Source organism: Streptomyces sp. NPDC088116 (assembly GCF_044741745.1).
Lineage (GTDB): Bacteria > Actinomycetota > Actinomycetes > Streptomycetales > Streptomycetaceae > Streptomyces.
This window is the reverse complement of record NZ_JBIUTF010000013.1, coordinates 1-52,472: the sequence shown is the minus strand read 5'-3', so window position 1 is coordinate 52,472 and position 52,472 is coordinate 1. Positions and strand designations below refer to the sequence as shown.

72 protein-coding genes are annotated in these 52,472 nt (G+C 69.4%); 24 read left to right on the top strand and 48 right to left on the bottom strand.

Features of this window, described 5'->3' with window-relative positions:
- Nucleotides 1-18: 18 nt before the first annotated feature.
- The 3 genes from ACIOJD_RS33965 to ACIOJD_RS33955 form a co-directional block, all read right to left on the bottom strand.
- On the bottom strand, nt 19-990 hold the full coding sequence (locus tag ACIOJD_RS33965) for a hypothetical protein (protein WP_401920338.1): 972 nt from the start codon (nt 988-990) through the stop codon (nt 19-21).
- A 126-nt stretch (nt 991-1,116) separates the two neighbouring features.
- Nucleotides 1,117-1,794: a hypothetical protein gene (locus ACIOJD_RS33960; RefSeq protein WP_401920336.1), complete on the bottom strand. Its 678-nt coding sequence runs from the start codon at nt 1,792-1,794 to the stop codon at nt 1,117-1,119.
- 79 nt (nt 1,795-1,873) lie between these two features.
- Complete coding sequence (locus ACIOJD_RS33955; protein WP_401920333.1) at nt 1,874-2,140, bottom strand: hypothetical protein; 267 nt, start codon at nt 2,138-2,140, stop codon at nt 1,874-1,876.
- 279 nt (nt 2,141-2,419) lie between these two features.
- Between ACIOJD_RS33955 and ACIOJD_RS33950 the strand changes: the two genes are divergently transcribed.
- Together ACIOJD_RS33950 and ACIOJD_RS33945 are read left to right on the top strand one after the other, a co-directional pair.
- Entirely contained in the window at nt 2,420-3,061 is a 642-nt protein-coding gene (locus ACIOJD_RS33950; protein WP_401920330.1) for a plasmid partition protein, read from the top strand.
- 146 nt (nt 3,062-3,207) lie between these two features.
- Nucleotides 3,208-4,035, top strand: a complete 828-nt coding sequence (locus ACIOJD_RS33945) for a hypothetical protein (RefSeq protein WP_401920327.1) — start codon at nt 3,208-3,210, stop codon at nt 4,033-4,035.
- Nucleotides 4,036-4,509: 474 nt separating this feature from the next.
- Here ACIOJD_RS33945 and ACIOJD_RS33940 read toward each other — a convergent pair whose 3' ends face one another.
- On the bottom strand, nt 4,510-4,647 hold the full coding sequence (locus tag ACIOJD_RS33940; RefSeq protein WP_401920325.1) for a hypothetical protein: 138 nt from the start codon (nt 4,645-4,647) through the stop codon (nt 4,510-4,512).
- A 310-nt stretch (nt 4,648-4,957) separates the two neighbouring features.
- Here ACIOJD_RS33940 and ACIOJD_RS33935 point away from each other — a divergent pair, with 310 nt between their 5' ends.
- Nucleotides 4,958-5,476: a hypothetical protein gene (locus ACIOJD_RS33935; protein WP_401920322.1), complete on the top strand. Its 519-nt coding sequence runs from the start codon at nt 4,958-4,960 to the stop codon at nt 5,474-5,476.
- 78 nt (nt 5,477-5,554) lie between these two features.
- Here ACIOJD_RS33935 and ACIOJD_RS33930 read toward each other — a convergent pair whose 3' ends face one another.
- The 16 genes from ACIOJD_RS33930 to ACIOJD_RS33855 all read right to left on the bottom strand — a co-directional run bounded on the left by ACIOJD_RS33930 (nt 5,555) and on the right by ACIOJD_RS33855 (nt 15,388).
- Entirely contained in the window at nt 5,555-6,469 is a 915-nt protein-coding gene (locus tag ACIOJD_RS33930) for a hypothetical protein (RefSeq protein WP_401920320.1), read from the bottom strand.
- A 65-nt stretch (nt 6,470-6,534) separates the two neighbouring features.
- On the bottom strand, nt 6,535-7,107 hold the full coding sequence (locus ACIOJD_RS33925; RefSeq protein ID WP_401920318.1) for a hypothetical protein: 573 nt from the start codon (nt 7,105-7,107) through the stop codon (nt 6,535-6,537).
- 62 nt (nt 7,108-7,169) lie between these two features.
- Complete coding sequence (locus tag ACIOJD_RS33920; RefSeq protein WP_401920315.1) at nt 7,170-7,415, bottom strand: hypothetical protein; 246 nt, start codon at nt 7,413-7,415, stop codon at nt 7,170-7,172.
- Nucleotides 7,416-7,653: 238 nt separating this feature from the next.
- Nucleotides 7,654-8,145, bottom strand: a complete 492-nt coding sequence (locus ACIOJD_RS33915; protein WP_401920312.1) for a hypothetical protein — start codon at nt 8,143-8,145, stop codon at nt 7,654-7,656.
- Between the two features lie 3 nt (nt 8,146-8,148).
- Complete coding sequence (locus tag ACIOJD_RS33910; RefSeq protein WP_401920309.1) at nt 8,149-9,081, bottom strand: histone-like nucleoid-structuring protein Lsr2; 933 nt, start codon at nt 9,079-9,081, stop codon at nt 8,149-8,151.
- A complete protein-coding gene (locus ACIOJD_RS33905; RefSeq protein WP_401920307.1) occupies nt 9,078-9,755 on the bottom strand; it encodes a GGDEF domain-containing protein in 678 nt (225 codons plus the stop codon). Before ACIOJD_RS33905 ends, ACIOJD_RS33910 begins: the two co-directional genes overlap by 4 nt.
- Before the next feature lie 131 nt (nt 9,756-9,886).
- A complete protein-coding gene (locus tag ACIOJD_RS33900; RefSeq protein WP_401920304.1) occupies nt 9,887-10,570 on the bottom strand; it encodes a hypothetical protein in 684 nt (227 codons plus the stop codon).
- A 37-nt stretch (nt 10,571-10,607) separates the two neighbouring features.
- Nucleotides 10,608-11,108, bottom strand: coding sequence for an AAA family ATPase (locus tag ACIOJD_RS33895; RefSeq protein ID WP_401920302.1), 501 nt, complete (start codon nt 11,106-11,108; stop codon nt 10,608-10,610).
- Nucleotides 11,105-11,386 carry a hypothetical protein gene (locus ACIOJD_RS33890; protein ID WP_401920300.1) on the bottom strand — a complete coding sequence of 94 codons (282 nt, stop codon included), beginning with the start codon at nt 11,384-11,386 and terminating at the stop codon, nt 11,105-11,107. The genes ACIOJD_RS33895 and ACIOJD_RS33890 overlap by 4 nt, the downstream gene beginning before the upstream one ends.
- A gap of 118 nt (nt 11,387-11,504) precedes the next feature.
- On the bottom strand, nt 11,505-12,356 hold the full coding sequence (locus ACIOJD_RS33885; RefSeq protein ID WP_401920298.1) for a DUF4097 family beta strand repeat-containing protein: 852 nt from the start codon (nt 12,354-12,356) through the stop codon (nt 11,505-11,507).
- Nucleotides 12,357-12,874: 518 nt separating this feature from the next.
- On the bottom strand, nt 12,875-13,381 hold the full coding sequence (locus ACIOJD_RS33880) for a hypothetical protein (RefSeq protein WP_401920296.1): 507 nt from the start codon (nt 13,379-13,381) through the stop codon (nt 12,875-12,877).
- A 118-nt stretch (nt 13,382-13,499) separates the two neighbouring features.
- Nucleotides 13,500-13,964 (bottom strand): RRQRL motif-containing zinc-binding protein, encoded by a 465-nt coding sequence (locus tag ACIOJD_RS33875; protein ID WP_401920294.1) that lies wholly within the window; start codon nt 13,962-13,964, stop codon nt 13,500-13,502.
- 228 nt (nt 13,965-14,192) lie between these two features.
- Entirely contained in the window at nt 14,193-14,396 is a 204-nt protein-coding gene (locus ACIOJD_RS33870; RefSeq protein ID WP_401920292.1) for a hypothetical protein, read from the bottom strand.
- Nucleotides 14,369-14,599, bottom strand: coding sequence for a hypothetical protein (locus tag ACIOJD_RS33865; protein WP_401920290.1), 231 nt, complete (start codon nt 14,597-14,599; stop codon nt 14,369-14,371). Before ACIOJD_RS33865 ends, ACIOJD_RS33870 begins: the two co-directional genes overlap by 28 nt.
- Nucleotides 14,600-14,648: 49 nt before the next feature.
- On the bottom strand, nt 14,649-14,834 hold the full coding sequence (locus ACIOJD_RS33860) for a hypothetical protein (RefSeq protein WP_401920288.1): 186 nt from the start codon (nt 14,832-14,834) through the stop codon (nt 14,649-14,651).
- Nucleotides 14,835-14,896: 62 nt separating this feature from the next.
- Nucleotides 14,897-15,388: a hypothetical protein gene (locus ACIOJD_RS33855; RefSeq protein ID WP_401920285.1), complete on the bottom strand. Its 492-nt coding sequence runs from the start codon at nt 15,386-15,388 to the stop codon at nt 14,897-14,899.
- A 221-nt stretch (nt 15,389-15,609) separates the two neighbouring features.
- Between ACIOJD_RS33855 and ACIOJD_RS33850 the strand changes: the two genes are divergently transcribed.
- Nucleotides 15,610-15,771, top strand: coding sequence for a hypothetical protein (locus tag ACIOJD_RS33850; RefSeq protein ID WP_179858475.1), 162 nt, complete (start codon nt 15,610-15,612; stop codon nt 15,769-15,771).
- On the opposite strand, the gene ACIOJD_RS33845 is transcribed toward ACIOJD_RS33850, so the two are convergent.
- The 17 genes from ACIOJD_RS33845 to ACIOJD_RS33765 form a co-directional block, all read right to left on the bottom strand.
- A complete protein-coding gene (locus ACIOJD_RS33845) occupies nt 15,772-15,900 on the bottom strand; it encodes a hypothetical protein (RefSeq protein WP_401920283.1) in 129 nt (42 codons plus the stop codon).
- A gap of 79 nt (nt 15,901-15,979) precedes the next feature.
- A complete protein-coding gene (locus ACIOJD_RS33840; RefSeq protein ID WP_401920280.1) occupies nt 15,980-18,091 on the bottom strand; it encodes a chromosome segregation protein ParM in 2,112 nt (703 codons plus the stop codon).
- An 83-nt stretch (nt 18,092-18,174) separates the two neighbouring features.
- Complete coding sequence (locus ACIOJD_RS33835) at nt 18,175-18,591, bottom strand: conjugal transfer protein TraB (RefSeq protein WP_401920278.1); 417 nt, start codon at nt 18,589-18,591, stop codon at nt 18,175-18,177.
- Between the two features lie 17 nt (nt 18,592-18,608).
- Nucleotides 18,609-20,447, bottom strand: coding sequence for an ATP/GTP-binding protein (locus tag ACIOJD_RS33830; protein ID WP_401920276.1), 1,839 nt, complete (start codon nt 20,445-20,447; stop codon nt 18,609-18,611).
- Nucleotides 20,448-21,028: 581 nt separating this feature from the next.
- Complete coding sequence (locus tag ACIOJD_RS33825) at nt 21,029-21,265, bottom strand: hypothetical protein (protein WP_401920274.1); 237 nt, start codon at nt 21,263-21,265, stop codon at nt 21,029-21,031.
- Complete coding sequence (locus ACIOJD_RS33820) at nt 21,262-21,756, bottom strand: hypothetical protein (protein ID WP_401920272.1); 495 nt, start codon at nt 21,754-21,756, stop codon at nt 21,262-21,264. The genes ACIOJD_RS33825 and ACIOJD_RS33820 overlap by 4 nt, the downstream gene beginning before the upstream one ends.
- Before the next feature lie 161 nt (nt 21,757-21,917).
- Entirely contained in the window at nt 21,918-24,575 is a 2,658-nt protein-coding gene (locus tag ACIOJD_RS33815; RefSeq protein ID WP_401920270.1) for a hypothetical protein, read from the bottom strand.
- A 152-nt stretch (nt 24,576-24,727) separates the two neighbouring features.
- On the bottom strand, nt 24,728-25,315 hold the full coding sequence (locus ACIOJD_RS33810; RefSeq protein WP_401920269.1) for a hypothetical protein: 588 nt from the start codon (nt 25,313-25,315) through the stop codon (nt 24,728-24,730).
- Between the two features lie 100 nt (nt 25,316-25,415).
- Complete coding sequence (locus ACIOJD_RS33805; RefSeq protein WP_401920363.1) at nt 25,416-25,610, bottom strand: DUF5999 family protein; 195 nt, start codon at nt 25,608-25,610, stop codon at nt 25,416-25,418.
- Nucleotides 25,611-25,818: 208 nt separating this feature from the next.
- A complete protein-coding gene (locus ACIOJD_RS33800) occupies nt 25,819-26,001 on the bottom strand; it encodes a hypothetical protein (protein ID WP_401920267.1) in 183 nt (60 codons plus the stop codon).
- The gene (locus ACIOJD_RS33795; RefSeq protein ID WP_401920265.1) at nt 25,994-26,458 is read right to left on the bottom strand and encodes a hypothetical protein; all 465 of its coding nucleotides are present in this window, start codon (nt 26,456-26,458) and stop codon (nt 25,994-25,996) included. Before ACIOJD_RS33795 ends, ACIOJD_RS33800 begins: the two co-directional genes overlap by 8 nt.
- Nucleotides 26,459-26,586: 128 nt before the next feature.
- Complete coding sequence (locus ACIOJD_RS33790; protein ID WP_401920263.1) at nt 26,587-26,733, bottom strand: hypothetical protein; 147 nt, start codon at nt 26,731-26,733, stop codon at nt 26,587-26,589.
- A gap of 280 nt (nt 26,734-27,013) precedes the next feature.
- Nucleotides 27,014-27,472, bottom strand: coding sequence for a hypothetical protein (locus ACIOJD_RS33785; protein WP_401920261.1), 459 nt, complete (start codon nt 27,470-27,472; stop codon nt 27,014-27,016).
- Nucleotides 27,473-27,623: 151 nt separating this feature from the next.
- Nucleotides 27,624-28,016, bottom strand: coding sequence for a hypothetical protein (locus ACIOJD_RS33780; protein WP_401920259.1), 393 nt, complete (start codon nt 28,014-28,016; stop codon nt 27,624-27,626).
- Between the two features lie 131 nt (nt 28,017-28,147).
- Nucleotides 28,148-28,297 carry a hypothetical protein gene (locus ACIOJD_RS33775; RefSeq protein WP_401920257.1) on the bottom strand — a complete coding sequence of 50 codons (150 nt, stop codon included), beginning with the start codon at nt 28,295-28,297 and terminating at the stop codon, nt 28,148-28,150.
- Nucleotides 28,298-28,357: 60 nt separating this feature from the next.
- Nucleotides 28,358-29,041: a hypothetical protein gene (locus ACIOJD_RS33770; protein WP_401920255.1), complete on the bottom strand. Its 684-nt coding sequence runs from the start codon at nt 29,039-29,041 to the stop codon at nt 28,358-28,360.
- Nucleotides 29,042-29,503: 462 nt separating this feature from the next.
- Complete coding sequence (locus tag ACIOJD_RS33765; protein WP_401920252.1) at nt 29,504-29,869, bottom strand: hypothetical protein; 366 nt, start codon at nt 29,867-29,869, stop codon at nt 29,504-29,506.
- Nucleotides 29,870-30,121: 252 nt separating this feature from the next.
- Here ACIOJD_RS33765 and ACIOJD_RS33760 point away from each other — a divergent pair, with 252 nt between their 5' ends.
- The 3 genes from ACIOJD_RS33760 (at nt 30,122) to ACIOJD_RS33750 (ending at nt 32,650) form a co-directional block, all read left to right on the top strand.
- Entirely contained in the window at nt 30,122-30,874 is a 753-nt protein-coding gene (locus tag ACIOJD_RS33760; protein WP_401920250.1) for a GntR family transcriptional regulator, read from the top strand.
- Between the two features lie 181 nt (nt 30,875-31,055).
- Nucleotides 31,056-32,093, top strand: a complete 1,038-nt coding sequence (locus ACIOJD_RS33755; protein WP_401920247.1) for an AAA family ATPase — start codon at nt 31,056-31,058, stop codon at nt 32,091-32,093.
- Complete coding sequence (locus ACIOJD_RS33750; protein WP_401920245.1) at nt 32,090-32,650, top strand: guanylate kinase; 561 nt, start codon at nt 32,090-32,092, stop codon at nt 32,648-32,650. Before ACIOJD_RS33755 ends, ACIOJD_RS33750 begins: the two co-directional genes overlap by 4 nt.
- A 7-nt stretch (nt 32,651-32,657) precedes the next feature.
- On the opposite strand, the gene ACIOJD_RS33745 is transcribed toward ACIOJD_RS33750, so the two are convergent.
- Both ACIOJD_RS33745 and ACIOJD_RS33740 read right to left on the bottom strand, forming a co-directional pair.
- Nucleotides 32,658-33,497 (bottom strand): DUF1932 domain-containing protein, encoded by an 840-nt coding sequence (locus tag ACIOJD_RS33745; protein ID WP_401920243.1) that lies wholly within the window; start codon nt 33,495-33,497, stop codon nt 32,658-32,660.
- Between the two features lie 4 nt (nt 33,498-33,501).
- On the bottom strand, nt 33,502-34,152 hold the full coding sequence (locus ACIOJD_RS33740) for an HAD family hydrolase (protein ID WP_401920241.1): 651 nt from the start codon (nt 34,150-34,152) through the stop codon (nt 33,502-33,504).
- Between the two features lie 99 nt (nt 34,153-34,251).
- Between ACIOJD_RS33740 and ACIOJD_RS33735 the strand changes: the two genes are divergently transcribed.
- Nucleotides 34,252-34,572, top strand: a complete 321-nt coding sequence (locus tag ACIOJD_RS33735; RefSeq protein ID WP_401920238.1) for a helix-turn-helix transcriptional regulator — start codon at nt 34,252-34,254, stop codon at nt 34,570-34,572.
- A 1,158-nt stretch (nt 34,573-35,730) separates the two neighbouring features.
- Here ACIOJD_RS33735 and ACIOJD_RS33730 read toward each other — a convergent pair.
- Nucleotides 35,731-36,150, bottom strand: coding sequence for a hypothetical protein (locus tag ACIOJD_RS33730; protein WP_401920236.1), 420 nt, complete (start codon nt 36,148-36,150; stop codon nt 35,731-35,733).
- A 194-nt stretch (nt 36,151-36,344) separates the two neighbouring features.
- On the opposite strand from ACIOJD_RS33730, the gene ACIOJD_RS33725 reads away from it, so the two are divergent.
- The 4 genes from ACIOJD_RS33725 (at nt 36,345) to ACIOJD_RS33710 (ending at nt 40,595) form a co-directional block, all read left to right on the top strand.
- Nucleotides 36,345-37,829, top strand: a complete 1,485-nt coding sequence (locus ACIOJD_RS33725) for a winged helix-turn-helix domain-containing protein (protein WP_401920234.1) — start codon at nt 36,345-36,347, stop codon at nt 37,827-37,829.
- A 17-nt stretch (nt 37,830-37,846) separates the two neighbouring features.
- Nucleotides 37,847-38,644 carry a DciA family protein gene (locus ACIOJD_RS33720; RefSeq protein WP_401920232.1) on the top strand — a complete coding sequence of 266 codons (798 nt, stop codon included), beginning with the start codon at nt 37,847-37,849 and terminating at the stop codon, nt 38,642-38,644.
- A 368-nt stretch (nt 38,645-39,012) separates the two neighbouring features.
- On the top strand, nt 39,013-39,912 hold the full coding sequence (locus ACIOJD_RS33715; RefSeq protein ID WP_401920230.1) for a LysR family transcriptional regulator: 900 nt from the start codon (nt 39,013-39,015) through the stop codon (nt 39,910-39,912).
- On the top strand, nt 39,909-40,595 hold the full coding sequence (locus ACIOJD_RS33710; RefSeq protein WP_401920227.1) for a M15 family metallopeptidase: 687 nt from the start codon (nt 39,909-39,911) through the stop codon (nt 40,593-40,595). The genes ACIOJD_RS33715 and ACIOJD_RS33710 overlap by 4 nt, the downstream gene beginning before the upstream one ends.
- A gap of 294 nt (nt 40,596-40,889) precedes the next feature.
- Here the strand turns inward: ACIOJD_RS33710 and ACIOJD_RS33705 are convergent, their stop codons facing one another.
- Nucleotides 40,890-41,264 (bottom strand): fic family toxin-antitoxin system, toxin component, encoded by a 375-nt coding sequence (locus tag ACIOJD_RS33705; protein ID WP_401920225.1) that lies wholly within the window; start codon nt 41,262-41,264, stop codon nt 40,890-40,892.
- Complete coding sequence (locus tag ACIOJD_RS33700; protein WP_401920222.1) at nt 41,264-41,500, bottom strand: hypothetical protein; 237 nt, start codon at nt 41,498-41,500, stop codon at nt 41,264-41,266. The genes ACIOJD_RS33705 and ACIOJD_RS33700 overlap by 1 nt, the downstream gene beginning before the upstream one ends.
- Before the next feature lie 558 nt (nt 41,501-42,058).
- Here ACIOJD_RS33700 and ACIOJD_RS33695 point away from each other — a divergent pair.
- From ACIOJD_RS33695 to ACIOJD_RS33685, 3 genes are all read left to right on the top strand, one after another.
- The gene (locus tag ACIOJD_RS33695; protein WP_401920220.1) at nt 42,059-42,367 is read left to right on the top strand and encodes a hypothetical protein; all 309 of its coding nucleotides are present in this window, start codon (nt 42,059-42,061) and stop codon (nt 42,365-42,367) included.
- The gene (locus tag ACIOJD_RS33690) at nt 42,364-42,612 is read left to right on the top strand and encodes a type II toxin-antitoxin system RelE/ParE family toxin (RefSeq protein ID WP_401920217.1); all 249 of its coding nucleotides are present in this window, start codon (nt 42,364-42,366) and stop codon (nt 42,610-42,612) included. The genes ACIOJD_RS33695 and ACIOJD_RS33690 overlap by 4 nt, the downstream gene beginning before the upstream one ends.
- 448 nt (nt 42,613-43,060) lie before the next feature.
- Nucleotides 43,061-43,378, top strand: a complete 318-nt coding sequence (locus tag ACIOJD_RS33685; RefSeq protein ID WP_401920214.1) for a hypothetical protein — start codon at nt 43,061-43,063, stop codon at nt 43,376-43,378.
- Between the two features lie 203 nt (nt 43,379-43,581).
- Here ACIOJD_RS33685 and ACIOJD_RS33680 read toward each other — a convergent pair whose 3' ends face one another.
- A complete protein-coding gene (locus ACIOJD_RS33680; protein ID WP_401920212.1) occupies nt 43,582-44,073 on the bottom strand; it encodes a hypothetical protein in 492 nt (163 codons plus the stop codon).
- A 73-nt stretch (nt 44,074-44,146) separates the two neighbouring features.
- On the opposite strand from ACIOJD_RS33680, the gene ACIOJD_RS33675 reads away from it, so the two are divergent.
- The 5 genes from ACIOJD_RS33675 to ACIOJD_RS33655 all read left to right on the top strand — a co-directional run bounded on the left by ACIOJD_RS33675 (nt 44,147) and on the right by ACIOJD_RS33655 (nt 46,795).
- The gene (locus ACIOJD_RS33675; protein WP_401920210.1) at nt 44,147-44,323 is read left to right on the top strand and encodes a hypothetical protein; all 177 of its coding nucleotides are present in this window, start codon (nt 44,147-44,149) and stop codon (nt 44,321-44,323) included.
- A gap of 192 nt (nt 44,324-44,515) precedes the next feature.
- Nucleotides 44,516-44,725, top strand: a complete 210-nt coding sequence (locus ACIOJD_RS33670; protein ID WP_401920208.1) for a hypothetical protein — start codon at nt 44,516-44,518, stop codon at nt 44,723-44,725.
- A 193-nt stretch (nt 44,726-44,918) separates the two neighbouring features.
- Nucleotides 44,919-46,097, top strand: coding sequence for a hypothetical protein (locus tag ACIOJD_RS33665; RefSeq protein ID WP_401920206.1), 1,179 nt, complete (start codon nt 44,919-44,921; stop codon nt 46,095-46,097).
- A 186-nt stretch (nt 46,098-46,283) separates the two neighbouring features.
- Nucleotides 46,284-46,553 carry a hypothetical protein gene (locus tag ACIOJD_RS33660; RefSeq protein ID WP_401920204.1) on the top strand — a complete coding sequence of 90 codons (270 nt, stop codon included), beginning with the start codon at nt 46,284-46,286 and terminating at the stop codon, nt 46,551-46,553.
- Nucleotides 46,550-46,795 carry a hypothetical protein gene (locus ACIOJD_RS33655; RefSeq protein WP_401920202.1) on the top strand — a complete coding sequence of 82 codons (246 nt, stop codon included), beginning with the start codon at nt 46,550-46,552 and terminating at the stop codon, nt 46,793-46,795. The genes ACIOJD_RS33660 and ACIOJD_RS33655 overlap by 4 nt, the downstream gene beginning before the upstream one ends.
- Before the next feature lie 20 nt (nt 46,796-46,815).
- On the opposite strand, the gene ACIOJD_RS33650 is transcribed toward ACIOJD_RS33655, so the two are convergent.
- Entirely contained in the window at nt 46,816-47,334 is a 519-nt protein-coding gene (locus tag ACIOJD_RS33650) for a hypothetical protein (RefSeq protein ID WP_401920200.1), read from the bottom strand.
- A 155-nt stretch (nt 47,335-47,489) separates the two neighbouring features.
- On the opposite strand from ACIOJD_RS33650, the gene ACIOJD_RS33645 reads away from it, so the two are divergent.
- On the top strand, nt 47,490-47,975 hold the full coding sequence (locus ACIOJD_RS33645) for a hypothetical protein (RefSeq protein WP_401920198.1): 486 nt from the start codon (nt 47,490-47,492) through the stop codon (nt 47,973-47,975).
- A gap of 263 nt (nt 47,976-48,238) precedes the next feature.
- On the opposite strand, the gene ACIOJD_RS33640 is transcribed toward ACIOJD_RS33645, so the two are convergent.
- From ACIOJD_RS33640 to ACIOJD_RS33625, 4 genes are all read right to left on the bottom strand, one after another.
- The gene (locus ACIOJD_RS33640) at nt 48,239-48,487 is read right to left on the bottom strand and encodes a helix-turn-helix transcriptional regulator (protein ID WP_401920195.1); all 249 of its coding nucleotides are present in this window, start codon (nt 48,485-48,487) and stop codon (nt 48,239-48,241) included.
- Between the two features lie 89 nt (nt 48,488-48,576).
- Nucleotides 48,577-48,744, bottom strand: coding sequence for a hypothetical protein (locus ACIOJD_RS33635; protein WP_401920193.1), 168 nt, complete (start codon nt 48,742-48,744; stop codon nt 48,577-48,579).
- A 37-nt stretch (nt 48,745-48,781) separates the two neighbouring features.
- A complete protein-coding gene (locus ACIOJD_RS33630; protein ID WP_401920191.1) occupies nt 48,782-49,177 on the bottom strand; it encodes a DUF3307 domain-containing protein in 396 nt (131 codons plus the stop codon).
- A gap of 111 nt (nt 49,178-49,288) precedes the next feature.
- Entirely contained in the window at nt 49,289-49,918 is a 630-nt protein-coding gene (locus ACIOJD_RS33625; protein ID WP_401920188.1) for a hypothetical protein, read from the bottom strand.
- 574 nt (nt 49,919-50,492) lie between these two features.
- On the opposite strand from ACIOJD_RS33625, the gene ACIOJD_RS33620 reads away from it, so the two are divergent.
- From ACIOJD_RS33620 to ACIOJD_RS33610, 3 genes are all read left to right on the top strand, one after another.
- Nucleotides 50,493-51,359, top strand: coding sequence for a sigma factor-like helix-turn-helix DNA-binding protein (locus tag ACIOJD_RS33620; protein WP_401920185.1), 867 nt, complete (start codon nt 50,493-50,495; stop codon nt 51,357-51,359).
- A complete protein-coding gene (locus ACIOJD_RS33615) occupies nt 51,356-52,048 on the top strand; it encodes a hypothetical protein (RefSeq protein ID WP_401920183.1) in 693 nt (230 codons plus the stop codon). The genes ACIOJD_RS33620 and ACIOJD_RS33615 overlap by 4 nt, the downstream gene beginning before the upstream one ends.
- 106 nt (nt 52,049-52,154) lie before the next feature.
- Nucleotides 52,155-52,331 carry a hypothetical protein gene (locus ACIOJD_RS33610; protein WP_401920180.1) on the top strand — a complete coding sequence of 59 codons (177 nt, stop codon included), beginning with the start codon at nt 52,155-52,157 and terminating at the stop codon, nt 52,329-52,331.
- The last annotated feature ends 141 nt before the right edge of the window (nt 52,332-52,472 follow it).

Here is a 52,472-nt window from a genome sequence, read left to right as displayed (position 1 = left end):
CGGCATTCTGACCGGTTCTCATTCGGAGGCAGCGAGAGCGGCGAGGAACCTCGCCAGGTCGTCGGCGGCGCGCTCGGCGGCGTCGACGAGCTCCTGGAGCGAGGCAGGGACATGTTTCCGTTCCCATTCCGGTGAGGACAGAGGTGTCTCCGCCCAGACCGGGTCGAGGTCGGCGACGGGGGCCCGTACGTCGGAACCGATCCCGGCGGCGGCGATCAACACCATGGCGAGCGGCGCATCAAATCCCTGCGCGGTACGGGGCACTGTGGCGGCGACCGTGCTCAGCGAGACGGACAGCGAGGCGAGGTGATGGGCCCGCTGGAGCCACGACGGGTGTGCGGGATCGCCGGGGGCCGGAGTAACCGGGTAGTCGTAGGCTGGCGGGCTATCCAGCCCGGCGGCTGCGGCCGCCCTCCGGTCCTCGGGGCCGACGGCCCATGTCCCCTCGCGCAGCTGCTGCTGCCCGTGTTTCAGGAACTGCTGAAGCAGTTGGTGGCCGTCGGCCCACCCGCCGTGTTCGTGGTCGCCGAAGCGTGCCGGGGCCGCGCGCAGATCGCGGACGATGTAGCCGACCGTACGCTCCGGGCCAGGCTCGGAGGCGTGGGTGCGCAGCAGTCCCGTCACACCTTCCAGCGCGTCCGGGAGCTGGCAGGCCGTAGGGAACTCCGTGGCAGCGGTCGGGAGTCGGTCCGCTGCCAGGTCGGCAAGAGTGATCCGCCCGACGGTCGAGACGGCGTCGGCGATCGTGATGTCGGTGACTGAAAGGTCCCGGCCCCGGGCCGTGTGCCAGAACACCAGCGCCAGGACGGACTCCTCCCACATCCAGCGGTCCTCGATCCCCGGATGCGCGCGGATATATGCGCCCCGCAGCCCCTCCTCGGGCAGCCCCAGACGGTGATGGCGGTGCCACGCATACAGCGTGTATGCCTGATCTCTCGCCCGCTGCCACATTCGCGCGCCACTCCCCTGGTTCGACTCCTCGGTCTTCACCCGGTGCACGCTACCGAGCACACCACGCTGTGTGTCCGGGCGGAGGCGTGCAGGGCCGCACTGGTCGGGGCGTATGTCCCCGCCCGGCCGATCAGGTGAATACTCTGCTGCTGGCCGGGCGCTTGATCACTGGTCCGGGGCCACCTGATCCGCGCTCAGGAGCGTGGGCCGGAACTCGTGCGGGGGATCCACCGCGATCAGGACCTCGTACCCGTGCGGTGGCCCCGGAATTGTATCGCCGCGCTCGTCATCCATCTCGAAGCACAGATCCTGTACCCGCCCCGCGAGACCGATGTACGCGCCGCCGACGACCCGGACCCTGGTGCCGACGTCGAGCGCGGACCGTTCCTTGCCCAACGCCAGGCGCACGCAGTAGGCCGCCCACTCCTGGATTATGTTGGCGGCGGGGTCGGGTAGACCGGGGGCGACGCCACGCGACATGCCGTCCCACCGCCGGCGGATGGGGCCCTTTCCTTCCGGCTCCGGCCAGGTCCGGGTCAGCCACAGCCAGGCAGCAATCACAGGATCACTCGTATCGACGGTCGCCGGGTCGGTGTCGGTCGCCCACGCGAGCTCGTCTCCGACCACCCACACGGCCAGCTCACGCAAATGATGCTCTTCCAGGTGCCACAGCAGCACACCCGTCGGCACCTCCTTGGGCCCACCACCCGCCAGTCCCAGAGCCTGCAGAGTGATCGCGATCGCGCCCCGCGTCGCGACGTACTCCCAGATGTCCTCACCAGCTGGCTGTCCGGCCGCGGCGAGCGCTCCCGCCCGCTCATACGCCTGCTCCCACCCCGTCACGACGTCCTCCTCGAAATGGCCTGCCCGCACGCTATCCCTCACGCCTACCGGCCTGGCATCGGGATGATCCGGCTCACGGTCAAGGGACATCACCTGCCCACTCCCACCGGGCCTGGTCACCAGGGCGGGGATTGTAATCCGCGCGGCCTCCCGGCCCGTATGCGCCGATCTCCGTGATCAACAACGCCCCTCCCCCGAGCTGTTCCTCGCTCCAGCCGGTCACGTCCAGAAGCAGCCCGTCCAGCGGACCGGCGACCAGTTCGCGGTAGACGTGTCCGGGCTGCGGGCCCGGGTCGGGATCGTCTTGGTCGGCGCCGTACACCCGCCGTCGCATCAACTCGTCCATGTGTGGCAGCTTCCCAGCCGCCACTGACACCCAGGTGGGCCGTTGGAGAGGGCGTCGACTCCGTTGCCCGCCCAGACCGGCTTTACGCCGCGTGCCAATTGGCACGCGAGCGTTCGATCGATTCTTCCGAACGGGAGGCGCAGACACAGAGGGCGGCTTCACAAGTTCGGAGAACCGGCCCTCGTCAGCTGCTCGGTGAGGTGCGATCAGGGCGTCAACCTGGATACGCCCCTGTTCAGCAGCACAAATGACCATGGTCAGGGCAGTATCGTGCCCATCATGTTCATTGCCACCATCTCTCCGCGATCGACGGGGAAGACCACGATCATGGCGTGGCTGCTGCACGCCCTTCATGAGCGCGGCTACCCGGTGACCGGGTTCGACGCCGATGAGTCCGAGCAGTTGTACCGCTGGTGGGAGGCTCGTTCCGAGGGTAGCTATCCCTTCAAGGTCCACCGCGCTGCCTCGACGCGCTTCCACGAGGAAGGCCCAATGAAGCTGCCTGACGGCCATATCGGCGGCGTCGACTGTGGTCACCTGGAGAACCACGCGGGGATCGGGTGGAGTGTCCTCAGGATCGCAGACCTGGCGATCGTCGCCTGCGCTGCGACCAACAGCGACATAGAGCGTATGGAAGAACTGCCGATGGATCACTTCATCAACCAGGTGATTCCGAAGCGCGCGGACAAGAAGAAGCCGAACACCTGGGTACTGCTGTGCCGTGTGCAGCCGGGCAGCACCGTGCAGCCCAAGGGCATCCGTAAGGGCCTCGAGGAAGATGATTGGAATGTCTTCACCACGATGATCCCGGCGATCCAGCTCTACGCCAGCACGGCGGAGGGTGTGCCGATCAAGGCGGCCGGGTCGGCGTTCGATGAGCTCGTGACGGAGATGGAAGAGCGAGGGCTGATCAGCAAGTGAGCAGGACGGTAGATCCCGAGGAATTGCGTCGACAGCGGCGTGAGCGGCGGCAGTCCAGGGGCGATGCAGGGTCCGCCGACGGTGGGGGAAGCCCGGAAGCTTCTGGGGACGACCCGCCGGGCACAGTGGCGCCCCGTACGGAGCCGGTGATCGCCCAGGGACGTCCGCAGCCGATGATCCGGGCGGAGGACCTCCCCGAGCCGATCGACAGGCCCGATGCCCAGGGCCCCCTCAGCAGTGATGAAGAAGAGCGGTGGGAGCTGTGTCAGCGCAGCTTCCAGCAGTTCCAGCAGGCCTGGTGGGTGGCAGCCAAGGCGCTGGATATCTCACTGAGAGGGCGGCTGTGGCGCCGCGACTACGACACGGCAGAGGCGTTCATCGGCGTCGTGGCGAAGATGTCGACGTCGAACGCCTACCGGCAGATCGCGGGTTCAGAGGTCGCAGCCATCCTCGCCGGATCAACCGAAATCGAACTTGAATCGAACGATCAGTCCCGCATGCGGGACTCGGCTCCAGCGCGGGACGAGCAGCCCCTCGTGATCAGCCAGCGGGCAGCGGAGGCGCTGACCCCTGTCCGGGAGGACTACGGCGCTGCCGCTGCGGCCACCGCCTACCGGGCGGTGGCCGAGGTGACCGGCAAGGACAAGGTCAGCCAGAAGACCATCACCGGCATCGTGCAGCAGATCCCTCGCAAGGCGGAGGAGGAGCTGAACGAGGACGAGCTCTCGGAGCGGGTCCGTGCGCTGGCCAAGGAGCAGACAGAGAAGGACGCGGCCGAGAAGGACGCAGCCGCCGACCCGTTCAAGGACTTCAAGGCGTACGTGGATGCGACGCGCGAGTTCTCCCGGAAGACCAAGGGCATGGCGGCCGCGTACAAGAAGGCCGCCAAGGTCGACCAGGCCCGAGCGGACAAGCTCGCGTCCCAGCTACGCGATCACATCGAACGCGCGGTACAGAACTTCCCCGACGTGTAGCCCAACGCGAAATGGCCCTGCCTCCCCACCAAAGGGCGAGGCAGGGCCTTTCGTTGCGCTCAACCTTCGGCCGGTGAGGGGCGGTAGGTCGCGTCCGGCGAGGACATGGGCGAGGGGGGCCGGTAGAACATTGATGGTGGCCGTGCACCGATCCGGAGTGCGGCAGGGCGATCGTTGGGTGGCATGGAGTTCTCTGAGACTGGCACTGACGTGGACGCGCTCGCGGAAGTCGTTGTGCTGACTGCGTGCACGCTGGCTGACGCTGCAGGCCCGGGACGGTGGAGTCCGGGAGCGATCGAGGACGCGGCGTCCGCACTCGAGGTATTGGCTGGCACTCTCGCGCGGTTGGACAGGGAAAGTGCGGAGCTCCTGGCGGTGGTGCCCGTCGCGGTCGCGGCGCTGCGGGATCGGGTGGAGCAGGTCCAGGCGGGGGAAGGCCGTACCGATGGCGACGCTGTCCGAGGAGCGGCCGGGTCAAGTACGGCGCTGCGCGAGGCGCTCGCGGTGCACGATATCCGGCACCATCGTGTGCATCAGTTGGGCGCTGCGCTGCTGACGGTGACGTTGGAGCCGGCTGATGCCCAGGCCCTGGCCGGGCTCCTGGCTCAGCACGGGCTGCGGGATCAGTCGCCCCGAACCGATGTGGGCTTGTGGGGTTCGGGGCTGGCTGGGACTGCGGCGGCCGCGCTTGGGTATGCCCTGGCCTCGTACGGGTCCAGCTCTTATGCGCGCGTACTCGACTCCGGACAGGTCAGTGCCGGACTCACTCCGCAGGCTGCGCGGGCCGTCGTCGCGACGCTGACCGCGCGCCGGGTTCCTGCCGCTTCCCGTGGTACGCGGCGTCGTGGTCTTGGACCTGGATACAGAGGGCTGGGCGCCCCTCAATGACTGCGTGATGGTTGACCGTCGTAGGGTTTTGTCCATGACGAAAGAGAGGCAGACGGCATCCGAGGACGGCCAGGAGCTGGGGGCTGATGTCATCGAGGTGCGGGAGACAGCCACTGTCCAGGAGCGCCTGGTGAAGCGCACCTGTGAGTGGTGCGGCAAAGCGATCGAGTGGTCGGGCGTCGGCCGGCCCCCGCTCTACTGCCGTGACGCGCACCGTAAACGAGCGTCTGCACTTCGGCGGGCACAGGCGGTGGCGGATCGGCCAGTGGCTGAGGGCGGGCGTACGGCTGAGCCGGTGCGTGAGGTGGTGGAGCGTACGAGGACGGTCACTCAGACGGTGGTGCGTCAGGGGCCGGTGGAGGTGCGCCGGGTGCCGGCGACGCGGCTGAGTGGTGAGCCGTACACGATGCCCGCGGACCCTATCGAGTGGGCCGAGGCACTGGCGCACCTCCGTGATGCCGTTTCGTCGGGACGAATCCCCGCTCCGGCCCGGGAGTCGCTTGCGCGGGCGTGTGATCAGACCGCCCGTGCGCTGCGTGCTGACGTGGCGTAGAGCAAGGAGCCGGAACGCGAAAGAGCCCCGTACTCGCCCTTCTCAGGGTGGGTACGGGGCTCTTGGTGTCGTGGGGGCTCAGGCGTCCAGGGGCTGGGTGGCAGCTGTCTGGCCCAGCACGTAGCAGCGCAGGTCGATGTCGGCGGGCAGTGTTGGTGCGTCATCCCCGAGTAGCAGCGAGCCGACCGTGACGGTGAAGACGCGGTTCACGGCGTCGCTGCCCTTTTTGGTGCGGGGTGACTGGAACATCAGGTACCGGGCGGTCAGGAATTCGCCCGTGGTGCAGGCCGGGTTGGAGAGGAGCTTCAGTGCCTCGGTGAACAGGATGCGGCTGTCCTGCTCTGCCGGGGTGGCGGTGTAGATGGGGTGCCCGCCCGTTTCCATCCGGGTGGCGTCCAGGCCCCGGGCGGCGACTCGGGCGGCCAGTTCGTCGGCGACGGTCGCGGCGGCGGCGCCCCGCAGGATGCGGTTGCCGGCGATCCGTCGCCCGTCGGCAAGGGCGATCCAGTTGGAAAGGACATCGGCTTCGGGCGCTTCGCGCTCGAAGCGCTTCTCCGCGGCGGCGCCGTAGCGGATCATCGTCTGGTGGGCTGGAGTGGTCTGGCCGCCGCGGTAGGTGCGGGTGGTCTCGTCCCAGTCGGTGCCATCACGCAGCCGGCCGATGTATCCGAGCCGGTCGTAGTTGATGGTCTGATCGGTGATCGGGGTGACGAACCGGTCGGGGTTGTAGCCGATGCCGGTGCCGAGGCGGCGGCCGGTATGTACGGCCGTCTGGTAGCGCCACTGGATCAGGGATTCGTGGACGGTGTGTAGAGCGGAGGCCCTCTGTTCCTGTGTGCTGGCGCTCGCCCAGAGAGTGGTGAGCTGATCTCGGGCGGCGTTGGCAGCCTCGGCCATCCGGTCCGCGAATGCGCGCACCGAGGTCTGCGTGTTCGGGTTGGCGGTGCGCAGAGCGAGCGGTGAGGTGGGAAAGTGGTCGGCGGTGATGGTCACAGCGTCTCCTGGTCGGGGAATCCGGTCGGGACTGCGGTTGGAGTGGTGGGGTGCGCCGTTGCCGATCAGCGGCTGCGCAGCAGGGTGTGCCATTTCGTACGGGGTGGGGTCCGCTCGGTGAGGGCAGAGGTGAGCAGTTGCTCAAGGGCTTCCATTTGTCGCTGGGCAAACCACTGGGGCTGGCAGTCGTCGCCGTGGCAGACCGGGCAGAGGTGATCGTGGCCAGCGAACTCGTACTCCGGTGGGCAGCCGACTTCCTCGCAGGTCGGCTGGGTGGGGTCCTCGCCGATCCCGGAGCAGTACGGACAGCGGGTGAATCGGTAGTCGATGGGCGCGCCATGGTGGAGGTCGGAGTGGAGCTGGGCGAGGCCGCGGACTCCGAGTTCGCGCAGCAGGGCGTCGGCTGCGAGGACCTGGCGGTCGATGCCGGTGTGGTGGTGGTCGGCGAGCATCTGGACAGCGGTACACCAGGCGAGGGTGGAGCGGTCGATCGGGACGGCGTAGCTGCTGGCCCACGGGTCAGCGGGGACGGCGTCGGCGGGCGGTGGGGCTGGCGCGGTGAGCGGGATGCGCAGGCTGGAGAGCTCGGCGGTGACGTCGGCGGTGCGGCGGGTGAACTGGTCGAAGACGGTGGTCATCGGCCCTCACATTCCATGGGGCCGCCGGGACCGTGGTGGTCCCGGCGGCCGGGCGGGTGGGGTCAGCGGGAGGCCGGGGTGAGCGCGGCCTTGTGGTGGTCGCGGTGCGCGCTCTGCTGCGGTTCGGCGAGGACACGCAGGCCGTGGGGCTCGCCGACCGGGCCGCAGGCGCTGCACACCACGGCGTAGTTGCGGCGGCCGGCGCAACCGGAGTCGGCGTCGTGGGGCTTGCCGGAGGGACGGACCGCGTGGGTGCAGTCGGTGCCGTCCGGGTGGAGGGGGAAGATCTTCACGCTGATGCGGGCCATGGGCATTGGCTCCTGGTCGGGTTCGGGGAAGGGCAGCTGGTGGAGGGCGGCCGCAGAGGCGCGGCCCCAGGTGGATCTCTTCGTGGACGGCGGGGCAGCGACCGCTGGGGTGCGTCAGGCCGCAGTGGCCCGTGCACTCGCAGCGGCCGCCCGCCCGCTCGAACCGGATCCGCGTGCTGATCTCGTTCCAGTCGCGCGGGTACCGGTGGAGGTTCTCGGGATGGATGGGCACGGCCGGTCACTCGCCGCTGGCGGCCTGGCGCTGCTCGAACTCCTCGATCAGCTCGCCCAGCGCGCCGGGGTCCCCGGCGGTGCCGACCCAGACGCCGGTCTCGGTCCACACCGGGACCTCACCGGAGTCTTCGGCGTCGAACCAGCAGACGTACGGCCCGTACCGCTCGATGACCGCCGTGGCGACAGTGGCCGGGTCGGACAGCAGGGGCGCGGTCGCCAGCACGGCGAGGGTGGTGACGATCAGCCACATCGGCTCGTCCGGTGTGCGGGGCAGCCGGAGGTAGCCGGTGACGCGCAGCTGGTCGCCGGGGACGAGCTCGTGGAGCACGGTGTGCGCGAGCTCGGAGTCGGCGACGCTGCAGGGCAGGATCATCTCGTCCGCGCGCTCGTCCGTGGGGGAGACGGTGAGCCGGAACCGGGCCGTCGATCCGTGCAGGTCGCCGGGCACGGTCTCTTCGTCCAGGAATCCGTCCAGGGCTATCGCGTCGGTGTCCACGGGTCAGCCGGCCTTGCGGACCGGCGCCTGGTGGGCGGCGTCGTACGCCTTGAGGACCGTCTTGCGCACCATGCCCGCGTCGGCGACCTGGTGGCCGTTGGCGCGCGCCCACGTCCTGATGGCGGCGAGCTCCTCGCGAGTGCGGCCGCTGCCCGCCGAGCTGATCGGGGTGGGCGTGGTGGCGGCCACCGTGGTGGTGCGGGTGCCCGCTTTCACGGTGCGCAGTTCCTCCTGCGCCCGCTCGAGTTCGGCCTTGGCCCTGGCGACCTTCTCTTCGGCCTCGCGCTGCGCGGCCTCGGAGTCGCGGCGCTCGGACAGCTCGGTCAGGTCGGCGGTGATGCGGGCGGCGCGGCTGCGGACCGAGGCGGCCGGGTGCGCGGCCGCCCAGTCGAGCAGCTTCTGAACCTCGTTGGAGACGGCCAGCGGGATGACCGGAACGTCGATGGCCGGGGAGTCGGCGGCCGCACGGGGCAGTCCTGGGACCTGGTCGGCGATCAGGTTGTGGAGCTCGGTCTCGCTCAGTCCGGTGGCCTGGCAGATGGCGTGGGCGGTGTCGCCGTTGTTGTGCATCGAGATCGCCATGGCGGCGTACGCGGTCAGGGCCGGGGCGGTGGTGGTCATGGTGGGTGCGTCTCCGGATTCCGTGAGGGGGAGCAGGGTGGTGAGGGTGGTGTCGTCGTGGGGGAGGCCGATGGCGTCCAGCAGTTCCGCCAGGTCGTGGCGGCCGTGGGAGTGGTGCGCGGTCACCCGGGCCGCAGCGGCGAGTTGCTGCGCGGGGTTCGGATTGAGGGGCAGCTCCAGCACGCGACGGTTGCTGGCTGCCTGCTGGGGCGTGAGCGGCTGGGCCGTCGGTCCGTCCCGGTGCCATAGCGGGGACGCGGGCGGCTCGGGGTAGGCGAGGGTGTGGTCGACGTCGTGCTGAGAAGTACTGCTCATGCGGCTCGCCCCCACACGGCCGTGCCCGGACGCCCGGCGCGGCGCCCGTTGAGGGACGGTGTGGTGGCGTGAGCGGCGGTGGCGAGGTGGGCGCAGCCGGAGTGCTTGCCGTCGTACAGGGCCGCGTCGGCGGCCCTCTGTAACGCGGTCAGGTCGCGGGAACCGATCGTGTCCGGTGTCGCGGCGCCGACCGACGCGGCGACGTCGACCGTGCGGCCGTCGTCCAGGGCGACCGGTGTGTGCAGGATTCGGACCAGTTGCTCCAGGCGGTGCGTCCGGCGGGCTGCGGGCAGCTCCAGGACGGCGGCGAACTCATCGCCCCCGAGTCGGCCGGTGGCAGCACGCGGGCCCGCCCAGGAAGTGAGCCGGGTGCCGAACGCGGCGAGGACCGTGTCTCCGGCCGCGTGCCCGAGGCCGTCGTTGATGTCCTTGAAGTGGTCGGCATCGACCATGACCACGCACACATCGTCGCCGTGGCGGGTCAGGAGCCGCCGGGCGCGGGTGGTGTAGGCGTCGCGGCGCAGCAGGCCCGTCAGCGGGTCGCGCTTCGTGGCAGCGAGCTGCCTGTGCAGCGCGACGGCGTGTACCACCCAGCCGGTCAGCGGCACGGCAGCGGTGGTGATCAGGAGGGTGCGCGGGCTGAACCGGCCCGAAGCGTGTAGAACGGAGTCCATACTGAGGATCTCCCTCTCGTCTCGTACGGGATTGGGTGACCCCGGGGCGGCCGACTGGTTACCAGGCCGTTTGCGGCCGTCCCGGGGTCTTTGCGTGTGCTTCTCGGATGGTGCTGAGACCCTTAACGCGGTCAGCTGAGAGCGACCGCTACTCGCTCGGAGAACTTCGGGGCATCGGTAATCCGCACCCACTCGCCGTCGGCGATGCATTTGCCGCCGTCGGCCGGGCTCTTGTGGTCGCCGTAGAACGGGTGAAGGAGCGGGACGCCGCCGGACCAGCGGTCGAAATGCCGCCAGGTGAAGAATGGGCGCTTCGGGTCGTCGTAGTAGTACTCACCCGCCGGGACGTACGCCTCGGTCAGGTCGAAGACCTCACCGGTAGCCGGGTTCGTCCACTCGATGCGCCCGATCTCGTCCTCCGGGATCGGGCGGCCTTCGGCGTCGATACGGCGGTCCATCCAGGTGACGGTGACCTGGCGGCCGCGGTGGTCCCAGGAGTTCGGGTACGGCCGGTCGACGGCGTAGTAGTCGACGTGGACGTCCAGGTCGGCCATCGGCGGGCGGCCGCGCAGCTGGCTGCGGACCAGGCGAGCGCGGCCGGCCTCGATCGGCTCCGTGTACGGGTCGTCGATGCAGCCGGAACCGCCGCCGTTGACGATCCATCCGCGCACCGAGGCGTAGACGCGGCCGTCTCGGTCGGGAGCGTCCTCGGTGACCTGCCAGTCGGCGATCACTAGCGGGAGACCGTCGGCGAAGTTGATGATGCCGTGCTCGGTGTCGGCGATGGTGTGGTCGCCGGTGGTCCACTTCTTCATGTCTGGTGCCTTTCGGGTGCGGTGATGGTGGAGTCGGTCAGACAGGCGGGCGCGGGTGTGCGGTGGTGGCGAGTTCGGAGGCCAGGTGGACTGCGGCGAAGCCTTCGGCGTACAGCTGGTCGACGGTGGGCAGCAGCTCGTGGAACTCGCGCACGACGTTCACGGGCACCACTCGCTCGCGGCCCGCGTTCCGCTCCTCCACCGTCGCCAGCGGCACGTCGAAGAGGACTGCCACGGCGGGCCGTTGCCAGTAGCGGGCGCGGGCGATCAGTCCGGCTCTGACGTGCGGGAAGACGTTGGTGGAGTCCACCAGAGTGATCAGCCCTCGGGAGAACCGGGAGTCCAGGAGCAGGGTCTGGATCTCGGCGGCGACCGGCGTGGCCGATTCCTCGGCCTCGAAGTCGGTGGCCAGCTTGCGGTAGACGTCCAGGCTCACGCGCCAGCTGTCGGGGTAGCGGGCGGCGAAGGTGGACTTGCCGCAGCCCGGGGGGCCGATCAGAGCACACAGGGTGCCGGGATTGAGGATGAGTGGTGTCACGGGTGGGGGTTCTCCTTACGAAGCGCAGTCGGTGAGTTGTTGGCGTCGGGCTGGTTCGTGGACCGGTAGCGCTTGGTCTGGCGGAGGATCTGGTTGCGTTTGACGTCCAGGGCGGCGGCGATGTCGAGCTGGGCGCCGTGGTAGCGCTCTTGCAGGGCGTCGATCTCCTGCCAGAACTCGGCTTCGACGCGGTCGTGCTCGGTCTCGCGGCGCTGCTTGGCCTTGGCGACCAGGTCGCGGAGTTCAGTGCGGGCCTGGTCGTCGGGGCGCGGGGTCATGGTGGGCTCCGGTGGGGAGTTGAGGGACGATGTGTCTGTCCCCTGCTCCTTCTGGAGCGGGTTGGAAGGCCCGGGGCGGCCGACGGACCTTGGCCGGGATGGCGGCCGCCCCGGGGCGTCACCGGCTGCGGTGCTTGCCGGAGACGGTGCGCACGCGCTCGCGCAGGTGGCTGGTGCCGCGCGTGGTGACGTCGCCGGAGACCGAGGTGGCGTCGATCGAGCCGAAGGCGTCCGGAGTCGCGGTGACGTCGACGTCGCCGCTGACCGAGGTGGCGCGGAACTCGGTGCCGCTGTAGGCGCCGATCTCGATGTCCCCGGAGACGGAGCGGGCGTTGACCCGGGCGTCGACACGCTCCACTTCGACGTCGCCGGAGGTGGTGTCCACCTGGAGCGTGTGCACGCCCTTGGCCTTGATGTCACCGCTGACGGAGCGGGCGTCCAGGATCTGGAGGTCGCCGTGCACGGTGAGGTCGGCGCTGGTGGTCTCCAGCCGGACCGAGGACATCTCGCTGGGCAGTTTCACGTCGACGGTGATGGTGCCCGTGCCGCCGCCGCTGACGACGGTGCCCTGTTCGGCGACGACGCGGCCGTTCGAGACGACCGTGCGGCCGCCGATGATGACGTCGCCGTTGCTGATGGTCATGCCGGTCACGGAGCCGCGGACGACGCCGAAGCTCTGGCCGACCACCATGTTGCCGCCGTGGAATCGGAAGGTGGAGTTGCCCATCGTCATCGTGTTGCCCTGGACCTCGGGAACGCTGATGGTGAGGCATTTCAGGTGCTTGTAGGTGCTCTCCCTCTTCGTAGTGGCGCGCACCGCGTCGGCGAGCGGGCCCTCATCGTCGCCCGTGCTCACTGTGATGACCGCGTTCGTCAGCCGTGGGTCGACAGTGACGGTGACGGTGCCGATGTGGCTGATGACGTCGGTCCACACTGCGTCGGTGGCGGTGAAGGTCTGAGAGGTGGTCAAGGGGGCTCCTTGGTCGGAGAGTGCGGGGCCGGGTGGCCCCCACACATCAATAATGCATCCTCGAAGGATGCATTTCTAAGGATTGGCATCTTTTGAGGATGCTTTTTTTGTTCGTGCAGGTCAGGCGGCCACGACCGCAACGGCTCTATCGAGGCCCACTCCGCGCAGGGTGTCGAGGACGTACGCGTCGGCTGGGGTGAGCGGGTGCGGGTGCGGGCCGTCGGCGGCGCGGCTCACGCGCGGACCGCGTCCGCGACTGCGCCTCGAGATCCGCGCGGCCCTCGGGGTCGTCGTCGACGCCGTCGCCGTGGACGGTGCAGACGATGTCCGGGGCGCTGTCCATGGCGCCGGTCAGCGCCTTGTGCAGGTCGGTGACCGAGTAGACCGGCGCCCATGCCTGCCCGGCGCACTCCGGGTCGACGGGGCAGGGCAGCAGGACATCGAAGCCGTAGTCGCCCTCGGCGTCGGCGTCGGCGCGGAAGCGCGCACCCGGTCCAGGCGGCTGCGGGTACGGCCGGTCACCGGGTAGTGGCCTTGGTGGTGGCGACCAGCGCGGCGACGGTCTCCCAGCCGTGGTGCCAGGCGCTGTCCAGGCAGTACGCGCCATTGATGCCGTGGTCGGTCAGGAGCCAGAAGTTTCCCTTGCCGGTCTTCGTGGCGAGCGTCTCCAGGAGGCCGCCCGGCACCCTGCGGTCCGCGGCGTAGTGCGTGACGAACGACAGGGCGAGCGCGGCCGCGGCGGCTCCGGGGTGCAGCCGGATTCCCAGGACCCGGGCGCCGGCCCCGACCGCGACGGCCTGGGTGGCGGTGTAGGTCAGGCAGTGCCAGGCGCACGCCTTGACGCCGTCGGCCGTTCCGTGGACGGTCGGCTCGTCGTCCGGACTGGCGGCGAAGTGGACCGGCTTATCGTCGGTTGCGCCCTTGACCCGGGCGCAGTAGTCGGACTGCACGAAGTGATCGCCGATGTTCGACCCGGCGCGGCCAAGTCCGAGGACGGCAGTGAAGAGGGCGGCGCGATGCGTCATGCTGGGTTTCTCCTGATCTCGAAGAGGTGAGGGAGTGGACGGCCGGCCTTTGCCGGTGCTGCGGCCGCCCGGGTTGTGCGGGCCCCGTCCCGGCCTGGACGGTCGGGACGGGGCTGGCTCACGCGGCCGGCCGGTGAGCGACCGGGGCCGGGAGGGTCATGAGGCTGCTGGGGTCCGCGGGCGTGCCGTCGAAGCACTCCAGGCAGCAACCGAGTTTTTTCGAGAGGCAGATGTAGAACCGCCTCCCGCATTCGTCGCAGGTCTGTCTCGCTGCCATCGCCTGGTCGAGGGCCCACTCCTGAGCGAGCGTCGGCGTCCGTTTGGGCTTGGCCAGGTCGACGCGCAGCAGGTAGCCGCGGGTGGGGTGACGGCAGGACCACTGCGGGCGGGTCGCGCACAGCCTGCAGCGCAGGATCGCGACCGGGCCATCGTTGCCGCCGGGGCTCAGCCCCATGTCCCGTAACTGCCTGCGGGTGACGAGCCCTTCGGCCACCGTGCTGCGGTCGTACTCGGGCAGCGCCGCGTCGCTGCGCGGCACCCGGATCACCTCGCGGCGGCGGCGCTTCTTCCTCGGGCGCGGCATCACCTGCTCCAGGCGCCGGGCAGCCGGTCGGGGCGGTGCGGGTAGCGGGGGCCGGAACGCTGCGGGCGGGGCCGGCCGATCCGGCGGCGCGGGCGGGGGATGAGCACGAGTGATCTCCTCCAGTCGTCGAGCGGACAGCGCTGCGCCCCGCCGACGTCGTGCTGGTGTCGGCGGGGCGCAGCGGGTGGGTTATGCGGCGAGGCCATGGGCCGTGCGTGTGGGGTGCTCTCAGTGCGTGGCTGACGCGGGCGTGGTGTGGCCCGGCCCGGGCGTCTCCGGCTGCTGCTGAGGGGCGCCGTGCAGGTGGGTGCCGACCAGGTAGCCGATCAGCAGCCCGCTGATGCCGAAGACCTTGTGGCGGTTGACCTTCCACCAGGTCGGAGCCGGGGGCTCGGTGAGCACGCCTATGACAGCCGGGGCTTTCGCAGCCAAAACGGGGTCTCCTTCTTGCTCTTGCTCGTGATGGGTGGTGCGTGCGGCCGGGCGGCCTGTCCGGTCCTCGCCCCGTCCCGCACGGCGGGGTGGGCGAGGGCCAGGGTGTCGTCGCGGGTCGCGGTGACCTTGGTCTTAGTGCCGTCGTGGCTCCGGTGGAAGGTGCCGACCCAGAATTCGGTCTGCTCCAGCTGCGGCTTCATCGGATTCCCTCGGTGCGCGGTGATGGTGCTGAACGGGGCGGGGCGCGGGTCAGCGCTGGAGCGGGAGGAAGCCGCCCTCTTCCCAGGACTCCTTCCACGCGGGGCGCAGCCGCGCGAGCCGCCTGGTGCCGTGCTTGCCCTCCAGCTCGAGGACCGGCGGCGGAGGCATCTGGTCGATCAGGTCGAAGAAGAACGGGTTCTCCTGCCCGTTGACCGGCTTGTCGTTGTTGCGCATGGCGTAGCTGCTCCTTCGGCGAAGGGATCGGTGAGTGGGCGGTGCGAGCTGGCCGGATCCGGTCAGCGGATCTCGTTGCGGGTGCGGGCGAAGAACGCCCCGCGCGTGGTGCTGTTGTTGTGGATCTCGGTGTGGTGGGTGACCGGGCCCTCGTAGACGATCTTGGTGACGGAGCGGGCGCGGCTGATCGCGCTGCCGATCGCGGTGGCGAGCATCGCGGCCGCGGCGAACGGCAGGGTGACCATCAGGACGCCGGTGAGCGTGACCGAGGCGAGGCCCTGCAAGACCAGCCAGGCGCCGCAGCCGATGCCGGTTACCCCGGCGCCCACGCCGATGGAGGCCACCGCGGTCCCGGCCGCCCAGGCCGGGACGATCCGGTGGTCCTCCTGCCTCACGGGCGGGGCGGTTCCGAAGGCCGGCGGCTCGGTGTCGTCGCGGAACGAGGTGGAGTGGTGGCGTACGGGCTTGCTCGCCCACTCGTCGAGCAGGCGGCGAGCTTCGGCCGCGGCCTCGGACTCGGGCATGCCGGACTGGGTGGTGTTCAGGGGGTCCATCGGGTTCTCCGATCACGCGGGAAGGGGTGCGCCCTCCTGGCCGTGGTGGCCGGGAGGGCGCGTGGGGAAGGGGCGCGCGTCGGCGAAGGGCGTCGCCGGAGTGCGTGTCCGGCGGCGCCCTTCGGCGTTGCGTAGCAGGTGAGTTGAGGCTGGCGGGTGGGTAGTCACCGCACACGCGCTGCGGGCATCCTCGGACCAACGGGCGTGGGGAAGGGGCTGGGGTGGAGTTCGTCTTCGACTGTGGGTGGTGCGGGGGTGAGAACTTCTTCGTGGGCAAGCAGGTCGGCTTCTGGGTCGACAAGTGGGAGGTGCCCTCGGAGTGGGACTGCCGCTTCTGCGACGGGCTCAACTACACGCCCGACCCGCCGTGGACTGAGGCGTAGTCAGAAGCTGAAGATCAGTCCGGCGAACGAGGCGAGGCCGGTGTTGATGGCCGGGGCCAGGCCGGTCGCGGCGAGGGTGAAGCCGAACAGCGTGCAGGCCAGCGCGGAGCCGAAAATCAAGAGAGCCACGGCGTGTGGTGATCCTTCGCAAAGGGGCCGGGGGCCGGCTGCGCTCGGGCGGGCCGGCCCCGGGGATGGGTGGGTGTGATCAGGCGTCGGTGAGGTTCTTGATGGCCTCGAGTGCCTGGCGGGGTGAGGTGACCGCGTCGCGGCGTGTGGCGGGCTTTCCCCCGTTGCGGCGGTTGCCGCCGCCCTTCTTGGGCGCGCCGTCGTCGTGTTCGTCGTCGGGTTCGGGGCCGAACTCGCCGGGCCGGGGCGGCTCGGTCCAGTCGAACCAGAGTTCCCGCGCTTCGAGTTCGCGGATCTCGTGGTCGGTCAGGGGCTGGACCGTGCGGGGGAAGTAGTCGTCGATGCCGGCTTTGAAGTCCATGAACAGCGTGCGCAGGACGTCGGGTTGCTTGGCTTCGACGATCCATCCCGCGCCGCCGGTGTTGGAGTCGGTGGGCGGCTCGGGCTCGCCGCTCATCACCCGTTCGATCCGGCCCGCTTCGGCCGGGGAGAAGGAGCGGGGGAGGGGGTCGGGGGTGTATTCGGACGGGATGCCGAGGGCCTTGAACATGTCGGCTACCTTCTTCGGCGCGACCTTCAGCACGACCGGGATGCAGTTCTCCCGCAGGTTCTCGCACAGCAGTTGCGTGAACCCGTCCTGCACGTAGATGGACTGGCCGGCCACCTTGATGCCGACGGCGTACTTGCGGCCCTTGACCGACACCCGCTCGGCGAGGTCCATGATCTCCGCGCCGTAGTCGCCGTCGCGGGCGGCGGAGAGGAACTCGTCCAGGTAGGCGGACAGCATCCGGTAGGGGCAGCCAGGCCGGCTGGGGTCCCAGTCGTGGACCTGCCCGTCCTCCCACAGCATTTCGCCGCGGATCTCCATCAGCGCGTCCAGGACCCGCAGGAGCCGGATCATGTAGAGCGCGCCGACGCCGTAGCGGGCGGTGTGCCGGCCCAGTGCGGCGGTCTTCTCGTCCGGTGCTTCCGTGGCCAGCATGACCACGGCCCCGAACAGGGCGTCGGCCGCGACGTGCAGGGCCATCAGCTGGGTCTTGCCACCACCGGACGGGGCAACGAACAGGCCATGGGCCGCGCCCCGGTCGGTGTAGACGCGGTTGCGGGCGGGCTGGCCGTTGCCCAGGTAGCCGGTCACCCACCGGCCGTCCGCATCGGGGGTCAGCAGCTCCCGCGTGGCGGGGAAGACCTGCGCGAGCGGCGAGGTGTCCCACAGGGAGACCAGGACCTGACTGCCGTCGACGGTGACGAACAGGCGGCCTTCGTCATATTTGGTCTTCAACGCGGCCGCCAGGGAGTGCTGGTTGACGCGCGGCTCGCCCATTTCGTCGGGCACCTGGGCGATGTAGTGGGTCACCTTGCGCTCCTGGTCGCGGACCTTCTTCACGAACACCGAGCCGGGCACGGGCCCGCCGGTGGCCCCGACCCGGTCGGCCCACCACTCGTGGGTGGTGGGGGCCTTGCGGCGGCGCTCGTTCCTGTCGGGGGTGACGTGGACTTCCTTCCAGCCGGGGCCGCCCTCGCGTCCGTACTGCCGGGCCACCTCTTCGATCCGCACGTCGGTGACGTCGACGCCGAACGCGGCGGCGACTGTCTCCTCGGCGAGGCCGTTGATGGGCCGTCCGGCCTCGGAGGCGCGCAGCAGCAGCGACAGGTCGTTCGGCATGCCCTCGTGCGGGGTGGCCGTCACGACGATGGTGCGGCCGGGCATGCCGCGGTTCTCCCACAGCCAGCGGACCTGGCGGGTGAAGGTGTCGGCGCCGTCGTCCGGCTGCGCCGGGGACGGCTCGGGGGCGGCGGGCCGCAACTGCGGGGCCGGGGTGGGGGCGGCGAGGGCGGGCCGGTGGTTGCGGCGGGTGTGCCGGGAGAACGGCATCACCAGCAGGCCGGCCGCCGCCCACCCGGCGGCGAGCACGCCGTCCAGGCACCAGGGGCCCCAGCCGATCGTGTTCTTCGCGGCGATGTCGACGGCGGCCGCGAACACGAGCGGCGACCAGCGCAGGATCTTGCGTCCCGTGCCGGGCTCGTCGCTCTTGTACGCGAGGACCCAGCCGCCGACGCCGGCGGCGCCCGCCAGCTGCACGACTGTGTTGACGGGGCTGTCGGCGAAGAGGTTCGGGGCCGCGGCGAGGACCGGGGCGGCCAGGGTGTAGAGGGTGCGCTCCAGGGCGACGCTGCGCGGCACGGACACGGGGTGGTTCTCCTTCGGGAGCGGCGATGGGCGGCCCCGCCGTGGTGGCGGGGCCGCCCATCAGGGGGTTTCGGTGGGTCGGGTCAGTGGGCGAAGAAGGCCGGCTTGGGGGTGCGCTCCTTGCGGCTGGAGCGGACGTCGTCCAGGCCCTCGTACAGCCGTGCGTGCGTACGGCGCGTGTCGTGGGCCAGGCCGGACACCTCCTGGGCTGTCTCGTGGAGCTTGCGCACTTCGTGGGCGGCGCCGCCCAGAGCGACGGACACCTGGTTCGTCATCTCCACGAACTTGCGGTCCAGTTCGGCATTGGCGATGTCGACGGCCAGGCTGGAAGCGCGGTCGGCGTTGGTACGCATCCCGCGCAGCAGCGCCTGCAGGTCGGTCGTCGCGTCGTCCATGGCCGTGCTGAGGGTCTTGAGCTTGTGCTGGACGGCCTTGTAGCGGTTGTCGCCGTCGGTCGGGGCGGCGAAGCTTCCGGGGCGGGGGGTGAGGTTGCTGCTCATCGAGGGGGTCTTTCTTCCTAGTGGTGGGAAGCTGCGGAGGCGTACTTCAGGCCCGCGTCGTCCATGGCCTGGATGTCCTGGCGGTAGGTGCGGCTGACGGAGGCGGCGGCGATCCGGCCGGCTTCGAAGGCGGCCTCGCACTCGGTGGAGCACCGTTCGGCCAGCAGCTTCATGCGGGTCGCGGCGTCGGCGAGGTCGGAGATCTGCTCGGTGACCTCGGTGACGATGTTGTGGTCGGCGACCAGGTCGGTGGCCATGTCCCGTAGGGCGTCGGCGACCTTGCCGAGGGACTTGGCGAGGGTGTCGGCCCGGTCCGCGTCGACGCCGGCGATGAGCGCGATGTTCACGATCTCGACCAGGTAGTCGTCGAAGGTGATGTCGGTACGGTGCTTGGCCGCCATGCCGGCCTGACTCGGCGTGGGCTTCCTGACCTCCGATGCCACGGGGTCCTCCTGGGTAGTGGGGCGGGTGGTGCCGGGACGCTGGGTGTGGGGCTCCGGGGCGCGGGGAAGGCCCGCCGGGCTGGTGACATGCGCCCCGAAGGGATCGGACGGGTCATCGACGATGACCGCGTCCGGGATGTCCTCCTCCGCAGCCGGTTCGGGCGTCGGGGGCCGGCTCGGACGGCCGGGGCTGTCCACGGTGACGTTGAGGTCCTCGGGCCGAAGCCTCGAGGGCTCCTCCGGCTCGGGCGGGACGGTGTCCTCGTCGAACATGGCGAAGAAGTCCTTGAGCCGCTCCCCAAAGGAGCGCCCGTCGCCGCTGTCGTCCGTGCCCGGCGGGTCCTTGATGTCGTCGGGCTTGGGGCCGTCGTCCGTGCCGGTGGTGTCCTTCGGTTCCTTGTCGCTGGATCCGTCGGACGGTTTCTCGCCGCTCTTCTCGCCGTCCTTCGCCTCCTTCGCCTCCTTCGCCTCCTTGGCCTCCTTGGTTGCGGAGTCGTCGTCCGGGCCGTCCTTGGGCGTCTTCTCGGTCGTGGCCTCGGGATCCTTGTCGCTGGTGGCGTCCTTGGGGTCACCGGCGTCGTCCTTGGCCTCGCCGTGCTTCGCGGCCTTGTCCTTCTCCGCTGCCGCGCGGCGCTCGTCCCAGCGCCGCTGTGCCGCGTCCGCCACGGCCGCGCCCAGGGTGGTGCGGTCGCCATCGGTCTTGGCGGCCTCGCGTTTCGCCTTCCTCGCGGCCTTCCGCTCGGCTTTCGCCGCGCGGCGTTCCTCCCGCTTCGCCTGCTGGTTGGCGCGGTCCTGGTCGCGGTCCTTGCTGCGGTCGGCGATGTTGGCCGCCTGGTCGGCGCCACGGCGTTGCTGGCGTGCTGCCTGGCGGGCGGCGGCGCGCTCCTGGCGGCCGCGGGCCCGTTCAGCCGCCGGGCTGGCCGGCGCGTTCTGGGCCTTGCCGCCGTCGTTCTTCGAGCTGCCCTTGCCGGTACCGGAGTTGCCCGAGCCGTTCTTGCCCGAGCCGCCCTTGCCAGTACTGCCCTTGCCCGAACCGGCGCCGCCAGAGCCGCTCTGACGGCCTTTGGAACCGCCGGAGGACTCATTGCCCTTCGAGCTGCCGCTCCGGCCGCCGGCGGAGCGATCAGGGCCCTTCCCGGCGCCCTTGGGGGAGTTGCCGCCCCCGGAGCCGCGCCCCGAGCCTCCGCCTGAGCCGTTCGTTCCCGAGCCCCGGCCGCTGCCGGCACCCCGGCCTGAGCCACCGGAGCTGCCGCCGCCGCGTGGGCCGCCCCCGCCGCCGGCCTTCGAGCCGCCCTTGTCGGAGCCCATACCGGAGGAGCGCGAGCGGTCGGCGTCGGACTTGCCGCGTGCCGCCGCCTTGTCGGCCTTCGCTTTCATCATCGCGGTGTGGAGCTTGTTGTTCTGCTCCATCATCGCGACTTCCTGAGCCGTGCGGGCCTCTAAAAGCGCGGCCTTGCGCGCGATTTCCGCCTCACGGAAGGGCGCTTCTCCCGTATGCCGGTCTCTCGCCACTTCCAGCCGGTATTCCAGCCAGTCACCGAGGCGATCAGCAAGGGAACGAGGCTGAACATACTCGCCATCCTCCTCGCATTCATCCTCCTCGGAATTCGGGGGGCTGGAAATTCCCGTTTCCCGCAAAGCTATTTCGGGGGAAATAGGTCCGCGAACGGGCGGGAGTTCCATTGTCGTCTCCGCCGGGGACTCCGGCGGGACACCGTCACCAGCACTGTCGGACGGTCCGGAGTAAAAGAGGTCCCCGATATCGGGAGCGTCCGGCATGGCGCCGGAATCACTGTCCCGAGCGGGGAGGTGAAAAACGTTGCTGTCGGTGTCGTCGGACACGCGGCCCCTCCTCCTGGGCTTGACAGTCGGCACCGGCCTCGCGTACACGCGTGCGCGGCACGCGTGACACGCGACACGCGCGGCACGCGTTGGGATCGCCGAAGGGCCGCCCCCGGGGATCGGGAGCGGCCCTTCACACGGGACGCGGTGAGCTAGCCGGCGTGGCGTCGGTAGACGTTCTCCAGAGCGAGCGCGACCTCACGGATGAACACCGTGTCGCCGCCGCGGTAAGCCTGGGTGCCCCGGATATTCATGATCCGGAGCCAGTAGTGGAAGGTACCGAGGTCGTTTCCGTGCTGCGCAATCAGATCCTGTCTGATTTTTCGCTCGTGTTCCGCACGGTTGAATTTCTTCCGCTCGGCTTTCGTGAGCGGGCGACCTGCACTCACGCCGACTCCCTGCGGTCCAGGTTGTAAATCGACGTGGGACCACCATAGCCCATATTCGACTCCCGCACACCCGGCTCCACGGGTTTCTCCGGAGCGACCTGGAGAGGCGGGTTATTCTTCCGCTCCTTGAGCTGGGCCTTTTCCTTTCGCTGCCCCTTCACCTCTTTCACCTTTTCATCGTGGGCGTGACGCTTATGGGCGCTCTTTTCCAGCCCTGCCGTGACGCTCCTGAGGTTTTTGATGACGTCGTTCAGGGACTTTTCCACCGGGAAGGAACGCAGAAAAGCCTGGCCCATCTTGTCGCCCTCCACGCGGGTTCCACGGCAGTGCACACGGGTCTCGCGCTGCAGGATCTCCAGCTTGGCCTGCATGTCCAGCACGACCCGGTGGAAGTCCGCGAGGTAGTGCGCGTAGGCGGCGGGGTTTCTCGCCATCTCGCGCAGCGCCGCGTCAGGGTCTTCGAAGAAGGTGCCGGTGTCTTCGGTGTTCACAAGGTCCTCCGTGGGGGTCGGATCTGCCGTACGGGCGTGGGGTGGACTGCTTCCGGCAGTCGCAGCAAGGGCCAGCCCAGGGAATGGGCTGGCCTTCACTGGTGGTGCCGGACCGCGGAGCGTGGTGCGGGGGAGACCGGTCTCGGTCTCCCCCGCTGGTCTCAGCCGGTCTTGGGAAGGTGGCGGTAGCGGTCTCGGGCGGCCGCGAGACGCTTGGCCGCCGTGGACTTGGGGCGCCTGGTCTCGCTGATCGCGTCGTCCAGTGAGACCTGGTCGGCGCCACCGCGAGACTTCATGAGGTTCAGCAGGTGCCGGGTCTCGGTCTCGGGGTCTCCCATCGGAAACACCGCGCCGGTCCCACTGGTCTCGGTCTCACCGGAGTTGGTCTCGCCGGTCCCGGTCGTGGTCCCGGTGGTCGCCCGTGTGCCGGTCCGGGTGGGAGTGGCGTTCGAGGTCTCGCCGGTCATGCCGGTCTCGCCGTGGTCCCGCGCTCCGGGGATGGTGTCGTTCGTGGTCTCTCCGGTCTCGCCGGACGGCAGCGCGAGCCGGTTTCCGGTCTCACGCATCCTCAACCCCGTCTCGGTCCCGGTCCCGGTCCCGCCGGTCTCAGTCCCGGTCCCGGTCTCGATGCGTTCGAGGGTGTAGGTCCCGGCCGTACCGATTTCCTGTGCGGCGAGACTGGGGAGACCAGCCGGAGTGAGACTGGCCGAGACCGGGACCACCCGGTAAGACCGCGGAAGCGGCACACCCTTGCGCACCGCCCGACGTGCCGCCTTGATCGTCCCCTTGCGGGAGAGTTCGGTCTCGGCCGCGGTCCACGCCCGGTCCAGCGTCGTGAGCCGGGAGTCCGTGATCGCGAGCGACCACGCGTTCCATGAATGCCGGGTGTAGCGGATCCAGCGCACCAGCCCGATCGAGGGCCGGGACGCGGCGACCTTGCCGTCGTCACGGAGCTTCCGGCGGTGCAGCAACGTCGCGTACAGCTCCCAGAGCACCATCCCCACAATGCTCATCGCCGCGAAAGCCACGGCCTTGGGAGTGGCGTTCCAGTAGCTCATCTGCTCGGTCCACACCTGGGCCTTCTCGTCCCACACCCGTGTGCCGGGCTCCGGCTTTCCGGAGGCGTGCCAGAAGTTCATGACGGCGGCCCCGACGGCGAAGACCCAGGTCGCGCCCCGGTAGAGGGTGCCCGCATCGCCGTCCCGGCGGGCCTGGTGGTACATCCACCCGACGAATGCGGTGGACAGCTCGAAGGCGGCGGCGAAGAGGATCGTCCACGGTTCGTGCCAGTCGAGGATGTCCTTGGCGAAGCCGGCCTGGCCGGTCCAGGCGACCGCCATCGGCGCCGTGATCGGAAGGATCACGAGCAGCCGCTCGGCGTTGACCAGAACGAACTTCTTGATCCGGTCAGCCATCGTCGGCTGCCCGGCACGGCGCTCATCGCGCGCCTGACGCGCCTTGTTCTTCCGCGCCTCCACCACGGTCCTACGCTCGTCGCGCGCGGCGTGCTTGAGGCGCTTGCGCTCCAGGCGCTGCTCGGTGCGGTCGGTGGCGCGCTTCATGCGCGCTGCCGCCTCGGCGACCAGTTCGTCGGCGGCTTTCAGCGTGACGGCCGCGTCGTCCTCCCGGGCCTGGGCCTCCTTCGCGGCTGCCTCGGCGGTCTTGACGTCGGCGTCTGCCCTCGACCGCGCGGACGCGAGGATCCGGTCGGCTTCCTCGCGGGCCGTACGGGCGAGGCGTCCGGCGTCCTCGGCGGCGGTCGCCCTCAGCCGGGCGATGTCCTCGTCCGCCAGGCGCCGTACCCGCGCCGCTTCCTGCCGGGCCGTCTGCTCGTCCCGGCCCGCGTCCTCACGGATCCGCGCAGCTTCGCTCTCCGCCTCCCGGCGCAGCTGGGTGATCTCGGCCTCGCCCCGGGCACGGACCGCGCCGGCCGCCGTCTCGGCGTCCGAACGGATCCGGTCGGCTTCCTCCTGCGCCTCCCCGGTAGACCGGGCGGCCTCTGCCCGCGCGGCCGCCAGCTGCTCTTGGGCGTCCGCGCGAAGCCCGGCCGCCTCCCGCTCAGCCTCCTCACGCAGACCAACAGCCTCCTGCCGCGCCTTTACCCGGAGCCCGTCGGCCTCCCGGCCGGCATCGGCGATCAGTAGCTCCGCCGACCGGTCAGCCGCGGCCCGGACCTCGGCGGCCTCGGCGGCCGCGCGCTCCACCAGGGCCGCGCACTCGCGCTCGGCGGTACCGCGGATCTGCTGCGCCTGCTCGCGGGCCCGGCGCTCGATCGCCGCGCTGATCCGCCCGGCCTCCGAGCGGTGCCGGGCGGCGAGGGCGCGGGATGCCGTACGGGTATCGCGCGCGTCCTGGCGGGCGGTGTCGCGCAGTTGCTGCGCGTCGCGGTCCGCGTCGGCCCGGATCCCGTCGGCGTCGGTGGTCGACTCGCGCAGACGCCGGCCAGCCTCGTCGATGACATCGTCGAGAACCTCGCGGGCCTGAGTATCAGCGGCGGCCCGGATCTGCCGGGCCTGACGGCCTGCCAGGGAGACGAGGTCCACCGCTCGCGTCTCAGCGTCCCGCCGCATCCGCCGGGCATCGCGGTGCGCGGACTCGGTGACGAGGTCGGCCATATCGGCGGCCCGGTCGCGGGCGTCCGCGACGGTCGCGTCGGCCTGCGGCCACCGCGTACTGATCTCGTCCTGCGTGACGTCCTGTTCGGTCGGCTCGTTGACGGGCACATCCGGCGGGGTCGACGCCTTGGCGCGCCCGTTGGGGCGGGGCTTCGCGGCCGGGGCGGCCTGGCGCCGGCGGCGGGTGGCGGTCTTGGGGGCCACGGGGTGTCCTCTCTGTACGTTCCGGCGCCTCCGTACAAGAGGGCACCGCGGGTCGGCGTCGGTCGGTAGGGTCGTGACCAGGCCCTCCGAGGCCCCGGCAGCTCTGATGCCGAGGACTCGGAGGGCCGTTCTGCTCGGTCAGCGCCAACGGGTCAGGCAGCCGACGATTCCTGGCCGGCAGGACCGTGAGTACGGGCCAGCCGGGCGCCCGCAGTCAGCAGGGCGGTGATGTCCGCGTGGGTACGGTGCTGCCGCTCCGACCAGGGCGTGGCGCGGGCGGAGTCCGATCCGGTGTGGGCCTGGACCACCAGGTCCAGGGCACAGCCCGCCACGTAGGCGGTGTCCGTGTCGCCGTGGCCACCGTCCTCCCCGACGTGGCGCAGGGCGGTGGCCAGGGTCCGGCACGGGTCGTTGTCGCTGTCGTCGCGGACGAACCGCAGCAGCGCCCGGAGCATCGCCTTGACCGTCATGGAGTCGTCGTCGGCCAGGTCCGCGCCGGTGGTGGACCAGTTCTTGCCGTAGTCGTAGGCGCGGACCCAGCCGTCTTTGTCGAGCAGGGCGATGGTGGCGTCCAGGTGACGGGCCACGGCCTCGCCGGAGGACTCTTCTCCGGACGGCCCGACCCACACCGGCAGGTACGCCTTGGCGGCGAGCTCTGCCGCCTTGCCCAGCGTCTCGTCGGTGAACACCGCAGCAGCGGCAGCAGCGGTAGGTGCGACGGTGTTTCGCGTCGTGGTCATACAGCCTCATCTCAAGTCGGATCCCGGACTGTCCGGCTCCCAGTCACCGCCCGACCCGGCCGCCGGGTTCGGCGGTCGGTGCGGGCGGATCAGGCAGCCGTCAGGCCGCGACCGCGGCGAGGGGCCGGTGCGGGGCGATGATCTGGCCGTCGGGGAGCAGCTCGCCGGTGTCCTCGAAGAGCAGGAGGCCGTTGCACAGCAGGCTCCAGCCCTGCTCCGGGTGAGCGGCCACGACGTGCGCGGCCTCGCGGTCCGGGCTGGCGGCCGACGGGCACGTCGGGGTGTGTGTGCACAGCGGGTCGGGCAGCGTGGTGCCGGTCGTCGCGGTGTCGAGCTGGGTGCTGCTACGCATGGGCTCTCCTGCGAGGGTGCGGGCCCGAGACTCTCCCGGGCTGGAGACGTGCGAAAGGCCGGCCGCCCGCGGTGCGGGCGACCGGCCCTGGAAGGTGCAGTGGGACGGGCAAAAACTGCCGACCGCTCCCGGACGACGGGAGCAACAGCGATCAGTTCTGATTCTGGGCGTCCCGTACGCGCTTCAGGTACGCGTCCTGCAATCGCGTGAACTCGGCGAACAGACTGCTGCCGACCGTGCATCGCTGGTCGTCCTGACACGCGAGGCACCGGTCCGCGTGCTGTTGGTAGGCGCCGCCGGCCTTCGTGTAGCGCTCGCGCAGACCCTCAGCCACGCGGATATACCGCGCCGACGGGACCGTAACGGCGGGCCAGGACAGCGGCGTCCAGGAGCAGCAGCTGCACCTGGTCCGCGAACCGTTCGTCGGCCGCCTCCCACGTCCGGTAGTTCGCGGGGGAGCGCGTTCCGGTCGCCACGAGCAGGTTCAGGATCCGCTCGATCGCGCAGAGCGTGTCGGTGCTGCGCCGGGTGTGGAGCAGCGCGTCGCGGATCCCCCGGGACTCGGAGGTGGAGGGGTTCCAGCCGTGGTGGGTGAGGTAGCGGGCCGCGTCTGTGGCGTGCCGGGCGATCTGTGCGCCGGAGAGCGGAGTGTCACCGGGGCCCCACCAGAGGCGGTATCCGCTCGGGTCGGTCCTCAGCGACCTGTCGTACGCGCGCTCCACCAGCTGCGCGCGCCCGGCGAGGTAGGTCTCGATGTCCGTGAGTAACGGCGCCTGTTCGGGGTTTTCCATGGGATGACTCCTCGTCATCGTTTCGGCGCCACCCGCTTCTCGGGGTGGCGAAGCGGCGCGTGGTCCGCGTGCTCTCCACCGTCCCCAGCCCGCCCCCGCGTAGGCCGGGGCGGGCTGGGGACGATGGGCTACACGGGGCTGCTGCGGTCGGTCTCCTCCGGCTGCGCCTGGAGGCGCGCGGTCTGGACAGCGACTTCCACCAGCGTCTCCTCCAGCGTCGACTGGAGATGAGGCTGCTGGGGCGTGTCCGGGGCCTGGTCAGTGTTACGAGGCACGGCACTCCTTGTCGGTGTGCGGAGGCGCCCCGGGCACACACCCGGGGCGGAGTGGATTTCTGCGACTCGGTGGCCAGCGTCCAACGCCCTGGCGGCCGCCACGAAGGCGGCCGCCAGGAGTACGCGGGCGAGCGGGTGGGTGACACCGAGCCGGGAGACCGCTCGGGCCGCGCGCTGTTGCGCGGCCCGAGCGGCCCGTATGGACGGAGTCGGGATCCGGGGCTCCTCGAGGCGTGGGCCCGGAGCTACTTCTGCTGCTCCGGGGCCTGATTGCCAGTGATCAGCTGCAGCTCGGGCAGGTCTGGGAGGCGGGCCCGGTGAACCAGTTGCCGCACTGATTGCACTGCCAGCCGCCCGAGTCTCCAGACGCCGTGATGGCCGGTCCGACGCCGTCGTGGACCGCGATGTGCGACTGTTCACTGCACCGGCACCGCCACCAGCCGCACACGCCACACGCGTCCTCGGCACCAGCCCGCGCGTTCCGACGGACGAGCGGTGGGATCGTCTCGCCCGGCGTCCGTCGCGGCAACGGCGGGGGCGGGGTGGGCTGCGACGGGGTGCCGAGCACGAGCGCGACCGGCCGGAGCCGGTTGTCGGTTTCGTCCCGCTCGAAGCCCTTGTCGTTGTCGCGCTTTTCCTCGTCCTCGAAGATCCCGGCACGGACCGTGCCGGGCATGTTCCGTAAGGAGGGGAGAAGGGGAGTGACGGCCATGATCGGCCGTGCGATCATCGTTCGCATCAGGCGTTGTCCTTTCAGGGTGCCTGGTTGCGGCGTCCGGGAGGTCAGAGTCCCGGACGCCGCGCTGCGTGGTGGTGCTGGGGCCGGCCGGTCCGGCGCCCATCACCGGCGCCGCGCCCCGAAGGCACGCGGTTCCGGCGAAAGGCGACGGTCAGCTGGCGAGGCGAACGGTCTCGGCGTTGGTCTTGCCGGTGCCGACCGTGCGGCTGATGAGCCGTGTGTTGTCGGGGAGTCCGCAGCGGGTCATCGGCCGTGGCGGCAGGCCTCGTACGGCGGGCGCTTCCACCCCGGAGGGCATCTCCCGGACGCGGTGCTCGGCCTCCATGTGCTGGGCAGCGGCCCGGTGGGCCAAGCCTTTCAGCACGAGCCACGCATCGTCCTGTTCGGGAAGGACCAGGAGCTGAGCGGCGAGGAGCCATGTCTCCTGGGTGATGTCGTCGGTATCGCCGATCGGGTCAGCTCCGGCCGAGGCCAGGGTGTCGGCGACGTGCGCGGCGAGGCGGGCAGAGTGGCGGGTGTAGAGGTCAACCAGCGTGAGACGCATGAGGACTCCGTAAGAGGTAGCAGGACAAGGGATTTCCGGGATTTCGAGGGTTCGACTGCCGTACGAGCAGCCACGGCCCCGGCCACCCCGCATCAAAGGGGCGGCCGGGGCCGTGATCGTTCGTAGAAGCGTCAGCCTCGTTCGGCGTCGCGCGCGTCCAGCTCAGACATGAACTCCTCGTACTCGGCCTGGTCCAACGCCTCGTACGCCGCGTGCATCTCCTCCAGCTCGGCCTGACGCTTCGCGTACGCGTCCATCCGAGCCTCGAGCTCGTCTTCCATGACGTCCTTCCTGATTTGTGTGAGGTGGCAGGGCCGGCGGCCGTGGTGCGTGCAGGCTGGTCAGGCCGGTGTCTTCAGCGGCAGGCCGGGGCCGCGGTAGTCGGAGACGGTCGGCCCGCTCGGCGTGCGCTGCTCGTCGGCGCGCTTCACAGCGGGACGGACCGCAGCCCACTCGCTCGCCCGCCGGACCGGCTGCTGAAGAGCGCGTCTGCGGTCGACGGTCCGCTGTTGCTGGTCCTGGCGGGCCTGGACCTGACGCAGTCGCGGTTCCTGGCGCAGGCGCCGTGCGTAGGCGTCGGCGAGACGTTCGCCGTCGATGCAATTCTTGCGGCCGGTGCACGCCGCGCAGGCCGCGCGGTGGGCGGCGTATGCCTGCCGGGTGGTCTCCGCGGTGGGCGGCGCGGGCACCAGCTGGCTGACGGCCGGGGCGGGCTCGGTGCGCTGGCGTTTGACGCGGGTGCCGTGACGGCTGCCGGTGTCAACGCCTTCGTCATTGAGCTTGGTCCGCGTTTTGGCGAGCTTGGCCTGCCACTGCTCGATGGTGATGTCGAGCGTGACGAGGCGCGCGCTGTTCGAGCATCGAGTGGTGCCGTCCGGTCGGTGGGGCCGGATCATCCGGCGCTTCAGGTGACGCCATGTGCCGCAACCGGGACAAAGGATCAAGCTGGGCGCGTTGTCGTGCAGGTCGAGATGCTGGGCGTCGATCGAGGTGGCGAGAAGAGGGGGAAGAGGGGACGGCTTCATAGTGGCTCCCGGAGGTGAGGTGGGGCGTGAGATGCGCACTCCGCCCGTCACGAGCGTCCCGTTGTCCTTGGAGGACATCGGTACGGCCGTGACGCGCAGGCAGCGCATCTGTCGCTGCGAATGTGAAAGCACCTGCTGTGCGGGGAGTTGGCCAAGGACCTTGGATCGTCACTCGGCACCACTGCCTGCACGGCGTGTGCATGCGCTGTGTCGCGGGGAGTCGGCCAAGGACCTCGGATCGTCACTCAGCGCCCACGAGTGGGCCCGCCCAGGGGCGGCGCATAACTCTCTGCCTACAGCGCTATTCAGTTCTCAAGAGAACGGCCGCTGCCTTTCGCCTCCCGCGTTCGCGGTCGGAGTCCGGGCGGTATAGGGGACCGATGTGGTTCCGGCTCCCTCATCCGGCGGCGTGCGAGACGTCGTCCGGGTGGGGGAGCCGGGTCCGTGAGGACCCGGCGGTGATCAGGCAGCGAGGACCGGCGGCGGCAGCGCGTCGAAGTCGCGGCCCTGGTTCTCCGAGCGGGCGGCAGCGGTCAGCAGGGCGGTAGTGGTGCCGAAGCGCAGGGCCGCGAGAAGCGCTGGCGAGGTCTGCTCACGGATCACCCGGCGAGCAGCGGCCGCGAGCCAGGACGGGATGCCGTCCTCCATACCGGTATCGGCGGCGAGCCGGAGCTGGCCGACCGCATCGGCCCACGCCATACGTGCGAACGTCTCAGCCTCGGGCCAGTCGATCTGGCTGAGACGGTTGTGCACGTAGGCCAGCAGCGGCGTCCTGACCTGCTCAAACACGGCGGCGGGACTGACAGCGGGGTAGCGGGTGACATTCATGGGGGTGGTGCTCCTTCCGGAAAGGACGGTGCAGAAGTCGGCTGGGCATAGCGGAACAGCGCAAAGCGGAGCGCCTGCAGCCACCTCGCTAACGAGGTAGGACGCGGATTCAGTACAGCTAACCTCGTTAGCGATGTCAAGTAGTACGTTAGCGAGGTAGGCTCTCAGGGTGGCTTCCGGGAAGATCAAGGCGTCCCAGCGCGGGCTCCGATAGCCAGCCGCCATAGGATCGCTAGCGAGGTAGGGAGACGTATGGCGGATAAGACAGGCGCGGAGCTGCCCAAATACCACCGAATCGCTGATGCGTTGAAGGCGGCCATTGAGGCTGGCGACTACAGTCCCGGTGACCGGCTGCCGGGCGAGAATGTGCTCGCCAAGCAGTACGGCGTAGCCACGCTCACGGCACGCCAGGCACTCAAAGTCCTGAGGAACGAGGGCCTCGTGGAGACGCGGAAGGGCGCTGGCTCGCGCGTGATCTCCTTTACTCCGATCCGCAGGCACGGCATCCAACGGCTCGCACGTGACCAGTGGGGCGGCGGCAAATCGATCTGGTCCGCCGATGAGGAACGGCCGGTGACCATCGACGTTCGAGTCGAGACAGTCGCTGCTCCCGCTCACATCTCTCGCATGCTTGGGCTCGCACAAGACGAGATGGCGTGTGCGCGATCGAGACGTTTCGTACTGGACGAACGACCCGTCATGCTTGCCACCTCGTACCTGCCATCGACGCTGGTCGAAGGCTCCGCGATCACTCGCGTCGATACTGGTGAAGGCGGTACCTACGCCCGGCTCTCTGAGCTCGGCTACGCGCCGGTTCACTTTCGTGAGGAAATCCGCAGCCGACTGCCCACGGCTGCTGAAGCCATGGGACTGTCGATGCCGGTGGAACGTCCCGTGTTCAAGCTGTGCCGAACGGCTTTCGCTGCTGATGGGCGCGTGGTGGAGGTGAACGAGATGACTCTCGACTCCGCCTCGTACGTCCTGGACTACGAGTTCGATGCCTAGGCGCTCGATCTCACTCACTGTTGCCCCCATCTGGCTGGCCGTCTTGTGGGGGCAATCACACCGGTCATAGCTTCAACGCAGAATCACAACGACTTGTCGAAGCTCGTGCGCATGGTCATTCACGGGTTTTCAACATCCGCGTACACATGAGATTTCGGGGTCTGGTTCTAGGCTCGCGATCATGGCGACTACGGAGGATCAAGGGGTGGGTAAGCACCACGTGGGGTGGCGGCCCGAGAAGCTGCGCGAGATGCGCGAAGCACATGGGCTGACGCTGGAGAAGGCTGGCGAGCGGCTCCGTGAGGTTGCCGAACAAGCGAAGCTCAAGGGGATTCCGGCCGCGAACCCGCAGACCCTCTGGCAGCACGAGCAAGGCGAGGTCTATCCAGGCCCGCACTACCGTCGTGCATACTGCCTGCTCTACCGAGGGACCGATCCGGAACTGGGGTTTCGGGCAGCGCTCCCCGGTGAGGACACCCAGTTCAAGCTCACGCCCATGAACGATCAGAGCAATGGTGCCCACGTTTTGGCCGTGGAGCGGGCAGTTCACCGCATCGCTCCAGGGACTGACACGGCCGATCACGTCGGGCTGCAGCAGCGGATCCTCGATGCGTGGAAGCGTCGGCACACTGGCGGTGACCCACACCGGCCCGTGCTGATTCTGGTCGGCGGTTTCGCTGGCTCGGGCAAGACTGAACTCGCGCGGTTCCTTACCCAGCTGACGGGCTGGCCTCTGTTGGACAAGGACCCCCAGACCAGGCCGCTCGTGGAGCGGCTGCTGGTCGCGCTTGGAGGGGACCCGAATGACCGGCACACCGAGCTGTATCGAACCGAGGTCCGGCCGGTGGAGTACGACTGCCTGATGCAGGCCGCTTACGCCAACATCCGCTGCGGGATCAGCACGGTCCTCTCAGCCCCGTTCATTGCGGAGATGACTGATCCGGGTTGGATGCAGCGGCTCACGAACAAGTGCGGGGCAAGGGGCGTGGACGTCTTTCCGATGTGGGTGCAATGCGATGAGGAATCGATGCGGGAGTACATCACCTTCCGCTCGGCTGCTCGCGACGCGTGGAAGCTCGCGCGGTGGGACGAGTACGTGGAGACAGTCAATCTGGAACTCCGGCCAGCCGTCCCGCACATGGTTGTCGACAACCGTCTCGGAGCAGCGGTGTCACTCGCAGATCAAGCTCGCCACGCGATCGGGGCGGTATACGGATGAGCCAGAAACAGGGCGTCATCCTGTACGGCCCACCAGGCGCGGGGAAGGACACCGTCACCCGGGCCCTGGCCGAACTCGATGCGCGATACGGCCAGTTCACTCGTCTCAAGATCGGGACGGGCAAAAGCACTGGCTACCGGATGGGCACGGCGGAGCAGTTGCGCGAACTGGAGGCGGCGGGCGACGTCGTCTACACGAACACGCGGTACGGCAACACCTACGTCATCGACCTGCCGGGCCTGAATGCTGCGTTCGCGGCCGGGGTGCCGGTGGTGCACCTCGGGCAGGTCGACGGCATCCGTGCCCTAGTCGGCGGCTACGCGGCCGACTGGACGGTGGTGCTGCTGTGGTGCCCGCGCGAGGTGACCGTGCAGCGGTCCCAGGGTCGGGGCGACAGCGACACCACAGCGCGCCTGACAGCGTGGGAGGCGACACGCGAGGATCTGGACGCGCACCCGGACATGGCATGGGGTCTGACCATGGACACCACAACAGCATCACCGCAGGAGGCGGCGCAGCTCATCGACCAGCTGCTGACGGGAGCAGCGACAGTATGAGCGCGGGCTACGGCTGGGCGAGTCGGTCCAGGGCATCGGTGAGCGTGAGCTCGCTGTCGTCCTTGACGTCGTACCACCGTGCCAGCGTGGACGCGGCCGCGCGCAACAGCTCCGGCGGGAGGCCGGCGGCCGCGAGCGTGTCGGCGGTTTCCTCCAGCTCCGGGCCCCAGCGCCACGCGCGCGCTGCGGCCTTGGCGACGTATTCCGGCTCCGCGAGGTACGAGTCGGTCCGCCGGGAGGCGACCTCAATGAGCTCCTGGTCGACGCCGTGCTCGCGCGCCATCCCGACCGCGAGCGCCACCAGCACGCGCGAGGTTTTCTGGTACGAGGCGTACGACAGCTTCAACGCTGACGCCTTCCCAACCTCCGTGCCCAACGTCCTCGTCACCACTGCGGTGCTCGCGAAGAGCGCCTCGATCCGCGCGACTGCGGCGACCGGACCAGACAGGTACAGCGTCGGCGTCTTGCCTCGTATGGGCGGGGAGCCGACAACGCCGCCGTCCACGACGGTCGCGTCCGGTTCAAGCAGCGCGGCGATCCGCTGCGTCCGCTGTGGGCTGATGGCATTCGCCTCCACGTACACCCCGTCGAAGCGGTGCCCGGCGACGTCGCGGGCGAGATCCTCGGCTGCGGCCGGCGGGCAGAGGCTGATGACGATGTCGCTCCGCTCCAGCAGCGCGGGCAGCGCGGCCACCGGCGTCAGGCTGAACTCTGCCGCGCGCCCTGCGGAGGCGGTGCTGCGCCCGGCCTCGCACCACAGGACCTCGGACGCGTTTGCCGCGGCGCAGGCGGCGACGGCAGCGCCCATGCTGCCGGGGTGGAGGATACCGACGGTTGGCTGGTCCACGGTGCTACTCCGAGGTCTCGTTGAGCAGGATGGTGATGGCGTCGGTGACGTCGTCGACAACGTGGTGCGCGGCGCCGAGGTCGTCCGGCCAAGGGCGACCGCGCAGCCAGATAGTGCGCAGGCCGGCCTGATGGCCGCCGCCGATGTCCCCGGCCGGGTTGTCGCCGACCATCCAGCCTCCGTCCGCGAGGTTCACACCGCAACGAGTGGCCGCGAGTTCGAAGAGGCGCAAGTCCGGCTTGCGGATCTCCAGGTCGCCCGAGACCGCGACGCCGTCGACCAGGTCGGCGAGGCCCGTCGCGGCGAGTTTGGCGCGCTGGATGTCGCCGGCGCCGTTGGTGATGATGCCGATCGTCCATGTGGCCGCGCGCAGATGGGCCAGGCCCTCGAGGACCTCCGGTCGGCAGGTAATGGCAGCCGCCATGAGGCTGACGTACTCCTGCCACAGCTGTGCGGCGGGCACTTCCAGGTCGAAGATTTCCCGCAGCCGGGCGAAGTCAGCAACGTTGGCGCGGTCGGTCAACTCGGTACGCAGCCACTGTTCGGCATCTGGAGCGAGGGCGTGGGAGCGGCCCAGGCTGGTCACGGCGTCGCTGAGCGCCGACTGCCGGTCGGCCAGCGTGCCGTCCAGATCGAAAAGTGCAAGTCCAGGCATGGTCCCGGACCCTACCGGGCGGCGAATGCAACGGTATTCACCACGACAGCATCCCTCAGGCGGAGATCAAATAGTGTATGTTTCAGAGATCCATCGATCATGAGAGGCTGCGCTATGCCCGACCCGGACCGCTTGAAGCAGGTAGATGCCCTGCTGGATGGCCTGGATGACGTCCTCCCACCGCCGTGCGTGCGCACGCAGCTGCGCCTCGCCGCAGGGCTTACCCAGCTGGACGTAGCGGAGGCCGTGGGCGTAAAGCGTCTTGCCGTTGTGCGTTGGGAGTTGGGAAAGAGCAACCCTCGGCGCCCACAACGAGATGCCTACATTCACCTGCTCAAACGGCTCACGGAGCGTTTCCCTGAGGCCGCCGAGCTGAACGAGGGCATGCCGACGCCGGCCTCCGGAGGGGGAACGGGATGACCTAGTGGCCATCGGCCGCGCGTCAAGAAGAAGTGGACTAGCCATCCCCTTCGGCCCCGCGCGACCCGTCTACCGCCTGGATTACCAGAGCGGTCCGCTCAGATCCCGGCTGTCACCGGTTCTGAGCTGCGGCTTATCAAGCCGCTCATTTCAACCGGCCCCTCATCAGGGCCATTGCAGCAACACCGGTCCCTAGCCAGGACCACAAGGGCCCCTTCTAGGTCCAGCAGTACCCGCCAGCCCCCGCCAAGGGGCTTGCGGTCGTTCCGAGGCCCCGCCAAGGGCTTCGAAACACCAGCACCAAAACCGTCACAACGGAAAGGAGATCCGCCTCTGGCCTTCGCACTGTCGCCCGCTCCTCCCGGAGGGGGCTAACAACGTCGTCTCCATCGGTCGCCCCTTCCGCAGTTGCGGGTGAGGTGCGGCCATGAATCGAACGGTGCTGTCGTCATGATGCACGATCTGGTGTCCCCCTGCCAGCGCGGGTCAGACCGTTTCACGTCGTTTGTGATGGTTCCGACCTCCCGCGTGGCGGGATTCTCACGTCCCCTTCGTCCGCTTCGCCTGGTTAGTCGGGAAGATTCATCAGCTGAGATCACCCCGCCGGGGTCCCATGTCGATCTCGGTCAACCTGCTGGTCCCGTCCCGTCGAGCGGAACGCATTTCAAGATTTTTGACCGTCCCATGGGAGCGGACGCTCTGATCTCGGGAGGGACTTGCGGGGCTAACCCCCCGGCGGCCGAGAGTGCCGCCATGATCGGTCTTCTCTCCTTCTCGTTCACGTCCTCTGTCCGCTGCTGTTGTGGCGGTAGGTCGGTGAGCAGGGTCGCGGCGTCTGCCGCCACCGCGGACCACTCCCTCTGGGAGTCCATCGACAACCCCGTCGACGAGGAGCCGCAGCGTCGGCTGCGCTCCGTGCCAGCGCGGGCCAATGCGTCGGGTGGCGGCGTTCGCGAGGGCGTCGTCCCGCGTGGCGGGACGCGTTTCAAGATTTCTGCCCGCCCGGCGGGAGCGGAACTCCCGATTGCGGGTTCCCGTCCTCTGTCCACAGGCATTCCGTCGGATGGTCGGCGGATGACGGATGAGAGCAGGGGTCAGAGCACGGGTCCCAGGGGTGTCCGGTCTGGCGTGTACACCAGGCCGATGACAAAGGCAGGGTCAGCTGGCGGTGGGCTGCAACGGTGCCTCCGCTTTCTTCTCGATGAACGACCACTGGCCGTTCGGCGCGGAGTACGGAGTTCCGGGTGGGACTGTCATCCACAGGGAGCCGTCGTCGGCGATGAGGAGCATTCCCTGCGCGTGGAGGGAATGAAGAGAGTCGCGGGCGTCGTCCTGCGTGACGCCCGTGGATTGGGCGAGCTGGGCGGCCAGGGCTGTGTCCTCGAGGATCAGGTCGAGTTGTCCGGCGGCGCCCAGCGGGACGTGCGGACCGTAGAGATTGCGGTAGTCCAACATCATGCGCATGGTGACGGCCTCGCCGGATTCGGGCCCGAACGCGTTGGTGACTTTGGCCATCACTTCGTCGTCCGTGCCGACCGGACGGTCCCAGTCCTGGTAGAAGGCGCCGGGCGGCTCCAAGTCGTACAGGGACTTGGGCTGCCGGGGGCGTGGGGTCCTCGCTGTGCGGGGGCCGATTCGCTGCGCAGCGGCGGTTCTGCGAGCGGACTCCCGGGCGCGGCGTTCTGCGGGATCCGTTTTTTTGCGTGCCATGGCCTTTGCAACGACGGGCCCTGCAACAAGTTCCCCTTCCTGCAGCTGGCGCGGGTGGGCTGGTGAGTGCCGTGGCGGCGTCGGCCGCCGTACTGCTCCCTGCCGCGCGTCCGTCGTTCGACGGCGGCACAGTCGACGTGCTGCCCGAGCTGTACGTGCCGGAGGCGAGCCAGTGGCTGTCGACGTCGGCGGGCCGCATCGCACCGGACGGCTACTCCTGGATGCAGGGGGTCCACTGGGTGGCCGGGTCCGGGCTCTACCGGCCGCGACGGCACAAGTCGCACGGACCGCGCTCCCTCGGGCCGACGACCGTGCGCGTCGCCCAGGAGCTCGCGCAGCTGTACCCGTGCCGTCCGGGGATCGCGTATCTGATGCGCCGCACCGGCCTGTCCGAGCGGTCGGTGGAGTACCACCTGGGGATGCTGCGGGAGGCCGGGCTGCTCGCGTACATCGTGCGGGGCACCCGGGTGCGCGGTGAGTCGGCGCAGGCGTCGGAGTTCGCGCGGATGATCCCGGTGGAGTTCGACCAGGCGCTGGGGATCCGCACGGTGCAGCGGGATGAGGACGCCCCTGCGCACACGCGCGCGATGACCGGGATCTCGGAGGCCGGCCGGGAGCTGATGGCGAAGCTGGCGAAGAAGGCATCACGGAAGGTGCGCAAGCCGCGCACGAAGAGGTCGGCGAAGGCCTCGGCGGGGGGTACCCGCAGGGGTGCTGACCAGGGCTCTGTGACGGCTGTTTCGGATGAGGTCCGTTGCACCCCAATGCAGGTCGGTACCTCAGCTCTTCCCACTGCGGGTACTACCTACGTCCCCCCTGAGAGCAAGCTCGCAAGCGGGGACACACCATCCCCCACTCCCCAGCAGCAAAAGCCCAAGGCCCGTAGGACCCTCAACAAAGTCGGACGCCGCCACCAACTCGCCACCGAACTCGCCGCCATCGCCCCCTGGTGCAGCCGCGCCTCCCGAAGCCGACTCTCATGGATCCTCCGCGACGTCGCCGACGCCGGATGGACAGCCCTCGAAGTCCAAGCCGTCGCAGAAGACCGAGGCCCCCTCACCGCCGCTGACGTTCGACGCCCCTCCGGGATGCTCGCCCACCGCCTCAAGGGCGCCCACCTGCTGTACACCACCAAGGCCCAGCGCAAGACCGCGGTCCTGGCCTGGCAGGAATCCCGGACGGCGGAACGCGCCCGCCACGACGGCTATCAGCAAGGCGTCACCAACGGGCGCCCGACCAGCCAGTCCGTACAGAACATCGTCCGGAACGCATTCGACCGGACCCGCGCCGCCCTCGCCGGCCCCGTGGACGACGCGGACTGCCACCTCATCGACACCACCACTCCCCAGACCATGCGACTCGAAGACCTGGACTCAGAGTTGGTCATCGCAATGCGACAGGACGCCGTCGACCCCGACGTCATCCTCTCCGCGCTCGCCACCGGCATGACCGAGACCGACGCCCGCCGCCTCTACACCCACCGCCTCGTCGACCAAGCCCTCACCCTCGACCGCCTCGCCAACCGCGACCTCACCCCCGCCTTCTGACCCCGGAGCGACTGACCATGACCGAACAGCAGACCGCATCCGGTGCCGACCTCGCCCGCCAGGCCCTCGCCGCCTGGCGCTCCACCGCCAACACGCGCCCCGGCACACACAAGCCCGTACGACGATCTCGCAGCCAGCGCACCGATGGCCGCGACCCCGTCGGCTTCGGTACCGTCCTCGCCCGCCTCAACACCGACCAGGACTGGCGCGTCTCCCTCGACGGCGGCAGCATCCTCGACCAGTGGGCCACCCTCTGCCCCCAGTACGCCGACACCATCCAACCCGTCGCCTACGACCCCGACCGCGGACGCCTCGACCTCCGTCCCTCCACCCAGGCCTACGCCGCACAACTCCGGCTCCTCGGCGGCCAGCTGGCCAAACAGATCAACGACAAACTCGACCGCCAGGTCGTACAGTCCATCCGCGTCCTGCCCGTCGGCACCATCACCCCCGCCACCGAGTCCCACCAGAAAACGGAACGGGCAGTTGCCGCACAGGAGCCCGTACGAACCCGCGAGACAGCCTCACCCGGCTACCGTCTCGCCCTCCAAGCCAACCGTGACCACAAGCCGGAGCCAGGCCCCACCAACCCGTTCCTCCGCGAAGCCATCACCGCCAGCGACCGCGTCCTCGCCGACCCATCCCGCCGAGAACCCGAGGAAGCATTCACCGAAGCCATCGCTGCCGCAGAACAAGCCGCCGCCGGCCAGTGCGTGAACAGCCTCGACGCCAGCCTCCGCGCCGCACGCGCCAGGGCCGCCCGCGAGCGTGCCCGCGAAGGCAAACCCGTGCGACGCCTCTTCGACACGGCGTGAACTACGGGCCGGACTCCCGTTGACCGCGCTCGTCCCGGCTCCAAACACCACCTGATGGTCGACCGCCACGGAACACCGCTCGCCGTCACGCTCACCGGCCTGCTTCCCCATGACCGTTGGCTGGAGATCTGCCGCCGCACCGGAACACCGCCGGGGACCGGTCGACGTGAACGCATCGCCCGCAGCCAGCTCTTCCGACGTCTCAGCGGCCTGCCGAGTCTGTCCCCGACGACCTGGGTGGGCTCGACAGTGCAGAGTTCCGGGCGACGGCCTTGCACTTCACCGCGCTTCAGACTCCCGAACTCGCACACGCCCTACAGCAGGAAGCCCTTGAGTTCCTGGCCTTGCACCACATCCACGGTGAGCCCGTGACCTGGCAGCCTCCCACCGCCCTGCTGGCCGGACTGTCCCTTCCCGGACCTGACCCTGCGCACGTCGCCCTACCCCGCCTGCACCAGCTCGTCCGAGAACGCCAGCACCCCGTTCAGCACGCCGCCAAGGTCCTGGGCACGACCGTCGAGGCCATCCGGCATGTCCTCGACGAACACCCAGCCCCCGCACCCCCGCTGACGAAGAACGCCGCCAGAGCCACCGGCCGCATCCGGCAGCAAGCCCGGCAAGCCATCCCGGCAGAGCGCTTCACCCAGCTCTACCGCGACGGACACCGGACCCTCCAGCAGATCGCCATCCTCACCGGGTTCTCCCGCAGAGTGCTGACCGATCTCGCCAAGGAGTACGACATCCCGCTCCGCGAGGGCCCACAGGACTACAAGCGTCGCGGCACCGTCGAACGGGACTGGCTCATCGAGCAGTACGTCCACCGCCGCCGAACTCTGCCGGATCTCGCCCGCGAAACCGGTATGAGCACCGCGAACATGGCCCGCTGGGCCCACACCCACAACATCCCCCTCCGGCCACGCGGCGGAGCCAGCCACCACACCGCCCTCCGCACCGCCGACGAAGCTGAAGGGCATCCTGCCGTCCTCCGCAAGGCGCTGACCGGTCCATACGCACGGCAGCGGCTCTCACGCTTCCTGGCAGCCCGGACCTATCCCACCCTCACCGAAGCGGCCAGAGACCTCGGCATTCACCAGTCGACCCTGGTGATCCAGATCAACCGGCTCGAAGCCGACTTCGGACAGCCCCTCTTGGTTCGGGCCGAACGCGGCATGGCCATGAAGCTGACTCGATTCGGCAAGCGCGTTGTCGCGGCGGCTCGGAAGATCCCGGCTGAAGGGGCGCGAGGGCACGAGATGATCGCGTCATGACTGAGATCGTTCTGATGTCCGACCCGAAGGTCGCAGCCGTTCCTGTTCGGGAGTGCGGTGACCGGCTCGTGGATTTGCGACGAGATGCTCGCCTGATGGTCGACGAGCGCAAATGGCAGGACTCTGCTGGTGCCTTCGCCTACCTGCGCGAAGGAGTGCTCGACCGCCTCCTCAAGGCTCAGGCACAGCTACCCCAAGGGATGCGGCTGCTGTTCGTCGAGGGGTATCGCCCGCCGTCCCTTCAGCGCCACTACTTCGACAAATACGCAGCTCAACTGTGTGCTGAGCATCCGGAATGGGCCCCAGACCAGGTCCGCTCGGCAGCTAGCCGCTACGTGTCCCCTTCCGAGATCGCACCGCACAGCGCCGGAGCAGCTGTTGACCTGACGCTTGCCGATGACGACGGCTGCGAACTCGACATGGGTACGCGTATGAACGCGACTCCAGAGGAGAGTGCGGGCGCCTGTTACACGCAGGCCTACAACATCAGCGACAAGGCTCGTTCTCATCGGAACATCCTGAGCACCGCGCTCGCCGCTGCTGGCCTGGTCAACTACCCCACGGAGTGGTGGCACTGGTCATACGGAGACCGCTACTGGGCCTTGGAAACAGGGGCGGCAGTCGCCCGCTACGGGCCCAAGGAACTCGACCAACCGCAGATTTCGCGCCCGCATCAGAAGTAGCTCGCCACCGGGTGCCGGCCGGCGGCTGCGGTCGGCACCCGAGGAAATGACATGTTCGTGAGACGAACTCGGCATGACATGGCGTGAGACAGCCTGAAGAGCCGCAGGTCGGAGCGATGCCCTATGCCATGGATCGCGAGATTCTACACCTTTGTATGTGGGTTCTCAAGATCGGCTCCTGCTCACGGACAGGGTTCGCGTCGGCCAGGGGACGGTCGTTCCAGGTGTCCGGCATCAGGACTCCTCCTCAGCAGCGCCGTCTACATGTTCGACTGGCTGATCTTCATGGGTTGGTCAGCTTGTGGGCCAGGTACGCAGGAGGGCGGTGATGTCGCGGGCGGTGCAGGTGGGGGTGAGGAGGAGGTCACGCAGCGCGGTGGCGTGCTCGCGGGTGGGCTTGACGGTGATACCGGAGGCTTCCAGGTACATGACGCCGGTGGCGGCGGCGACGGCGAGGTTGGAGCGTTCGAGCCAGCGGCAGCGCCCGAGGGTGTGGATCAGGGCTGCGGCTCGGGTGTAGGGGCCGTCGTAGACGGGTTGTTCGAGGAGTTCGGCGCGGTGGCGGGCGCAGGCGGCGACGGGGACTCCGTAGTCGTCGGGGGCGGGGTCGCCCGCGCCGGCGAGTTCGGCGACCTGCAGGATCCAGGAGACGTCGATGTGCAGGTCCATTACGCGGCGTGGGCTCCCGGGGCGTCCGTGGCCTTCTCGGCCTCGTCGAAGATGTGCTGGTGTTCGTCGAGGAACCGTCCGGCTGCGCCGGTGGCGCGTGCGCGCAGGCCGCTCGCGTCCTCGAGGACAAGCTGCGCGAGGTAGTCCCCCAGGGGCAGTCCCCGGTCGACGGCTCGTTTGCGTGCGAGTTCGGCGATCTCCGAGTCGATTCGGGCACCGAGCTGTGTCTTGGCCATACCCGAACGGTAACAGCCGTTACCGCGCGGGTGCAGGGGAGGCGACTCCGTGGCCAGTACAGATCGGGGACGGCACGGAGCACCTGATTGACGCGGTCCATGACGTTCGCAGCGACAGCGCTATCGCAGACTGCCTGCTCCCGTCACCTCTCGGTGTTCAGAATCATGAAGTTCTCGGGGTGCGGCACTGGGGTGAATCCGGCCTTCGCGTAGACCTCGTGCACGTCGTTTGTCGACAGGAGAACGCGCTTGAGCCGGCAGTCCCGGGCCCAAGGGAGCGGGACGGCACGGCGGTCGAACGCTTGGCCGTAGCCGGGGGCAGACATGAGAAAAGGCCCGCGAGCCGGACGCACAGCCCCATACTGGTCTTTCCTTGACCGGAGGGGAGCGCGGAGTTGGCCATCGAAGGTGAACAGGCGGCTCAGAAGCGCACGTTACGGGGTGATCGGCACACCCTTTCGTGTACCTGCTCGCTCTGGCCCTCGAAGGAGCGGAGGCCGGCGGCGTAGCGTGATGGTGTTGGCCGTACGGAAGACCGGGAGAGGGGTGTCGGAGCGGATGAGCGAGACGGCGGTGACGTGGCGGGCGCACGTCGGCGGGGAGCTGGTGGAGATCCCGGCGACGATAGACGGGGTCCGTTCCGCTCTGGCCTGTGATCCCGAGCGCCTGGCGGAGTTCGAGGCCCAGCTTGGCAGTACCCCCGCCATGGAGCTCCCCGCGGTCCTGGCCGCGTATGCCCTGCCTCAGCAGGCGTGGGACGAGACCGACGCGACCATCGAACGACTCCGGGCAGGGGACTTCTCCGGCTGCACTCCCCTGGACGACCTCGGTGGCGACACCAAGGTGTCCGACCCGGAGGTGGCGTGAGCCGCTACCGGGTCCAGTACACCGACCAGGCCACCGTGCAGCGTCGCTCGATGCCCGCCCAGACCCGCGTGAGCGTCGACGACGGGATGCGCCGACTCGCCTCCGACCCGTACGGGCACGGTTCCATCCAAGCTCCCCGCAGCCGGGGCAAAGACCGCAGGATGCTGACCGTCCCCAACGCCATCGTCGTCTACTGGGTCCACGACGACGTCCTCGTCATCACCGCCGTCGACATCATCCACTGACCCCGGGGTACAGCAGTGCGGCGCGAGGCCAGGGTGATCCGTTCCACCCACAGCCTTGCCGTCACGCTCACGGCCTTACTCGGCTGGTGGCGCAGCCGGCACGGCTGGACGCGCACACGTCGCGAATTACCTGAAGGACAGCAGGCTGGTGTAGCTGACGCGACACCGGGATGCGACGGATCGTCGGTGACCCGTACGGCAAGGACTCCGGCGCCGATGGCGCCGATCGTGCGGCCCGCGCCGCGTCCGCTCGCCGCGCCCGACCCGGTCGACGGCGACGGCCAGGAGCAGGAGCTCGTCCTCGAGGACCTGACCCGTGAGCACGCATCGACCAGTACGGCGAGACGTCGGCCAGGAGGCTGTTCAGCCACCAGCTGGTCGATGAAGCGCAGCGGCTGGCGGGCACGCACCACCTGGTCCTCGGACACGCCACCTGGGGGGGGGAGGCATGAGCGAGGGCGAGGTGTCCGGGGTCGACCTGGCCCGGGTCGCGCTGCGGGCCGTGATGGAGACGGCCCGGAAGAACGGCGCCGGCCATAAGGCGAAGAAGAAGCCGCGGCCCGTCACGGCGGTGCGGCACGACGGGCGCGAGCCGATGGGCCTGGGCGCGGCGATCGGCGCGCTGGTCACCGAGCGGGCCTGGGAGCCCCGGCCGTCGGCGCGCGACGCTTCGGGAGCGGTGGGCGGCCATCGACCCGACCATCGCGCAGGCCGTGGAGCGGCAGTCCCGGGCCCTTTACGCGCAGCGCGCACGTGCCTTCCCTGACGACCTGTCCGTCACAGACGCCGCCCCGACACCGATCCAGGACGCGCGCACCGACGGCCGCCGCGAAGTCGACGCCGTCCACGCCCAGGCACTCCGCCGGGCCCGTACGGAGCGCGCGGGCCTCCCGAAACCGGTGTCCGGCTGGAGCGTTCAGCATGACGCCAGGCGGCGACTGCTGCGCGCGACTGCCTTCGGTCCGGCGCTCACGGCCGGCCGGCGTCGTGAGCCTGCATGGCGTCCAGCGCCCGCAGCGTTTCCCGGGACGCCTCCCGCGCCCTCTTCTTGGCGAGTTTCTCAGCGGCGACGGCCCGCTCGTACACCGCGCGCACGGCGGTCACTTCGGGTGCCTCTCCCTGCGGGGTGTGCCACCGGGCGTCCCGCCAGGCCCGGAACTGCGCGGTCCCGTCCTCTTCTTCCCGCCGGGTGCCGTTAGTACGGGGCCGGGGCGGGTCCGGCAGCGGATCACGCAGCGCGGCCCGTGCCGCGACCGTGCAACCGGGCACCGGTTCCAAGGCATGGTCCAGCGGTCCGCCGTACTGCCGGGCCGCCGCGATCAGCAGGTCCACCGCGTCCAGCGCGCTGTAGATCCCCACAGGCGACCAGCCCTCGCGCGCGCCCGCGTTGAGGACGTCGGCTGCCGTGTCTGCCAGCGCGTCGAGCAGGGCGGGCAGCGTCGGCTCCAGGGAATCGCTCATGCTCCCGTCAACGAGTACCGGTCGACCCGGGCACGCCAGCTTGTGGCCCCGGTCCCGCGCACGCGCACGTTTATTGCCGATCGGCGATAAACGTCGGACTCCGCTCACCGCACGGCAGCGCCGCCGGACCTGGCGGTGGGAACACGGCGGCCGCTACCTGAACAACGCGTTCACCACGGTCGCGGCCGTACTCGGCTGGCGGCGCGGCCCGCACGGCTGGACACGCCGGACGACGGCCGACGACCACTGACCAAACCGATCGCCGGTACGTCCGCCCGGAACACCGCTCCGGCACTTGATCAGGATCCAGCCACACAAATACTTTGCGTCAATCATCGGTAACCGAGGGGTGTGGGTGGGTGATTGCGCGGTACACAAGGGGACTCAGAGGCCCGTCCTGAGCAATCACGCAGGAGGGCCATGGCCTGACAGGGGGCGGCCGGTGCTGACGATCGACGTGGCCATTCTGCTCGCGGTCATCGTGATTCTGCGACTGCGCCGCCGGACCGAGGCGAGAAGCCGGCTCGACGAGAAGTTCACCGTCGTCATCGTGCTGGCCTTGGGCGTACTACTCGCCCCCACCCCAGTCGGCCAGGGAATCCTCGAGTTCCTGACCCAGCTCATCCAGGGCGTCTCGCAGTCCAGCTTCTGAACACCGGGCGGCCGCGCGAGGCGGCCCTCTCTTCGTCAGCGACTCCGTCCTCACCGCCGCCCGCGCCGCCTGCCCCTGAGTCCTCCAGCAGGGCAGTGGACCCCATCGGGCGGACCTTGTGGAACGCCCTCGCGGTGTCGTGGCCGGCGGTAGCGTTCGACTGATCGGATACCGGTATGGGGAGGGCGGCGTCGTGCTGTTTCCTGATGTGGTCACTTTGCCTGATCTCGCCGCGCATGAGGCGCAGGCACTGCGCTCTCTGCACGTGTCGCACGTGGAGCTGCAGCACACGTACGAGTCTGCGCAGGCCGCCAGCGGACGTGCTTCTCGCACCCACGAGATCGCGGAGGTGTACACCGACGGCGATCTCTTCACTCACCACCCAGAAGCGTTGCTCGAACTCAGCCACCTCGCCACGGACTACGAGCGGGAGGTCGGCATGCTCGCCTGGCGCTACGCCGGCGCGGCGATCGTGCTGGGCGTCACGGTCCTGGACCGGCTGATCCAGTGCCGGCCGCCGCTGGCCGAGGACACCGTGACCCGCCTGTGCGAGGAACCCACCCTGGGCGAGCTGCGCTCCGCACTGTCGATCCCGCACACCACCCTGTTCCTCGCACGCGGCCAGAAGGTACGGCAGGACTCGGAGGACCGCCGCCAGATGGCGATGAAAGGCATGGAGAACATCTTCTCCAACGCGGCTGCCGTCTCGGACCGCAGCGCACACGATCCCGAGATCGAGACCGCCCTGCTGGCCGAGGTCAGTCCGCCGAACAGGGACCCCCTCTACGACGGCATCCTCGAGTACCTGTTCGCGTTGGCCGAGCAACTGCCCTACGAAATCAGCTGGTACCTCAAACGGTCCGGGACACAGACCTCTGCCAGGGGAAGGTCGCTCACCTCGCTGCGCCAGGTCCTGAACTGCGACGCGAGCGCCACCGCGACCCGCCAGGGCCCGGACACTGGAGCCGGCCCGGCTTGGAAGGTGTACCTGTGCCCCGCTCACTCCGAAGCCCTGCCCGCGTGGCCCGGCCCGCTTGCCCCCGGCGCGGTCCCCGAGCACCCGTGCGGAATCGTGCACGATCACCGCGGGCCTGTGGAGCTCCTGCGCTCTCACGCCGACCTGTGGCTCACCGAACTGTCCGGACTGCCGCGCGAGGTGTTCGACGGGGACTGGACCGACGCTCTGCGCCGGGCGTGCGAGGTGCTGGATGCCCGGCTCGAGGAAGAGAGCCAGGCGGACACCGATGCCCCCGGCGTTCTTTCCGACGTGGCGCTGATGACCAGCATGGCCCACGATGCCGCCGCCGACGGCAGCCTCCTCCAGGCCACCACATGTCTGAGCCACGCGGAGACCCTCGCCCTCCGGCTCTGATCTGACAGTGGCGCTCGGGCCGGCGAACAGGACCGACGGCTGCGCGCCGCCCTCGACGCGGCGGCGGGCGCTCGCTCCATGCACGACCTGGCAGGCCCGCCGACTGGCAGCCGCGTCCGGGCCGGACATGGACGCCGAGCCGCGACCTGGGCGCGCGTACCGTACGGGGCAGGAAGGAGGCCCACCGTGGACGCCACCCTCAAGACCGTCATCGGCGGCCAGCTCGTGGAGCTGCCCGGCACCATCGCGGCCATCCGCGCCACCCTGGACACCGACCGCATCCTCGAGTTCGACCGGGAGATCGCACACGTCCCCGCCGCCGAGCTCCACGCCGCCCTGGTGCGCTGGGCGCTGGCCGGCACCGGCGCCGACGAAGAGGACGACGCCCTCTTCGAGCGCCTGGCCCGCGGCGAGGACATCGGCGCCACCAACGCTCACGACTCGGAGGTGGCGTGAGCCGCTACCGCCTCCAGTACGCACCACCCGCCGACCAGGCCCGCGCCGAAATGAGCACCTCGCTGCGCACCCGGTTCGACACCGGGATGCGACGGATCGTCGGCGACCCGTACGGCAAGGACTCCGCGCCGATCGACAAGGACGACGACCGCCGCCAGGCCGTCGTCGCCGACGTCCTGATCCGCTACTACGTCAGCCAGGACGTCCTGGTGGTGACCGTCGTCCGCGCCGTCTACATCTGAAGGCCCGGCGAGATGTTCTTCTACCGGCGTGCTGCGGGTTCACCGCGCAGCAGGTCGGGGCGGGCATCGGCGATCGTGAAGGCCCGCGTGAGCCCTACCAGTGCGCGGTCGATCTGGTAGAGGCGTGCTTGCTCGTCCCGTTGGAGGAGTCGGGAGGAGCCGGCCGGGCCGACGTGGCGCTGTACCGCCTTGACGCTGGTCAGCGTCCCGCCGATTTTCGCCTTCGGGATCGGGGTGGTCGGATGGTCGGCGAAGTGCTGCTGGACTTCGCCAAACGAGGCGGTGCCACCCAGGTCGATGATCCGCCGCAGCACCGCGCGGGCCCCGGGCATCAGGGAGGCGAGCATCCGGAAGAGCGTCTGCTCGCTCCACCCGTCCCCGATGTCGTCGCCGCTCAGGTCCCGTGGATCGGGGCGGGGGTCGAGGGCTGGTGGTTCCGGCCACTCAGCAGGGGTAACGGGGCGCAGCCCGTAGGCGGCCTGCACGGCGGCAATGGCCTGTTCGTAGGTGTCCGTTTCGGTGTCGAGTGTCAGCCGCACGCCGCCCCCTTCGTGATCGCTGCGGCCATTCTTTCCCAGGTCGGCCATGTGCTGGGGTGCAGGCGGTGTACGCCGGAGCGTTGCTTCATCACCCGTTCGGCTGACAGTGAATCAAAGCGGCTCCAGGCCGGGCTCCGTCTACGAAACTGCGGTCCGTGTTGACTACTTCTCGTTCGCGCCGAGCCACGACTCTCTCCTCGTTCGCGCTGCTCGCCATCGCCTTCATGACCGGCTGCTCCACGGATTCCCCACCACAGCACTCCGAACGGCTACAGAAGGCCGCTGGGCTCAAGGTCTTCTACGTTGAGACATCTAAGGAACTCTGGGAGAAGACCTCTGACCAGGAAGGCCGTGACGGCCCTGACCTTGAGATCAAAAGCACGAGCAAAGACCTCGACAACGGCCTGGTCCAGGTCGCACTGACGGGAGTCAGTCTCACCAACTACCTCCGGGTCCTGGACTACATGGGTCATGGCGGTGCGGACTCGAAGAACTTCGGCAAACACCGTCAAGCGGAGTCCATCCGCATGTACAACGAGATCTCCGGAGTTCTGGACGACACCACGAAGCGCCCGGACCCGAAGGACCCACCGCTCCGCGCTGTCGTCGACGATGCCTTCGTCGAAGCGAAGAGCAAGTAGACGGAACCGGCCTCGTATCCGGGTCGGCGGGCGGGCAGTGTCCTCCGGTCAGGTTGACCGCGTGTCGGCTGGTACGTCCGTGTTCCGCGAGTGCTCAACGATGACGCGCCCTGAGGGGTGATGGCCTGCGGGGTTCGTACCAGCGCCGTCAGCCTGCTCACCCTCTGGCTCCAGCGCTACCTCTGACGCCGTGCCGGGGCCCGCCGCACCGCGCGCGGCGGCCCCTCGGCCCTTCGACGCACCGGCCGCGATGCTTCCCCGGATCACGTCTCCGTGTCGGTGTCGACCTCTGTGCTCTGCTCGATGTCGGCGGTCGTGAGATCGCCGGCGCAGAGTGCGAGTGCTACGGCGTGTGCACGATTCCGGGCGCCCAGGATGCGGTAGGCGGCGCCGAGGTGGCGGGAGATGATGTGAGGGCCGACGCCGTAGACGACACCGATCTCCGCGTCGGAGCGCCCGTTGGCGGCGAGCGCGAGGCAGCTGAGTTGCCGGTGGTTGAGGCGGTCGGTCATCGTCTCAGCCTTCCCAGTGGATGTCGTTGTTGGCGAGAGCTTGCCGACGGCCCCGTCGAACGGGGCCGTCGGGTTGCGCGTGACCTGGATCAGTGATCGCTCTTCTTGTTTTTCTTGGTCTTGTTCTTCTTGTTCTTGCTCGTGGCGATGAACTTGACGCCGGGGGCGATCTCGGTGGCTTCCCCTTCGGCGTGGGTGATCTCTGTGTACGTGTGGCCGTCGGAACCGGTGACGGTGCGCTTGCGTGTCCAGCTCATGCCAGTCTCCTTCTGCGAGGTGTGTGGTGCGCGGTCGTCAGACGGTGGCGAGGGCCAGTGCGGCAGTCACCAGGATGGTGATGTGCGCGGTCTGGTCGACATAGGCCGATCCGCCGTTCTGGGCCCACGCCGTCGATCCCGTGTGGGTCATCCACCAGGTGACCGGCCAGCGCCTGTCGATGACCGCGTGTGTTCCGCCGATCCACGCCAGCGCGGCGATGACCGGTAGCACGCCGACGTCCAGGCCGAGTGCGACAGCGCCGACGGTCAGCGTCACCGCGCAGGTGACGACATGCGTCGCGGCGTGCGAGAGATTGGCCTGCCAGCCGCTGAGGGTGCGGTCGGCCTTGTGATCGGCCTGGTGGTCGGTCTGAAAGACGTAGTCCGCGAGGAGATGCCCGGCGTAGAGCAGGATGAACAGTGATGGGAACATGGAAGCGCCTTCCGGCGTCTGACTGGTGGTCGGGTTTCGGGTGGTACGGGGTGGCCGTGCGCCTGGCAGTGGACGGTCACCCTGGTGAAACGTGGACGGCTGATCACCGGGTCAGAGCGGGATGATGTCCTCGCGCATGGTGAGCAGCTCGCGGTCGTCGTCCCAGTCGATGACCCACTCGCCCAGTGCGCGCCGTACGGCGGTGCCCTGCTTACTGGTGTCGCTGCGGAGCGTGACCCGGCTGCCGGCCTGGAGGTTGGCGACGGCGTTCGCGATGAGCTTGTCCTGGGTGTCGCGGGAGCTGAGCCGGGCGGCGACCAGTTTCTTGACCTCGGCGGGCGGGCCCGAGCGAAGGCCGCTCTCGTCCACGTAGTGGCCGCGTTCCGCGTATCGCCTGGCGATCGTCTGGTAGCGGGACTTGGCGGTGGACCGGGAGACATCCAGCGCGGCGCCCAGGGTGCCCCAGGACGCCTGGTACTTGTCCCGCATCAGGAGCAGCAGCAGTTCCAGGCGCCGTTCGGAGTGTTCCGCGAGCCAGTTGACACCGAGGGCGAGGTGGTAGGCGTCGTCGGCGTGGATCGGGCTGCCGCCCTCGGTGGGCTTGGGGAACGTACGCAGGAACGACTGCAGAAACCCTTTGGCGATCCAGCCTTCGAGGACACCCGTCGGGTCGTCCTCTTTGTTCCAGCGGATCGTCAACTCGTTCTGGCCGTCCTCGGTGGTGGAGAGCTGGTGCTCCATGGAACCCCCCTGGGCAGTGTGTACGGATCTCGTACAATAAAAACTGTACGAGATCCGTACAGCATCGGCAAGAGGGAAACGCCCCGCTTCCCCAGTATGTCCGTATCACGGGCACCTCGGGCAGGACGGTGAAGGAGAGGGCCAGCTGCAGAGATCGCCGACGCACTCGCGCTGGCGACCCGCCAGTCCGCCGAAAGGGGATGACTCCTCGCCGAGGGCTGGTCATCGGGTCGCATCCGATCAGGCGTGGATATATCTGTCCATCGATGTTTGACGCCTGGTCAACAAGTGTGTGATTTACGACACTTGATGTCTGGAAGGCTGGGTGGGAGTTGCGGCCGGGGTTCTGTCCGTGCAGGTCAGGCGGGCGGTACGCGATGCGGTTGAATCTTGCAATTTGTGTCCGCTCAAGTGCTCAGCGTGATTTCTCGTGGTGCCCCATCAGTGAATCGCGGCCGGAGTCGCTTAGGTGATGAGTGAGACCCAACGGGCCTCCGGTGCGCTCGTGTTGCCGTGCGCCCGCCACTCGATGATGAGAGACCCCCGCGATGATCATCTCCGAAGGGAGACGCGCGTGAACGGCGAAGTCCACCACGAGGACGCTTCGTTCCAGGAGGGGCCGTTGACCCGGCCGGCCCTGGACCTTCCGCTGGAATTCGAGGCCTTCTACCTCGGCCATCAAGAACTCTTCCACGACTACGCGGAGGTCCAGTTCGGCAGCCGCCCGTCGGCTGAGGAAGTGATCCACCAGGTCTTCCGCGAGATCCTGGGCAGCTGGACCGACCTCCTGAACTCCGGAAACCTGGAGCAGCAGGCCTGGGCGATCGTCCGTCAGACCGTCGGTGACCAGATGGCCAGGGACGGCAGGGAACCCGCGTTCGTCCTCAGCGGCCCCATCGCGCAGGCACTGCGCCAGGACCAGCGGTTCTCCCAACTCGAAGGCACCACGGGCCTGTACGAGGCCATAGCGAAACTGCCCCAGCGCCACTTCGAGCTGATCGTGCTGCGGTTCGTCCTGAAGTACTCGGCCGACCGGGTCGCGTGGTACCTGGGCCTGACCGGCGCCGCGGTGGACTACTACATCGACGACGCCAAGGACCGGCTGCTCGTCCACATGGAGAGCGCACGCCAGGCGCTGGAAGCCGAGAAGACCAAGGCAGGGGAGGACGCGGTGGCGCTGGTCGTGGCGCTGCGCTTCGCCCGCCAGCAGCTGGCCGTGATGGCGAGTCCCAGCTACAGCACCCTCGCGGAACTGGAGCCCCGCCAGTTCGACGTCCTCGTGCTGCGCTGCGTGCTGGACTATCCGGTACGGCGGATCGCGGGACTGATGGGGCTGCACGAACGGACGGTCGACCATCACCTCCGCAAGGCCAAGGAGCATTTCACGGAGCTGTTCACCCAGCACGACGGCCCGGACGGCAACAGGGGAGAGGACCAGTGACCTCGACCATCGACGACCTCCTGGCCCGAGCATCCGTCCCCACCTCCGACCCCCGCACGTTCGACGTCGCGGGCGCGCTGTGCCGGCTCGCGGCCGACGCGGCCCGGGTCTCGTCACCACCGGAGATCGAGCGGGCGACACAGGCCGGCCACATGCTGGGCGTGGTCTCACGCTGGGCGATCAACGCGCCGGACGCCGCCGTGCACATGGCCAAGGTCGTCGAAGACCCGGATACCGATGACCTGCTGACCCTGGAGCCGATGGATGCCAACGGCGCGATGGTCTTCGCCTGCCTGCTGTATCTGACGGGACATCCGCAGTCAGCCCAGTTCTGGTGGCAGTTCGCGGCCGGAGCGGAAAGCCGTGCAGCCGCCTACTGCCTGCACCTGCACCACCGCCATCTCCAGGAACTCCGAGAGGCCTGGCACTGGTATCAGCAGGCGACCACCCCGCAGACCCCGTATCCGGATCACTGGGACCCGCTGGACGAAGAGTTCATCGGCGGCCTGGAGGCGGTGGCCCGCTACGTCCGGCGCCACGGGTCCGGCGCATCCGCGCCCACCGGCGGCCTGGAAGGCGAAGTCGACCGGCTGGCCTCCAGGAAGATCAGCCCGGCACCCGCTATCGTCCGCCGGCCCGACCGGCGTCTGGCCGACCAGCTCCACCGGTTCACCACACGCCACCGCTGACCCGCCCCTACAAAACAGCAAAGGAGCCCTGCTCCGGCCGTCGGTTCCGAGGCCACCGACCGGAAGGGCTCCCTGCACGACGCACCCCGAGAAGAGGAACATCTCCATGCACCATATCCCCCAGCCCCTCCCGGACGAGGCCGTCACCCGGCTGAAGCAACTCGTTCGACGGGCTGCACGACACCGCCGGGCGGCCGCCGGCCACATGCTGCGCGGTGCCTGCTACGGCATCGGCACCGGCGCCGTCAGCCTGCTCACCCTCTGGTTCCAGCGCTACCTGTGACACACGCGCCGGGGTGCCCCCCCCCGGGGGGGGGGCCCCCCCCCCCCCCCCCCCCCAGCCCCCCCCCCCCCCGGGGGCGCCGGCGTGGGCCCCCCCGCGGACGGCGGCCAGGACCCCGGGGGGGGGGCCCGCCCCGCCCGC

Bases quoted from the DNA above. Each gene is read 5' to 3' on its own strand.
- ACIOJD_RS33955 (WP_401920333.1), bottom strand. From the start codon at position 2,140: ATGGACGAGTTGATGCGACGGCGGGTGTACGGCGCCGACCAAGACGAT.
- ACIOJD_RS33950 (WP_401920330.1), top strand. From the start codon at position 2,420: ATGTTCATTGCCACCATCTCTCCGCGATCGACGGGGAAGACCACGATC.
- ACIOJD_RS33935 (WP_401920322.1), top strand. From the start codon at position 4,958: ATGACGAAAGAGAGGCAGACGGCATCCGAGGACGGCCAGGAGCTGGGG.
- ACIOJD_RS33925 (WP_401920318.1), bottom strand. From the start codon at position 7,107: ATGACCACCGTCTTCGACCAGTTCACCCGCCGCACCGCCGACGTCACC.
- ACIOJD_RS33920 (WP_401920315.1), bottom strand. From the start codon at position 7,415: ATGGCCCGCATCAGCGTGAAGATCTTCCCCCTCCACCCGGACGGCACC.
- ACIOJD_RS33910 (WP_401920309.1), bottom strand. From the start codon at position 9,081: ATGAGCAGTACTTCTCAGCACGACGTCGACCACACCCTCGCCTACCCC.
- ACIOJD_RS33905 (WP_401920307.1), bottom strand. From the start codon at position 9,755: ATGGACTCCGTTCTACACGCTTCGGGCCGGTTCAGCCCGCGCACCCTC.
- ACIOJD_RS33900 (WP_401920304.1), bottom strand. From the start codon at position 10,570: ATGAAGAAGTGGACCACCGGCGACCACACCATCGCCGACACCGAGCAC.
- ACIOJD_RS33890 (WP_401920300.1), bottom strand. From the start codon at position 11,386: ATGACCCCGCGCCCCGACGACCAGGCCCGCACTGAACTCCGCGACCTG.
- ACIOJD_RS33880 (WP_401920296.1), bottom strand. From the start codon at position 13,381: ATGACGCATCGCGCCGCCCTCTTCACTGCCGTCCTCGGACTTGGCCGC.
- ACIOJD_RS33875 (WP_401920294.1), bottom strand. From the start codon at position 13,964: ATGCCGCGCCCGAGGAAGAAGCGCCGCCGCCGCGAGGTGATCCGGGTG.
- ACIOJD_RS33865 (WP_401920290.1), bottom strand. From the start codon at position 14,599: ATGAAGCCGCAGCTGGAGCAGACCGAATTCTGGGTCGGCACCTTCCAC.
- ACIOJD_RS33860 (WP_401920288.1), bottom strand. From the start codon at position 14,834: ATGCGCAACAACGACAAGCCGGTCAACGGGCAGGAGAACCCGTTCTTC.
- ACIOJD_RS33855 (WP_401920285.1), bottom strand. From the start codon at position 15,388: ATGGACCCCCTGAACACCACCCAGTCCGGCATGCCCGAGTCCGAGGCC.
- ACIOJD_RS33835 (WP_401920278.1), bottom strand. From the start codon at position 18,591: ATGAGCAGCAACCTCACCCCCCGCCCCGGAAGCTTCGCCGCCCCGACC.
- ACIOJD_RS33830 (WP_401920276.1), bottom strand. From the start codon at position 20,447: ATGATGGAGCAGAACAACAAGCTCCACACCGCGATGATGAAAGCGAAG.
- ACIOJD_RS33810 (WP_401920269.1), bottom strand. From the start codon at position 25,315: ATGACCACGACGCGAAACACCGTCGCACCTACCGCTGCTGCCGCTGCT.
- ACIOJD_RS33795 (WP_401920265.1), bottom strand. From the start codon at position 26,458: ATGGAAAACCCCGAACAGGCGCCGTTACTCACGGACATCGAGACCTAC.
- ACIOJD_RS33785 (WP_401920261.1), bottom strand. From the start codon at position 27,472: ATGCGAACGATGATCGCACGGCCGATCATGGCCGTCACTCCCCTTCTC.
- ACIOJD_RS33780 (WP_401920259.1), bottom strand. From the start codon at position 28,016: ATGCGTCTCACGCTGGTTGACCTCTACACCCGCCACTCTGCCCGCCTC.
- ACIOJD_RS33775 (WP_401920257.1), bottom strand. From the start codon at position 28,297: ATGGAAGACGAGCTCGAGGCTCGGATGGACGCGTACGCGAAGCGTCAG.
- ACIOJD_RS33770 (WP_401920255.1), bottom strand. From the start codon at position 29,041: ATGAAGCCGTCCCCTCTTCCCCCTCTTCTCGCCACCTCGATCGACGCC.
- ACIOJD_RS33765 (WP_401920252.1), bottom strand. From the start codon at position 29,869: ATGAATGTCACCCGCTACCCCGCTGTCAGTCCCGCCGCCGTGTTTGAG.
- ACIOJD_RS33760 (WP_401920250.1), top strand. From the start codon at position 30,122: ATGGCGGATAAGACAGGCGCGGAGCTGCCCAAATACCACCGAATCGCT.
- ACIOJD_RS33755 (WP_401920247.1), top strand. From the start codon at position 31,056: ATGGCGACTACGGAGGATCAAGGGGTGGGTAAGCACCACGTGGGGTGG.
- ACIOJD_RS33750 (WP_401920245.1), top strand. From the start codon at position 32,090: ATGAGCCAGAAACAGGGCGTCATCCTGTACGGCCCACCAGGCGCGGGG.
- ACIOJD_RS33740 (WP_401920241.1), bottom strand. From the start codon at position 34,152: ATGCCTGGACTTGCACTTTTCGATCTGGACGGCACGCTGGCCGACCGG.
- ACIOJD_RS33735 (WP_401920238.1), top strand. From the start codon at position 34,252: ATGAGAGGCTGCGCTATGCCCGACCCGGACCGCTTGAAGCAGGTAGAT.
- ACIOJD_RS33720 (WP_401920232.1), top strand. From the start codon at position 37,847: ATGACCGAACAGCAGACCGCATCCGGTGCCGACCTCGCCCGCCAGGCC.
- ACIOJD_RS33710 (WP_401920227.1), top strand. From the start codon at position 39,909: ATGACTGAGATCGTTCTGATGTCCGACCCGAAGGTCGCAGCCGTTCCT.
- ACIOJD_RS33705 (WP_401920225.1), bottom strand. From the start codon at position 41,264: ATGGACCTGCACATCGACGTCTCCTGGATCCTGCAGGTCGCCGAACTC.
- ACIOJD_RS33700 (WP_401920222.1), bottom strand. From the start codon at position 41,500: ATGGCCAAGACACAGCTCGGTGCCCGAATCGACTCGGAGATCGCCGAA.
- ACIOJD_RS33695 (WP_401920220.1), top strand. From the start codon at position 42,059: ATGAGCGAGACGGCGGTGACGTGGCGGGCGCACGTCGGCGGGGAGCTG.
- ACIOJD_RS33685 (WP_401920214.1), top strand. From the start codon at position 43,061: ATGAGCGAGGGCGAGGTGTCCGGGGTCGACCTGGCCCGGGTCGCGCTG.
- ACIOJD_RS33680 (WP_401920212.1), bottom strand. From the start codon at position 44,073: ATGAGCGATTCCCTGGAGCCGACGCTGCCCGCCCTGCTCGACGCGCTG.
- ACIOJD_RS33640 (WP_401920195.1), bottom strand. From the start codon at position 48,487: ATGACCGACCGCCTCAACCACCGGCAACTCAGCTGCCTCGCGCTCGCC.
- ACIOJD_RS33635 (WP_401920193.1), bottom strand. From the start codon at position 48,744: ATGAGCTGGACACGCAAGCGCACCGTCACCGGTTCCGACGGCCACACG.
- ACIOJD_RS33630 (WP_401920191.1), bottom strand. From the start codon at position 49,177: ATGTTCCCATCACTGTTCATCCTGCTCTACGCCGGGCATCTCCTCGCG.
- ACIOJD_RS33625 (WP_401920188.1), bottom strand. From the start codon at position 49,918: ATGGAGCACCAGCTCTCCACCACCGAGGACGGCCAGAACGAGTTGACG.
- ACIOJD_RS33610 (WP_401920180.1), top strand. From the start codon at position 52,155: ATGCACCATATCCCCCAGCCCCTCCCGGACGAGGCCGTCACCCGGCTG.